The organism is Pseudomonas sp. ADAK2 TE3594, assembly GCF_053628675.1.
On the sequence record NZ_JBRJGV010000001.1, the window covers coordinates 2,548,729 to 2,605,706 of the forward strand.

Here is a 56,978-nt window from a genome sequence, read left to right on the forward strand (position 1 = left end):
GTCACTGGCCGACTTCACCGTCATCAGTGCGACCGACGGCAACCATGGCCGTGCGCTGGCCGCAGCCGCGCAAAGCATTGGCTGCCGATGCATGATCGTGCTGCATGCCAAGGTCAGTACCGAACGCGAAGAGGGCATTGCGGCTTTTGGCGCAGAGATCATCCGTATCAGCGGCAACTACGATGAGTCGGTCGAGCACGCAGCAGCCCTGGCTGCGAGCAATCAATGGCGGGTTGTTTCTGACACTTCCTATGATGGCTACGAAGAGATCCCGCGGGACGTCATGCAGGGTTACGGCACCATGGCCGCAGAGATCATCGAGGCCTCGACCGATTGGCATGGCAGCGGGTGTGCATTCACCCATGTTTTTCTGCAAGGTGGGGTCGGCGGACTGGCGGCGGGGATCGCCAGTTATTTCTGGGAGCAGTGTGGCGAGCAACGACCTGTGTTGATTGTCGTGGAGCCCGAGCAAGCCGATTGCCTGTACCAAAGCGCCCTCAGCGGTAAAGCCGCAAAGGCCACGGGCTCGGTAGACTCGCTGATGGCCGGGTTAGCCTGTGGTGAAACCTCTACGCTTGCGTGGAAGTTTCTTCGTTCCAGCGTCGATTTTTTCATGACCGTCCAGGATCAGGATGCCGTGGACGCCATGCGCAAGCTGGCTATCGGTAGCCCACAAGATATCCCGGTGGTCGCTGGAGAATCCGCCGTTGCCGGGCTAGCCGGGCTTACGCAGATCATGTCGACGCCAGGCCTTGCCTCAAAAACCGGTATCAACCGGCAATCGAAAGTCCTGTTGATCAGCACCGAAGGGGCGACCGCACCCAATGTGTACGCTGAGCTGGTAGGTGAGACAGCAACATCGGTTTTAGCCCGTCAAAAAGAATGGTTGGCGGCCGTTTGACCGGATAACCGGGGGGCCCGCTCGCAGCCTGTCTCGACCTCTTTCGGCCACGGATCAGGCCTCTTTGCTCTCTCTTTTTTTGCCTCACTACTTGGCACTTACGTTCTTTCTGAAATCTTTTGGTGCATTTTTTTGAGCATTAATAGTGCGTTCGATATTTATCGAGGCGCCGGGTGGGATGCTTTGTATTACAAGGGCAATAAAAATAATGAGTAGAAATTTCCCGCTTATAGGGCAAAAAACGCCCCGGAGTTGCTAATCGCACCATTTTTGCCCGCTCTAGAGTTGTGCAAGTTACAAGTGGGAAAAACGTTTCAGCGATCGCACCTGTTTCCGTCTCAAAAATGCAATGAAATGTCTCTCTGGTGTCTTTGCGGAGGGGTTTTTCGTTTTTTATCAGCAGTAACAATACTTGGGCACAGCCCTTGCAAAAGTACTTTCCAACCACCGCAAGTGTGGTTTTCAACGAAAAAAGATAATGGGGAACGTTATAAATGGGGCGCCAGAAATCAAACCGCAGAGGCCGAATCTCTGGCGTCGGGACGCGTCAAGAGATTACCGGAGTCATGAGGAAGTTATTTCCGAATGTGACAGGAAGTTAACGGCGCACACTGAGGTGCTCAACAGAAACAGTACTCACTAAAACAACGTAAGGCCTTATTTTATTGAAATAGCAGAGTGATAAGAAAATGCCGTCTGTATCGCGGCAAGGAGTAGGGTATGTCCCGAGCTTTTTTTAACGAAATGTATGATGCGAGTGGTGGCTGCCGCCCACATTACCAGGAGTTCGCGCGTTGGTTGGCGGACACACCTCTGGAGTTGCTGGATCAACGTCGTCGCGAAGCCGACCTGTTGTTCCACCGAGCCGGCATCACCTTCACCTTATACGGGGACGAGCAGGGCACAGAGCGGTTGATTCCGTTCGACATCATTCCACGCAGCATCACAGCCCGCGAATGGCAAACGGTGGAGCGTGGCTGCATTCAACGGGTCCAGGCATTGAACATGTTCCTGGCCGACATCTACCACGGGCAACGCATTCTCAAGGAGGGCATTATTCCGGCCGAACAGGTGTTGGCCAACGAGGGTTATCAGGTCGCCATGCAGGGCCTGAATCTGCACCGCGGCATCTATGCCCACATCTCCGGGGTCGATCTGGTCCGCGACGGGGATGGCAGTTACTACGTACTGGAAGACAACTTGCGCACCCCCAGCGGTGTGAGCTACATGCTCGAAGACCGCAAAATGATGATGCGCTTGTTCCCCGAACTCTTCGCCGCCCAGCGTGTGGCGCCCATCGATCACTACCCCAATCTGCTGCTGGACACCCTAAAGAGCTCCAGCCCCCTGGATAACCCGACGGCCGTGGTATTGACCCCGGGTCGCTTCAACAGCGCTTACTTCGAACACGCATTCCTGGCCCGTGAAATGGGCGTGGAACTGGTCGAAGGCGCCGACCTGTTTGTCCGCGACGATCATGTCTATATGCGCACCACGGCCGGCCCGAAACAGGTGGATGTGATCTATCGCCGCCTCGACGATGCCTTCCTCGATCCGCTGTCCTTCAATCCAGACTCCATGCTGGGTGTCCCGGGGCTGGTGGCGGCCTATCGCTCGGGGAACGTGGTGCTGGCCAACGCCATCGGCACCGGTGTGGCCGACGACAAGTCGATCTATCCCTATGTCGACGACATGATCCGCTTCTACCTCAGCGAGGAACCGATCCTCAAGAACGTGCCGACCTGGCAATGTCGCAAACCCGAAGAGCTGTCCCACGTGCTGGCCCATCTTCCCGAGCTGGTGGTCAAGGAAACCCAGGGTTCCGGCGGCTACGGCATGCTGGTTGGGCCCGCGGCCACGGCGGCGGAGATCGAAGACTTCCGCGCGCGCCTCAAGGCACGCCCCGAAGCCTATATCGCTCAACCCACCCTGTGCCTGTCGACGTGCCCGACCTTTGTCGAAAACGGCATCGCTCCACGCCACATTGATCTGCGCCCGTTTGTCCTGTCGGGCAGCGAAACCCGTCTGGTGCCCGGTGGCCTGACTCGCGTGGCATTGCGCGAAGGCTCGCTGGTGGTGAACTCGTCTCAGGGCGGCGGCACCAAAGACACTTGGGTAGTGGAGGACTAAGACATGCTTTCAAGAACCGCTTCGGACCTCTACTGGATGTCCCGTTACCTGGAGCGCGCCGAAAACCTGGCGCGCATGCTCGAAGTCAGTTACTCGCTGTCGCTGATGCCCCAGGCCGGGCGCACCGACGGCCGTGCCGAGCTGGCGATGTCGCTATTGGCCGCCGGCACGCTGGACGACTACAACGAACGCTACGGCGAACTCAACACCGAGCGCATGCTGCACTTTTTCGCGCTGGATGAAACCAACCCCGGCAGTATCTATTGCTGCCTGCAGGCCGCTCGGGCCAATGCTCACGCGGTGCGTGGACGCATCACCGCCGACATGTGGGAGAACATCAACGCCACCTGGCTGGAGATGCGCAATATCGCCAGCAATGGCCTGGGGCGGTACGGCATCAGCCATTTCTGCGAGTGGGTCAAGGAGCGCTCGCATCTGTTCCGTGGCGCGACCTCGGGCACCATCATGCGCAACGATGCCTACTGCTTTATCCGCCTGGGCACTTTCCTTGAACGGGCCGATAACACTCTGCGCCTGCTGGATGCGCGCTACGAAATGTTCGGCGAAGAGTCGGAGGAGGTGAGTGACAACTCTGCGCGAGGCTACTACCAGTGGAGCGCCTTGCTGCGCGCCTTGTCGTCCTTCGAGGCGTTCAACGAGATCTACCGCAATGCGCCAGGCGCCGAGCAGGTTTCCGAGATGCTGCTGTTGCGTGGCGATGTGCCGCGTTCGCTGCACGCTTGTATCGAGGAACTGGACCAGATCCTCGCCAGCCTGCCGGGCAACAACGGCCGACCGGCCCAGCGCCTGGCCGCCGAACTGAATGCGCGGCTGCGTTATACCGGGATCGACGAGATTCTCGGCTTCGGTCTGCACCTGTGGCTGACTGATTTCATCTCCCAGGTTCGCCATCTTGGTCAGACCGTGCACGAGTCTTATCTGGAGGTCGTATGAAACTGTCCATACGCCACGACACCACTTACAGCTACGCCGACGAAGTCTGCACCAGCATCCAGTTCCTGCGGCTGACACCGCAGAACAGCGATCGCCAGCGCATCCTCGAATGGCACCTGGAATTGCCGCGCCTGGTCCGCAGCCAGTTCGATCCTTACGGCAACATCCTGCATGTGTTGACGATGGACGAGCCCCACGGAGCTCTGGTGCTGACGGCTTATGGTCAGGTGGAAATCGATCCGGACCGTGAGTTTGAACGCGACAGCCAATCGCCTTTGCCATTTTTGCGCACCAGTCACCTGACAAAACTGGACGATGCCCTGAATGCCTTTACCGTGCAGCACTGCGGTACGCGGCGTGATCGGACGGCGCTGATCGACCTGATGAATGGCCTGGCCGACCACATGGTCTACAACCCGGGTGCGACCACGGTGGATACCACCGCAGCCGAGGCGTTTGCGGGCGGAGGAGGGGTGTGCCAGGACCATACCCACGCTTTCCTTGCCTGCGCCCGCAGCCTGGGAATTCCCGCACGTTATGTCTCTGGCTACCTGTGTACCGAAGATGAAAATCACTTGGCCAGCCATGCCTGGGCCGAAGCGTGGCTCGACGATGGCTGGTACAGCTTCGACGTGACGAATCGGTTGGCCCGGCCCGAACGCCATCTGAAACTGGCGGTGGGTCTGGACTACCTGGACGCCTGTCCGGTACGCGGTATGCGTCGTGGCGGCGGGGCTGAGTCGATGCTGGCTCGGGTACAGGTAACGTCCCTGTTTCAGGTTCAACACCAATAACCCCGAGTCAGTCGCAGCAACTGGCCATACCGTCGTGGAGACGGTATGGCCTCTCATCTCAAATTCACGAGTTAACACGAATGACTTATTGCGTCGCTATGCACCTGGCCGACGGGCTGGTGTTCATCTCCGATTCAAGGACCAATGCCGGTATCGACCAGATTTCAACCTTCCGTAAATTGTTTATTTTCAGCACGCCAGGAGAGCGGCTGATCGTGCTGCAAACCGCGGGTAACCTGGCCACGTCGCAATCGGTGGTCAACCTGCTCAAGCAACGTGCGAGCGGGTCGGGCACCCATCTGTTGAATGTCCGCACGCTCTATGACGCCACCGTGCTGGTGGCCGAGACCATTCGCGAAGTCGTCGCCCGGGATCGCACCAAGTTGGCGGGCAAGACCGACTTGAGTTGTTCCTTTCTGGTCGGTGGGCAAATCGCGGACGGTCCCATGGACGTGTACAGCATTTACCCGCAAGGCAACTTCATTCAAGCGACGGAGGACACGCCGTTCCTGCAATTGGGTGAAAGCAAATACGGCAGGCCGATCCTGGATCGCAACCTGAAGTTTCGCACCTCCCTCGACGAAGGCCTGCGCTGCGGGCTGATCTCGTTCGACTCGACCATGCACAGCAACCTGTCGGTAGGCATGCCGCTGGACCTGCTGGTGTACCGCAAAGACAGTTTTACCCGTGCGAAAAGTTACCGCATCACGGCCGACGACCCTTACTTCAATCGTATCCGTGCGCAGTGGGCTGTCGGACTGCAAGACATGCTCGCTGCACTGCCGGAGCCTCCCGACGTGTACATGATGCCTGCATGACGTAGTCGGCTGATAACAAAAATAACGATTCACCTCTTGTTCAAGCACCGCCCCGATCCAAGGGCGGTTTGCTTGCTGCCCGGTTCAGCGCACTTGAGCGGATAAAAGTCGTTCAGTGCATGGATCAACCTATTGCGAATGAATCGCTGCCATTGAGGCAATTGGAACTGGGTTAAACCCATGGAGGTGTTTTATGAAGAGCAAATTACCGGCTGCGGCATGGATTCTGATCGCCATGACCCTGGGGATCCTTATCGGTTACATGGTGTTCATCAACTTTCCGGACAAGGAATCGGCGACCAAAGTAGCGGGGTACATCTCCATTGTCTCGGATGTCTTTTTGCGTCTGATCAAAATGCTGATCGGGCCGCTGGTGTTCTCGACGCTGGTGGTCGGTATCGCGCATATGGGCGATGCCGCGTCGGTCGGGCGCGTATTTGCCAAGGCCCTGGGTTGGTTCGTGACGGCTTCGTTGGTGTCTCTGGTGCTGGGGCTGGTCATGGCCAATCTGCTACAACCTGGGCACAACCTCGGCCTTCCACTGCCCGATATCGGTGCCCACACTAACCTTGCGACGTCAGCCTTCACCCTGAAGGATTTCGTCGTCCACCTGGTACCCAAATCCTTCGCCGAGGCGATGGCCAACAACGAAATCCTGCAGATCGTGGTGTTCTCCATGTTCTTCGGCGTCGCACTGGCGGCGCTGGGCAAAAAGGCCGAGCGCCTCGTGGGCCTGATCGAAGAGTTGTCCCACGCGATGCTGAAAATCACCGGTTACGTGATGAAGTTGGCACCCATTGCAGTGATGGCCGCCATGGCCGCGACCGTGTCGGTGAACGGGTTGGCAATCCTGTTGAAATTCGCCGTCTTCATGGGCGATTTTTACCTGGGGCTGTTCTTGTTGTGGGGGCTGCTGGTGCTGGCTGGCCTGCTGTTTCTCGGACCGCGGGTGTTCAAGCTCGTGGTGTTGATCAAGGAAGCCTTCCTGCTGTCTTTTGCCACGGCGAGCTCCGAATCGGCGTATCCGAAAATTCTCGAGGCCCTCGATCGCTTTGGTGTAAAGCGCAAGATCTCCAGTTTTGTCATGCCGATGGGGTACTCGTTCAACCTCGACGGCTCGATGATTTACTGCACGTTCGCAGTGCTGTTTATCGCCCAGGCTTACGGCATCGAGTTGTCCATCGGTACCCAGATCACCATGTTGCTGATTCTGATGCTGACCTCCAAGGGCATGGCCGGTGTACCGCGGGCGTCCCTGGTGGTAATTGCCGCGACGCTGAACCAGTTCAATATTCCCGAGGCCGGGCTGTTACTGATTCTGGGGGTCGATACGTTCCTCGATATGGGGCGCTCGGCAACCAATGCGGTGGGCAACTCCATTGCCACTGCCGTGGTCGCCAAATGGGAAGGCGAACTGATGAGCGAAGAAGAGGCCCAGGCTCACGCCAGAACGCTGGATCTTGAGGATGCGGTGGTATCGGCGGTCCCGGTAAAGGCCTGAAACGCGGGCGTGCAGCCTAATAGAATAATGCCCCTGCGTTTCTGATCTGCTTTTGGTGCCAGCCCCGCGGGACATCAGCTCATTGCGCGGGGCTATCGGTCATTGCCATCCGGTTGATTGAAAGGACACCAACAAACACAACTATGACCTACGCTTATTCCCAGATGCCTGTTCAACGAGCAGGGGCTACCCCTGATCGAAAACAACAAGAACTGTTATCGGGAGATCACACATGCTTGCCTTGTTCCGTCGATTCAGCAGCAACATGGCCGCCGCTGTCATTACCGCCGCCACGCTCGCATCACCTGTCTTTGCGCTGGACACCGTCAAGTTCATGGCCCCCGGTTCAGTCGGTGGTGGTTATGACCAGACCGCACGGGTCCTGGGCAAAGCCATGGTCGAGGCCAAAACGGCCAAGGCCGTCACCTTCGAAAACAAGGGAGGTGCCGGTGGGACTCTGGGGTTGGCGCAATTTGCCAACGGCACCAAGGGCGACGCCAATGCCCTGATTGTGGTCGGCGCGATCATGGTCGCGGCCATCGAGCAGAACAAACCGCAAATCACCTTGAAGGACGTGACACCGATCGCCCGGCTGTTTACCGAATACAACGTGATTGCCGTGCGTGACGACTCCCCGTACAAAACCCTGGACGACTTGCTCAAAGACTTCAAAGCCAACCCGTCCAGTATCAAATGGGGTGGTGGTTCCAAGGGGTCGATCGACCACATTGGCATCGCCGAACTGGCGAGCAAAATGGACGTCCCCGTCAACAAGGTGAACTACGTAGCCTTCGCAGGGGGCGGCGAAGTCGTCGCCGCGGTGCTGGGTGGCCATATCACGGTGATCACCGGCGGCTACGCCGAGCTTGCCAAATACGTCCAGTCCAAGCAGTTCCGCCTACTCGCCATCGGAGCGCCCAACCGCGTTGAAGGCATCGATGCTCCGACCCTCAAAGAGGCTGGCTACGACGTGACGATCGGCAACTGGCGGGGTGTTTACGGCGCAGCGGGCCTGACGCCCGAGCAACGTAAAGAACTGACCGAAGCCGTCCTGACCGCCACCAAAAGCAACGTCTGGCAAGAAAACGTAAAAACCAATGCATGGTCACCGAGCATTTTGACCGGGGATGATTTCGGTAAATTCGTCGAAGAAGAGCACGGGCGCCTGCGCGCGATGCTGGTCAAGGTCGGGCTGCTTTGAGATGGCCGGGCGCTGGAAAGTCATGCCGGCCCAACTGGCGATTGGCTTAGGTGTCGTCGTCATCAGCGCGGTATTGGCGATCGGCGCCTCGCGGTTTCCTCCCGAGATGGGCTTCGTCATCATGGCGGCCTATGTCTACCCCTATGCCGTCGCGGTGTTTCTCGGCGGCGTCGGTCTGTTGATGTGCTATCAGGCGCTCACTGGTGGTTTTCGCAACCTTGGCGACGACCACGAAACCACCCAGGCTCAGCCCGGCGGCAAGCTCGGCGCGACCTGGGTCACGGCGGGGCTGGTAGGGGTCGCCTTGCTCATTACCTACATCGGCTTCGTATTGGCGGCGGCACTGCTGTTTGCCTGTTCGGCACGGGGCTTTGGCAGTCGCAGCCCGCTGCGGGACCTCGCCATAGGCATCGCCCTGACGCTGCCGATTTACTGGCTTTTCACCGCCGGGCTAGGGGTTTCCCTTCCGCCCCTGGTCAACGCCTGGATCTGATCCGGGCCGAAGGAGGTCGACAAGGTGGATATTCTCGCAAGTCTGGCAAGCGGCTTCGGGGCCGCGCTGGCACCGATCAATCTGATGTGGGGCTTTATCGGCTGCCTGCTGGGTACCGCAATCGGTGTTTTGCCGGGGATCGGACCGGCGCTGACGGTGGCCTTGCTGCTGCCGATCACCGCCAAGGTCGATCCTACCGGGGCGCTGATCATGTTCGCCGGCATCTATTACGGCGCTCAGTTTGGCGGCTCCACCACCTCGATTCTGCTCAATACCCCCGGGGAGTCGTCCTCCATGGTCACGGCCCTGGAAGGCAACCTCATGGCCCGTAACGGACGGGCCGGCCCGGCCTTGGCGACGGCCGCGATAGGTTCATTCGTGGCCGGCACCATCGCGACGATTTTGTTGACGTTGTTTGCGCCACTCGTTGCCACGCTGGCGTTGAAATTCGGGCCGGCGGAGTATTTCGCGATTCTGGTGCTGGCCTTCACCACGGTGTCGGCGGTGCTCGGTGCGTCGATGCTGCGCGGCTTTGCCTCACTGGGCATCGGGCTGACCATCGGCTTGATCGGCCTGGACTCGACCTCGGGCATTGCCCGCTACACCATGGCGGTGCCCGAACTGGTTGATGGTATCGAAGTGGTGCTGGTGGCGGTCGGCTTGTTTGCCGTCGGTGAGGCTTTGTACAGCGTGCTCTACCAAAAGGAAGAGACGGGCAGCCGACATCGCTTGACCTCGTTGTGGATGACCCGCGCCGACTGGAAACGCTCGATTCCCGCGTGGCTGCGGGGCACCCTGATCGGGTTTCCCTTCGGGTCGATTCCGGCCGGTGGCGCGGAAATTCCGACGTTCCTGTCCTATTCGACTGAACGCAAACTCAGCAAATACCCGAAAGAGTTCGCGGCCAGCAAAGGCGAGGGCGCCATTGAGGGTGTCGCCGGCCCCGAGGCGGCCAACAACGCGAGCGCCACCGGCTCGCTGGTGCCGCTGCTGACGCTGGGCATCCCGACCTCCGCCACGGCGGCGATCCTGTTGGCCGCGTTCCAGAACTACAACCTGCAACCGGGGCCGCTGCTGTTCCAGACCTCGGGTGAGTTGGTCTGGACGCTGGTGGCCTCTTTGTACATCGGCAACGCCATCCTGCTGGTGCTGAACCTGCCGTTGGTGGGCCTGTGGGTCAAACTCTTGCAGATTCCACGGCCCTACCTGAACGCCGGCATTCTGGTGTTCGCCACCATCGGCGTATACGGCATGCGCCACTCGACTTTCGACCTGTTTCTGATGCTGGGCATCGGCTGGGCAGGGGTGTTGATGCGGCGTTTCGATTTCCCCGTCGCCCCGGTGATCGTCGGCATGCTGCTGGGCCCGATGGCGGAAAAACAACTGCGCAACGCCTTGTCCATCAGCCAGGGCGACTGGATGGTGTTTGTGACACAACCCATCGCGGCTTCGGTTCTGGTGCTGACGTTGTTGGTGTTGCTGGTTCCGTACCTGCTGCATAAGCGCGGGATCAAGTTGCATGAGGATGATTGAGTGCTTTGTAAGCCGGTTTGATGATCTGCACGACGATGCATGTCAACGCCAGCTCCAGCCCCAGCGTCACGCGCTGCCCTTGTTTTCCTCTTACCTAAAAGTTGACATCTTGGACCCTGTTTTGTCCGTCTATCGAGGGTATTACCTCAATCTGGCGCTGCGCTTGACGATGTATCGCTATTCGATATGATTGGTTTTGATTCAAGTTGATTAGTAACGAGACAAGACAAATCACATCAGGAGTAATCGATCATGGCCACTAACGCGAAAACCCGATCCGTGACAGCCCATGTCCCTGTGCAGCTTGCCGAGAAAGTCGATTTGATGGCTGAGCGTCTAGAACGCTCCAAGAACTGGATCGTCAAACAGGCGCTATCCGCTTGGATAGATCAGGAAGAAGAACGCAGTCGACTTACTCGTGAAGCCCTGGCCGATGTGGACGCTGGTCGCGTGATTGACCACCAGGCTGTCCAGTCCTGGGCTGATAGCCTCAGTACAGACACACCGTTGCCGGCGCCGCGCTGATGGACTTGAAGTGGACAAGTAAGGCGCTTTCCGACATTACCCGGCTGTATGAGTTTCTGGCGGCGGTGAATCAACCTGCTGCCGCACGGACAGTACAGCAACTGACGACTACACCGACCACGCTGCTGGCCAACCCACGCATTGGCGAGCGTCTGGAAGAGTTCGAGCCGCGTGATGTGCGACGAATTCAAGTCGGCCACTATGAGATGCGCTACGAGATAGTCGAGTCCACCATTTACCTGCTGCGTTTGTGGCACACGCGTGAGGACCGATAGCCTGGCAAATGCAGGCCGCCCGGCCCGATGGCGGAAAAAACTGCGCAACGCCTTGTCCATCAGCCAGGGCGACTGGATGATAAATGCGGCATCAAATTGCATGAGGCTGATTGAGTGCCGATCGTTCCCACGCGATCGTAGGAACGATCAACTTTGTGGCGCACAACTTTCCAAGACGTTTCCTACAACGTACCCTGTTGCCGCGTTTCGGTATCGACCCCTATAGTTCGTGCTCGCGGAAAACACCGCGAACGACCTTGGCCGGTCGGTCACCCCAAAACGCATCAGCGTCATTGTTCAGACCTTTTTATGTCTGGATATCGTGTTATGGCAGCTGTGCGCGGGACACCCTCGGGTGTGCCGGTTTTGGGTGTGCCGGTCGGCCAACCCGCACACAGCTGCCACCTTTTCGCTTGGCCGCGGACGGTGGTTGCTCTATTTGGAGTTACACCCTATGTTCGATCAAGTCATGCCCCGTTACCTCCCCATCGACACCTACGACGCCGATAACCCGGTGCTCTTCATCAACACCCACAAAGAACTCAGCGACATGCACCGTTTCACCGTGGTTCGCGATCTGACCGACACCTTGTCCAGCCTCAATCTCAAAGGTATTTCCGACTGCGACCTGACCCGTATCACCCGGGCGGTGCACCTGCTGACGCGTGAAGGTTGCGCAATACTGGATGTGATTCAGGCTCGGGCGTTGCAGCGGGAGGAGGGGTTCAAGGCTGCTATTTAGCGGTGTGTCATCTGACGCTATCGCAAGCAGGCTCGCTCCCACATCGGGTTTTCTGTGAACACATTATTTGTGTACGCCAGCGATCAACTGTGGGAGCGAGCCTGCTCGCGATGGGGCCGGCACATCCAGCATAACCATCGACTGACACTCCCGATTTCGCTCATGTTGCACACAACCCCTGTGGTGGACAAACCGCTTTTCGTAGGAGCCAGGCTTCCCGGCGAAGGCGTCCCTGGAAGCGCCTTCGCCGGCAAGCCTGGCTCCTACAGATCCGATCTGCCCGACCGGCATTAGCCTTCCCCCGGTTTGCAGTGTTTGTGGGAAACAGCCTTCACCCCCGATAACGCAGCGCATCCACCAACAACGCAAACGCCGGCGATGCCTGACCGGATTTTCGTACGACTCTGATTCCTGGGGTGTACCCGGTCGGCGTAGGAACTGCCGAAGGCTGCGATCTTTCAAAGCAGCCAATGCCCAATTGACTGCCTAGCCAAGCAGAAAATCAGAGACGGAACGCTTGTCGTCCTACCAGTAGCCATTTGCCTTTCTGTTTCTGCCAGATCTGAAAGTTCTCGATTTCCGTGGGAATGATCTCGGTGCCCTTGATGGCTTGTGCCGAAAAATGATGGCGGACCAACGCTACATCACCTGATACGGTGATTGTCTGGTTCTGCATTTCCAGCGTTTTGAAAGCACTTTTTCCGGTTTCGATGTCGGCGATGAATTCTTTCTTGTCCTGGATTTTTCCGCTGGAATGCCCGTAGGTGAGGTTCTCGGAGGTCAGCGCTTGTAATTGGGGAATGTTCTTGTTCAGCATGGCTTGAGTCAGATGGTCTACTGCATCGGCAATATCCTTCTCGCCCGATGATGGGGCGGCCGCCACGTAGCCACTGAAGAGGCATAAAAAACCGATAAGCAGTTTCACTCTTTTCATGGGTATTTCCTTGTTGTTATGGATGTGAGGACGACAGATGAATCAGGTGTACTCATCTGTCGTCGTATAACTTATCAGGTTTTTACTGAAAGTGCGTATATGGCATTCAGCGAGTCCTAGGCCAGCCGTCCCTCATGGAATAGACGTGCGCCGATGCGCTGAATTTCAGCTTCCCCCTGAGCCAGTGCCGCTCGGCTGGTGTGTACCGAGTAACTACCCAGCACCAAATCGTGCGGGTGTTTCACCGCCGATCCCAGCACGAAAGACGTATCGCCGTGAGCCACGAAGTTGATGGCTTGGCCTGACTCCTCGAACACCGCCAGTTCACCAGCATTGACCGGGCCACCCACGTCCAGCCGACCGGCATTGACCGCCAGCCATGCCACGTTGTGGCCGGCGGGAGGGGTGTAGCGCCAGCGTTCTCCATCTTTCAAGCGCACAGCGAGGTAGTTCATGTCGGAGGGTGCCGCAATCGCACTTTGCGCTGCGCCGTAGCATCCGAGCAGCACACGCGCCGGGCCTTCTTGCGGGATCTGCGAGGGCGCGAGGTAGAGGCTTTGCGCCGGTGCGTTTTCATGCGAAGCGGGCAAGGCGACCCAAAGCTGAAAGCCCGATATTGTAGCGCCGCTGGCGGGCGCGCCGTCGTGCCACACGCCATTGCCGGCGCGCATCCATTCCACACCTCCAGCGGGTAGCACGCCGGACTTGCCCGTGGTGTCTTCGTACGCTACACCGCCTTCGATCATGTAGGTCAGCGTTGCGATCCCTGAATGCGGATGCATGCCGAATCCTTTCTGCCCGCCTTTGGGCTTGAATCCGAAGAGGTCAAGAAACACAAAAGGCTTCAACAACTCGCCCAAGTCGCCAGGGCTCATCAGCCGAGTGATCGGCCCGTGAGTGCTGCCGGATGTGCGGTGAACGATGGTGCGCGTTTGCGTTGCGATGATGCTGTTCATAGATGTTCCTCAAGTCTTGAGCCGGCCGCCGTTCCCATGGATCAGCTCGCTGCACCGAGCCAGGTCACGGGTTTCTGACGCCAGGCCACGAAGGCAGACATCGCCAGCAGCACCAGAGCAGGGGCGGGATTGCCGCCAATCACGACGAGATGCGTCACCGTTGCGCCGGCCATCGTCGCCGTCAGCAACAACCCGGCGAAAAAGCCCGTGACAGGGATCAGCAGCAATACAGCGCCAACCACCTCGATGGCACCGGTCAGGTAGCGGAACCATTGGCCAACACCGATGGCGTCGAACACCTGGACCATTTGCGGCACTCCGGCCAGTTTAGCGATGCCGGCCGCGGCGAACGCCAAGGCCAGAAAAATGCGAACGCCCCAAAGGATGCGTTTCTGGGTAGGAGAGAGGGATGGGGTATTAGTCATGGAAAACGATGTCCTGCCTGTGATTTGCGCAGCTAAAGGGCTAACTGCAACGATGCAAGGAGGATAAGCGTGCCCGGATTGGTTGATTAGATGGCACAATTGGATTGGGCTCGTCCATTTTTAGCTGGAATTATCGTTTTATGCTCGACTTGAATGACATTGCCTTGTTTGTCCAAGTGGTCCGCAGCGGCAGCTTTGCCGAAGCGGCGCGGCGGCTGGGCATGCCGCCCAACACCGTAAGCCGGCGTGTCCAGCAGCTCGAGGCGCAACTCGACACCCGGCTGCTGCAACGCTCCACGCGCAAGCTGACACTCACCTATGCCGGGCAGGCTTTTCACGAGCGCTGTGTGGGCGCGGTGGACGGGCTGATCGAGGCCGGGCATGAGTTAATGACGGGCAGCCAGGAACCCAGCGGATTGGTGCGCATTGCGGCGACGGCGGACTTCTTCGACTTTTTCCCGATGGAATGGGTGGCCGACTTTCTCGCCGCTTATCCTCGGGTGCGGCTTGATTTTGTGCTCAGTGATGCCCGTGCCGATTTGATCGCCGAGCGAATCGACGTCGCGTTTCGCGGTGGCCCTCTGCAAGACTCGGGCTACGTCGGGCGCCAGCTGTTCGGCGCGGGCAGCGAGGGCTTGGTGGCGAGTCCGGCTTACATCGCTGCTCGCGGTATGCCCAGTACGCTGCAAGACCTGGTGCACCACGATTGTGTGAGTTTCGCCCATCCCAGTGGCTTCGCCACCTGGCGTCTGGCGGGGCCAGAGGGCGTGGAGGAAGAAGTGCAAATCGCCAGCCGCTTTACCGGTAACACGGCTCAGGCATTGCGCAAGGCTACGGTAGCTGGTCTGGGTATCGCGCTGCTACCGCCGACGATCGCCATGCTCGATCTTCAGGTGGGCCGACTGGTACAGGTGTTGCCACACTACCAGCGCGCCGGCTTTGGTCTGCACGTGCTTTACCCGAGCCGGCAGCATCTGCCGTTGGCGGTATCGGCCTTCATTGAACTGGTGATGGAAAAACTAAGGGTGGAGGCATTTCCGGCGCAAGGTCACATTCGGTAGGTCTGACCTTTGCCTGCATCAGCAGTGCTACTCGAAAGCCCTCTATACTGCGTAGCCTTTGACGCCTGTGTACTCAACAGTCCGGTACTCCTTTGAAACGCGATCTTCGACTTGCCACTTTCCTGATCTTGCTGGTGTGTGTATCGGTGGTGCTGCTGACGGCCTGGCAGTTATGGACAGCCCGACAGAACACCTTGAGTGATATCAGAACCGACACATTGAATCTGACCCATGCACTCAACACTTACACCGAGGGCACCTTCAAGCAAAGTGAAGTGCTGTTGCTGGGCCTGACAGAAAGGATTGAGAAAGACGGCAGCGGCCCGCAGCAGCTCAAACGGCTGAGCATGTTGATTGATCAAGAGATGGATGCACTCCCGCAATTGAATAGCGTGGTGCTGTATGACGCCCGGGGGGACTGGATATTCTCGACCAACATGCCGTTTTCAGCCAATAGCAACAACGCGGATCGTGCGTTCTTCCAGCATCACCGCGACACTCCGGATCGCGGCATATTTATCGGCCCGGCGATTCTCAGCCGTGCCACTTGCACCTGGGTGATTTCGGTCAGTCGACGCATCGATCATCCAGATGGAAGTTTTGCCGGGGTGATCGCCGCGACTATCAGCCTCGAGCATTTCCTCAAACTTTATCGAAGCATTCACGTGGGGCAATTCGGCGCGATCAGCCTGACCTCATCCGAAGGACGTCTGCTGGTGAGGTATCCCTTTCAGGTGGAAGACATCGGTCGCGACCTTTCTCGCGTGCCCATATTTTCCGAATACTTGCGTAACACCTCATCAGGCACCGTGGACTTTGCTTCGAAAGTCGATGGCATCTATCGCCTCTATGCGTTCAAGAGAAGCGACCAATATCCCTTCGTGACAACGGTAGCGGTGGGGCAGGACGAGGCGATGCAAACGTGGTTGAGTCAAACAAAACAATCTGTCGCTGTAGTGTTGTTGCTGCTGGGACTCTTGGTCGCGTTGGGGCGCAGGTTGATTTCCCACATCAGCCGGCGGATTCGGGCGGAGAACAAATTGCTTGTCACCCAGACTGCGCTGATCGAGCTCAACCATACGCTGGAGATTTTCGCCAGCGAGGACAAGCTCACCGGTCTCGCCAACCGCCGTCATTTCGATCAGTTTCTGGATATCGAATTCAAACGCGCCAAGCGACTGGGAAGCCCTTTGTCACTGATCCTGATCGATGTGGATTTTTTCAAACGTTACAACGATCACTACGGGCATCTTGCCGGAGATGAATGCCTGCGCGTCATCTGCCAGGCGATTAAACACTGCGTACGTCGCCCGGGTGACATGACTGCTCGCTATGGTGGAGAAGAAATCGCCGTTGTGATGCCCAATACGGACGAATCAGGAGCCCGTACGGTTGCCGAGGCGATCCTGTCGGGTATCGCTGCCGAGCGACTTGCGCACCTGTCGAGCCCGTTCGGTATCGTGACCGCCAGCCTGGGAGTGGCGACGTGTATTGCCGGCGACCCTGATGAAAAGGCGCTGATCGACCGGGCAGACCGCGCACTTTACGCGGCAAAGTCGCAGGGTAGAAATCGCTTGAGTGTCGCGTGATCAATACGCTGATTTGAGTTTGGACATCTGGACATCTGGGCAAATCAGAAGCCACTGCTATGCTCATCGCAACCGGTCGAACCCGGACGTGTGGTACCTCACGGAAGATCAATCGAGGGAGGGAACCCAGATGCCACTGGACTCAAGCATGCAAGAACGGCTCGCAGGTTACTACGGTCCTTATCCTGGGCCCGATGCCGAACTTTTCGAGCTCGGCGAGTCAATCTCGTCGTTTCTGAGTGATAACGGGGTGACCGAGGAAGGGGTCATTGCGGTAGCACTCTCGACCTTACCCTACTATTACTTGAGCTTTTCTCCCGGCTTGCACCGAGACGTGAAGGACAAGATCGGTGAGCGACTTCGCGACCGCGGCAAGGCGTTCAAAGAAGCGACTGGCGAGACGTTTATACTCCGTGTCGACGTGCCTGGCGGTGGCGACGTCCATCCAGACATTATCCGGCAAGCCAATCAACATAACCCGGGCTGCGCGGAGAAAAAGATCATTACCGCCCTGGAGCGTTATGGAGAACAGATGAAAGCTTTCGCTCTCGTTGCTCATCCGGCGCACAACTATCTGAACAAGACATCCTCGTCACATGTGGTATTCGGAGGCGTATCACAAACCTATATCGGTCCTTGCGACAGTTGCCTTCTGGTCGGAAACATCCACAAGGCCACGCTCGGGCATTCCGACTAGGGCCGCCGTCATTGGAGAAGGCGACGGATAGCTATCGACAATGTCCCGGTGGCAAATAACGACTGTGTATCTCGTTCTTGCGCCAGAGTAATCAGCCGACCGGCTCGGCGGTACAACTCATTACCCCTGAGCCTGGCTTCTGGAAACAGATCACGTTGCCGTTTTGCCAGAAGCTGTAGTTCTCCTGGTAATCTTTGCCAGTGTATTGGGTGCCCGGTTCCGCAATGCGCTTTTTATCACTTCATCATCTGCTTGGAACTCCCCGCAAGCCCCCCTCGTCATCTGCAATGAAGCACCACCGCGGGCACACCGCGGCCACTTCCTGACGTGTTCATTACGAAGGCGAGGGATGACATGACTATTCCAGACAGCAGGACCGGACAACCGGATGCCCCTCGGGATCCCGCAGGCTCCGAACAAAACTTTCAGCATTTAAAGGAGGAGGTTACCGAAGCGATAGGCGGTGCGCGGCATCAGGCCGATGAGCAATTCGGCCAATACCGCGATACCGCAGCGGATCAGATTGAAGCATTGGCCAGAGGCGCCCAGTCAGTCGTTTCCGAGATCAGGACGAACGATACGTTCGGGATGTCCGACTACCTGGCGGACATGGCCGACAGCATGAGCAGCCTGGCGGGAAAACTGCGCCGCAAAAGTGCTGAAGAGCTTTTGCACGATGGCGCTGACCTGGCACGTGACAATCCGGGGCTGTTCATTGTCGGCAGTATCGCGGTGGGGTTTGGTTTGTCGCGATTCCTGAAAGCGGGCACGGCGACAACAACCGACCGTGAGTTCGCTGCCCAGAGCAGCACAGCCACGTTCACTGGCGATGGCTCGCAAGGACTTTATGAAACTTCGATGCCGCCCGGAGGCGAGCTGTCGCCCAGGTTGGCCTCCAGCATCACGCCGTCCACGCCAAGCGCGCCCGACCATCGTGGCGATAGTTCCTCAATGCCGGGGTCCAGCCCCTTCACAGGAGAACGGTGATGAACAGAAACGATCCAGAACTGCAACCCACACCACCCGTCGCACCGTCTGTCACGACGGTTGATCATGACGCTTCCGTGGTCGGTTTATTGCGGCAGTTAACTCGGGAAGTACCGGCGTTATTCACCAAGGAGCTGGCGTTGGCCAAGGTGGAATTGCAGGCCAGCCTGACGACGTTGAAAGCAGGGATTGCCGGGGTCGCCGGCGGCGCCATTGTGCTGCTCGCCGGGTTCATCATTGTGCTGATGGCGATCGTCTACGCCTTGAGCATGGTGATGGCGCCCTGGCTGGCCGCGCTGATTGTCGGCGTGGTGGCGATGGTCATCGGGTTCGTGATGCTGCAGGCAGGCAAAAAACAATTCGAGCCTTCCCACTTCAAGCCTGATCGCACCCTGGACGCGCTGAATAAAGACCAGGAAGCCCTGCGGAGGAAAGTGTCATGAACCGAGAATTCGAAACCGAAGCGGCCAAGAGCCCGGAAACCATCGAGCGTGAAATCGATGCGCAACGGGAGAACATCGGGCATATCGTCGACGCGCTGGAAAGCAAGTTTACCCCTGGCCAGATGTTCGATCAGGCGCTGCTGCTGATGCAAAGCAACGGCTCGACCTTCCTGACCAACCTGGGCACCAGTGTGCGCAACAACCCCGTGCCCGCGGTGCTGACCTCGGTCGGGTTGATGTGGTTGATGATGAGCCAGAATCGCCCGCCAACGCCCCGGGAATATCGCGTCGAGCCGGATGTCGACTGGGCTGATGACTTGGCCGAAGGGCTCGCCGATGGCATGGACAGCGCCCGACAGCGTCTGCACAACACCACGGATTCGCTCAAGGACAGCTATCAGGCGGTCAAGGGTAAGGCCGCGAACCTGAGCGATAGCCTGCATGCGAAGACCGATCACCTCAGTCACGCCGTCCATGACACCAGTGATCGCCTGGCGCGCAGGACTCATGAAATGGGCGACCAGTTCAGTCACCTGCTCAAGGAGCAGCCACTGATGATGGCTGCGGTCGGTATAGCGGTGGGAGCGTTACTGGGCGCAGCGCTACCGACCACCGCGACGGAACGCCGCTATCTGGGCAGGACCAGCGCAAGCCTCACCGGCAAGGTCAAACAGCAAGCACGGGAGGGCTATGAGGCGGTGCGCGAAAAGGTGATGGAAACCACGGAGCCCCATGCGTCAATCGCGGGAGAAACGGGCGAGATGCGCAAGACCGCGTCCGAAACCTCGGCCGATCTGTCGCGTGGCTTGGGGACTTCTTGACAGGTATCAGGGCAAGGCGGGAGGTCTGATGCACAGACGTCCCGTCGAGCCCGGTTTATCGGTATCGGAGCCATCTGGGGCATGCGTCAGCCGCCACTGATTTTCCAGTGTTTGACGTTATCGGCAAACACCATCTGATGCATTTCGTGGGCGATTCCGTAGGCCAGGGATTCATGCGCCGCGATTACTTTTTCTTCCGCTGAAAGGCAATGGAAAATGTCCAGTTTGGTATCCGCGTGGGCGGTTTCCAGGGCAAAGATTTGCACATAGCGCGCGAGGTCGTTATCCAGGCTTGAGAGGTATTCGCGCAGCCGTTGATGGTCGACCGAACTTTGGCTGAAGTACCAATTCATGGGGTGAATCAGAAACCGCGAATGGGGCGCGGTGATCCGTCGGCCGGCGGCCAGGTACATGATGATGCCCATCGACTCGATGTTGCCGGCATTGATCGCGCACAGCGGCACCGGCAGGGATTTAAGGAAGGTGTAGAGGGCGAAACCAAAATTGGTGCTGCCGCCGCTGGTGGAGAGATTCAGCAGTAAGGAGGAGGCGCCCTGGTCGATGGCGTCGAGGCAGCAGTCCCTGAAGCGTTCCATCGTGGCCTGATCAATCTGGCAATGAAAGTGGACGATGTGCTCGGTCATCGACGTACCTCCACACAGGATAAATTAGAGAGCTGACAGTTCAGCGTAACTGCTTGAATGATGCCAGACCTCAACGCGCTTTTCTTTCATCAATTTGTATAACCGGAACTCATTTTTATACTCGTTTTACTCACTCCCATTAGTCGCCACATCCGGAGTTTTCTGGAACTAATCATCCCGATCCGCTTGTCGCAAGAACGGCAGATCAGTTCAAACTTTCAATCGCAGAAAACCTCGGAATTAGACGAGCCGATGACGAAGGCTCGTGAATAACAATGAGGAGAACGGAAATGGCTAACACCGGAAACAAGAACCCAGGCAATTTTGCCAATGACCCTGGAAAAGCCAACGAAGCCGGTAGAAAAGGCGGGGAGTCGGGCGGCGGTATGATGAACGATCCGCAACGCACCTCCGAAGCCGGCAAAAAAGGTGGACAGGCCTCAGGGGGCCGTCAATCCAGTGATACCAATCGTTCTGGCAGCGGACAGGGAGGAGGACGCCCAGGCAACTTTGTCGAAGACAGAGAGAAATCATCTGATGCAGGCAAAAAAGGAGGAGGGCAATATCCCGGCGGCGGGCGTAAACCCTGATGCCGAGTGAAGTACACCAAGCCCCGCTTTTGGCGGGGCTTGGTTTTATCCGGGTCAGATTCCTGTCGCCTCACGAATCATGCCGGTCCGTGACAGGCGCATGCTGTGCCATCAGCTCAGCGACCCAATCAATGAATACGCGCAACTTGAAGCTGATATGCCGGTTCGGCGGAAAGGCCACGTAGATCGGCATCGGATCGAGGCGCCAATCTTCGAACAAGCGGACCAACTCGCCGCGCGCTTCGTATGGCTTGGACATGTAGTCTGGCAGCCAAAGAATTCCGAGGCCGGCCAGCCCGGCCGCGATGTAGGCATTGCCATCGTCGACCGCCAGCACGTAGCGCCCCTTGATATGGACGCTCTCGCTGTTGCTGCGCATGGCATAAGGCACGGCTTTGCCTGTGCGTGCCCACAGGAAACCGACGACACGATGATGCGAATCTTCCAGCTCTTGCGGATGCGACGGTGTACCGAGGCGCTCCAGGTAGCTCGGTGCCGCATAAACTCCAAGCTGGAGCTCGCCTACCCGCCGGGCCATCAGAGACTGATCGGTTAGTTCGCCACCGCGCACAACGCAATCGACATGCTCACCGATCATGTCCACGATGCGATCGCTGACGCCCATGTCAATCTGGATGTCAGGGTATCGAGCATGAAACGCAGGCAACGCCGGCACCAGAATCATGCTGGCCAACGGGCTGGGCACATCCACTCGCAGCCGGCCCCGGGGCAGGGCCGAGGCGCTGGACAGGCTAGTCTCGGCATCGTCCATGTCGGCTAGCAAACGTACGACGCGCTCGTAATAGACGGCGCCATCGGCTGTTACGTTGACCTTGCGCGTCGTGCGGTTGAGTAATTTGACGCGTAACCGGGCCTCCAACTGCTGAACCAGTTGCGTCACAGTCGTCTTGCTCATATGCAGTGTTTCGGCCGCCTTGGTGAAGCTGCCCGTTTCCACCACCCGAGCAAATGCCAGCATCGCATCGAAACGGTCCATTTCTGCCCCGGATATCTATTGGATTGTTTGGGTTTTACAAACAGTGATGGCTACAGTTGCTCGTTTATCGGGCAGGCACAAGTCCTTAAAGTCTCTTTCATCATTAATTGCGGGTCGGCTTTGATCCGTTGAAGGAGGCACTTTATGAGCAAGCGTGATGTTGTTTTTCCGCCCGGACGCCAAGCGCTTTATGAGCGCAATCGCTATTCGCCGGCTATCCGGTCCAATGGCTTTTTATTCGTTTCGGGTCAAGTCGGTAGTACCGAAGACGGCTCACCCGAGCCCGACCTGGAGACCCAGGTTCGGCTCGCGTTTAACAATCTGAACGCGATACTGGGATCTGCCGGTTGCACCTTCGACGACGTGATTGACATAACGGTCTTCATCGTCGATCCGCAAGAGAAGTTCGAAACGATCTGGAAGGTTGTGCCGGAGTTCTGGGGTAACTCACCGCACCCGACGTTAACCGCCGTCGGGGTCACGTGGCTGTATGGCTTTGAGTTCGAGATCAAGGTGATCGCCAAGCTTCCTGAAACCATCAAGAGCTGACCCGCGATAGCCTGGCGCAACTATCGGTTCAAGTAATAGTGACAATCAAGAAACGCAAGTTCTGGTTTGTTGGGCAAAGGTGGAAAATCGCCTCCATCGAAGACGCTGCTCAATGAACCAGACTTTTTATTTTCAGGACTTCACCGATGCGCCCTTTATTTGTTCCTGTCATGGCTTTCGCCTCCTTGCTGCTGGCCGGTTGCGCCTCCGCGCCGAACGACCCGACGCTGACCTTGCAGACGAAAAAAACGCCTGCCGAGTACGCCGACTGCGTGATACCGAAGTTGCAGGGCAGCGCACTGAACCCGACGGTCTCGCAAACCCAGCGCAGCTACCGGATCGTGGTGCCGAGCAAAGTCTCGGCAGACAACGTTCTCGAAGCCTACAAGGCCCCGAATGGCGGCAAGGTGTTTTTGTACGAGCGCCACCTGCTGGCATCGAACTTCATGCCTTCGAGTTTCGAACGTGCCGCGCAGGAATGCCTGTAACCGGTAACTGCTTTTAAAAATGCTCCTTTGGTTGGCCGCAACCAACCAATTTTTTGTCCCGTGCCTCATTCGGTCACGGGACTTTTTTTTGCGTGCAGGTTTTTGCGTGCAGGTTTTGGTGGGTAATGGATCATTCTTTGAGAAGTACAAGGCTAATGAACGACCGTATCTTGCCGATACAGGCCCGTCACCCAGCGATGCGATCGACCCAAACCAGGCATTGCAGACGCTGTGAGCACCTGTTCAGCAAACACACGACGCATGCGGTTGACTTGGATAGATCCTTTCAGTCACGCAACATCCACGTCTTCAATTTTTCAGGGAAGAGCCCCATGATCGCTTCATTGCAGAGTGCCGCCGCGCAAATCCGTCAGGCCGTTCGCATCGCCACCGAGGGCCTGGTGGGGCGCGAGCAGTTGGCCGAGCTGATTGTCCTGGCTGCCGTCGCGCAGGAGCACATCCTGGTAATCGGCCCGCCAGGCACCGCCAAAAGTGCGGTGGTGCGGCGGGTGGCGCAATCCATGGGCGGACGCTATTTCGAGTACTTGCTGGGCCGCTTTACCGAGCCGTCGGAGCTGTTCGGCGCGGTTGACCTGAAAAAATTGCGCGAAGGGACAGTGGAAACCGATGTCAGCGGCATGTTGCCGGAAGCCGATATCGTGTTTCTCGACGAGGTCTTCCTGGGATCGACGGCCATCCTCAATACCCTGTTGGGCGTGCTCAACGAACGTCGTTTCCGTCGCGGCCACACGCAGATCCAGTGCCCGCTGCGGGTATGCGTCGGGGCGGCCAACGGCCTGCCCGACGACGAAGCCCTGGGGGCATTCGGTGACCGCTTCCTGCTGCACTTGTTTGTCGAATCGGTGCCGGACAATCAGCTCGAAGCAATGCTCGCCGGTGGTTGGCAGTCCGAACAGCGGCCGATCCAGCGATTGCTGGGCTTGAGTCAGTTGGATGCCCTAGGGCAGGCGCTTAAGGATGTCGACCTCACCCTGGTTCGCCCGGCATTGGCCCAGGCCATCCGCCGCCTGCGTGAGGCCGGGATCCCGTTGTCGGACCGACGCATCGTCAAATCCCAGCGGTTGATCGCAGCCGCGGCGTTGCTCGGTGGGCGTATCGAGGCCAGTGAAGCCGATCTGTGGCCGCTGTTGTATGTGTTGCCGACCAAAGAAACCCAGCAACATGGCCGCGAGGTGCTGCGAGATCTCTTTGCGCAGTCCTGCAACAGCCATTTGTTCAGTGCCGTGGAGGAGGCGACCTTGCAGCCGATGTCGCGGTTCAATCGTCTGCTGGAAACGGCCGAAGAATACCTGGCCCGTAGCGAACCGCCGGCAACGCCCTTGTTGGAGGGTTTGCTTCGCGAGATCGATGCCAACTTCAACAGCCAGACGATACCGGCGCGGTTGCAAGAGGTACGAGGGCAAATGACCCGTCTGTTGACGCCCGTTGTATGAGCCCCCATGCGATGGATTGGACGTGGCAGCCTCGACGCGTGCCTGCCGAACCGCAGGCCGCCGTGGCTTGGGGGGAAGCCGCACGGCGCCTGCATGCGCGGCTGTTGCTGATCCCCGAGGAACAGGTCGCACGCCTGCAAGTCACGGCCAATCGCGACGTGTTGGTCGTGTCGGGTGTCGCCGACGATCTGCCATGGGTCGACGGTGTTGAATACGCCGTGGCGGATGAGCGCGCGCCTGGGTTGTGGCTGTCCACGAGTTGGGAACCCAACGTGCCGACCGATCTGCTGGGACAGGCGTTGTCGACGACGTTTGCTCGATCACCGCTGTTATTGTGGCGCGATCCTCCGGCGGTGATTCCCCTTGATCGACAACTGCCGGTGACCTCGCAACATCTGCAGCGGATCGACGCCTATTGGGCGGAACGCTGATGCAATTACCAGTTTCCCTACAACCCTGGCGGCAATGGCTGGAATGGTTTGCCCCTGAGCAATTGCCACTGTTCGCCGATCTGCTGGGCCGACTCAATCCGGTGTTGGGCCCGTTGCGCGGTCAGCAACAGGGTGGCATCCCCGAGCCCGATGGCCTGGGTGACCTGCAACGTCGTGGCCCTTATGAACGGCTGTTGTCCAGCGAATGGCTACTGGCGGACGAGGTACCCGACGAGTTCATGCGCCGGGCAGCGGTGGGCGAGCATATGTTCCTTGCGCCGCAGTATCGCACCCACCAGGCAAACCGCTTGATCGTCGTCTTGCTGGATGCTGGCCCTTTGCAACTCGGCGCCGCGCGCCTGGTTCACCTCGCGCTGTTGATGTTGCTCGCACGACGCGCCCGGGAGACCGGTGCCGAGTTGCGCTGGGGCATTTTGCAGAACACGCCTGGACTGCACGAATTCGACACCCCGGCACAACTCAAGCGTCTGCTCAACGAACGCACTTGGCAGCCGGTGGACGATGAACACTGGCAAGCCTGGCGCAATTGGCTGGCGCAACAGCAACCGAAGGCTGGAGAATGCTGGTTGGTCGGTCAACGCTTGCCCGTCACTGACCGTCAATCCTGCTCCCACCGGGTTCAGGTGCACCGCAGCCTTGATGGGCAGAACCTGTCCTTTGAATTGCAGGCAGCGACTACCCGGCGTGTGTCGCTGCCGATGCCCGAGGAGCGTTTGGCCTTGCAGTTGCTCAAAGGTCAATTCGACGGCGAGAGGGTGGTCGCTCCACCCCTTAAAGGCAGTGTGCCGCGCGTCTCCCTGACCTTGCTGCCAGTCATTGCCAGCGCGGGCACCCATGTTGCAATGAAAATGCTCGACGAGCCCGGCATGGTAGTGATCAAGCTGCCAGCGGCCCATCAGAAAAAGCCTCTGGAGATTCGCCGCCACCTCTGGAGTGCGGGACGGATTCCACTGACCGTCACCTTCATGAGCAAAACCCTTGGTGCGGTCTTGAGCGACCAGTGGCTGTTGTCATTCTGGAACATGGCCGGGCTGAAGTCCGTCGAGAAGCCTGGCCCCGAAGAGTTGAAGCTCCCGCCTGGCACGGCCACGTTCCTGCCCGTGGCCTGGTTGCGCAACAGCGTGACAGGTCGCCTGTTTCTGCTGGATACCCAAGGGCACCTGGCTTTCTGGGTGGCGGAAACCGGTAAGTCTCCCGCGCGACCGAAGACCGGGCAAACCCACAGCTTGGCGCAGGGGGTGCTGAGCCTGGCCAAGGTCGACAGGGAGGCGGTGGTCTATGTGCGCAAGGAGGGAAACCGGTTGCATACCCACTCCGTCCGAGCCGACGGAACCGTATCACCTGCCCATGTGATTGGCATCGCCGACGGCGTGAGTCAGGTGCTGTTTGCCGCCAGTCCCCTGTGGCGTGGGTCTTTCGGCGGTTGTGCAATGCTGACTGTCGATAATGGCAGCGAGCGCTGGCGCGTGATTTCGGCCAAGGGTTCCCCGCATGAGATAGAGCGCATTGATCTGACGCCAGGCTGGAAGGGGCTGGGTCTGCTGCAAGAGGGCAACGAGCGCTATTCCCTGGTTTTGCTCAGCCCCAATCAGCAATCCATCGCCCTGTATTGCGACGGGGAACAGGATGTCTTGTTTACGACGTCCCATGCCATAACCAAGGTCAGTTTCTGCCCCCTGAGTGGCCTGGTCGCTGCCTTGACCAGCGCCCGAGAGTTGCTCGTGTACTCGGTTCCCCTGCGCACTTTGCGCCTGCAAGTGTTCTGTAACCAGATCCCGGATAAACACAAGGAAGGCGCCGATGCTTGAGCCTGACGCAGCATTGATTCGCCGTCCGGTGCTGACCGGTCATCAACAGATTGAAGGGCTGTGGTTTTCGTGCGAGCGCTTTAACGAGCTCGAGCGCGCGCGCTTGATCCTCGGTCAATGGCAAACCGGTGCAAGCGCCTACCGTTTCGCCGACGGCGACTTGCTGCGTTTTCGCCAACCGGTGTCGGTTCAATGCGAAGCACTGGTCGGCTGGCCGCTGATCCGCCTGGGCACTGCCTTGAGTTCCGCGCGACTGACTCCGCAGGAGATCCGCAAGTTGCCCGCCGCCGATGTCTGGCTGGTGCGCGGCAGCCACGTCAGCGCCTTGCAATTGCGCGATGCCGAGCCACTTGCACCGGGCCGGTGGATCGACATTAAAGGTTATACGCTGCTGGACTCCTATGACTGTCGCAGCACACTGCCGGAACCGGTGCTGGAGCCTTTGGCTGTGGCAACCGATGTTCGGGAGATCCTCGGCGGTGCGCTACGGCCGGTCAGCCCCGAGCGGGAAGGGGTGATGCAGGCGCTGCTGGAACGCCAGCGCAATGCGCCAAAAAATATACCTCGTCAAGCCAGCACGCCAGGAAACAGTGGCTGGAGCAACAACGAAGGCCCATCAATGCCCTGGCTGAAAATCGGCGTCAGCGTTGTATTGTTGGCGGCCGTGGCCTGGATGGGTTCCCACGACAAAAAACAAGGCGTGCACACGCTGCCGTCAAGGCCGGAAGCGGCCGTGTCATTTGATGTCAGCACTGTGCTCCTGGGGACGTTGGTCGGCGCGGTGCTGTTGACGATGTTGTTGATGGGCGCGCGCAGCCTCTTGCCTGGTGCAGCATCCGGGCAAACTGCGGCGCCACGATCTCCAGCCCAACCGCCGCTCGCACCGCGTGCCAAACCGGTCAAACACAAGCCTGCCGCCTGGCGTCGCTGGCTGACGCGCCTGACCCTCCATTCACGTCTGTCCGCGTTGTATGGCAAACATCAGGCCGCGTACATGCAGCGCATGTTGGAGATGTTCGAGAACGGCGACCTGGAAGAAGCCCTGCGCCATGCCATTCCGCTGGGCAGTGAGCAGAGCAGCGGTGAACAGACATTCGGTACGCCACAACGGCGTCAGGAGCTGATGATCAATCATCACCTGGGACCCAGTCGCTCGATAATGTTCGAGGAAGGTCTCGAGGCCCGACTCAAGCAGCTCTACCGACAGACGTTTGAAGCGCTGGATCGCGAGGGGCGCGTCGAAGAGGCGGTGTTTGTCCTCGCCGAATTGCTCAAGGTGCGCCAGGAATCCCTCGATTACCTGGAAAAGCACGGACGCTACGGGCAGGCGGCCGAACTTGCTCTGGCATGGGATATGCCGCCCGCGGTGATCGTGCGTCTGTTGTGCCTGGCCGACAACTGGCAGCGTGCCCTGCTGGTGGCCCGTCGTGATGATGCCTTTGCCGACGCAGTAGTGATGCTTCAAGATAAATGGCCCGAGAGTGCCGACCGATTGCGTCTGGAATGGGCCGAAGCCTTGACCCGCAAAGGTCTCTGGCTGCAAGCCGTGGAGGTTATCTGGAGCCTGCCCGCCGAGCGCGAACGAGCCGCGCAATGGTTGCTCAATGCCGAGGCCGCCGGCGGACGATTGGCCATCGGCGCGCTGGTCAAACGGGCCATTTTACTGCCCGATACCTTACTGGCTTACGGACCGTGGATCGAACAGCTGCGCGATGATCCCCAGCGTTTCGTCGAGCGCGCCGCTCTGGCCGACGCGTTATTGCAGCACAAGGCCCAGGCGGGCGCTTTGGCCTGGCTGGCCGGTGCCACGGTACACGCCATCCTCGCCGATCAGGTCAGGGGGCATGGACGGTTGGGCTCTAATCCGCTGCAAGCACTGGTGAAAATGAGCAAGGACAAACTGCTGTTGGCCGACCTGCCAGGCCAGGCGCTGCCGCGATCCGCTGCCTTGTCGCTAAACAACGTCGGTTCGGACCTGGAGTGGACGGCACCGGCGATGGGCAGTCGGGCCATTTTCGATGCGGTGCCGCTGGACGACTCCCGTTACTTGTTGGCCTTGGGGGAGGCCGGGGCGGCGGTGATCGACGCTGCCGGCAAGACGCTCTTCCACTTTGCAGTGCCCGCGCAGGCAATCGTCCTGGCCCATAGCCGGCAGATGGCGCTGGTTCTGGCCCGGCGCAATGACGTGTGGCGAATCAGCAAACTGGATCTGGTCAACCGTACCGCGACGGATTTGGGTGTGCTGATGCTGGACGTGTTCGCCAAATCGTTCAACGGTACGGCCTGGAGCATCGGTCGCGGGCAGCAGCTGCGGGTGGTGGACGTTGACCGCGGATTTGAAACCCTGTGGCACGTCAGTGATTTGCCGGGACGAATCCTGAATTTCAAGGACGATCCGCAGAACGAATACCTGTGGTTATCCGATCCTCAAAAGGGCAATCAGATCTGGCATTACCGCCTGCCTGAGCGTCGGCTGGTCAGTCGTGAGCCGATGCCCGGCAGAATTCACGAGGACGGCTCCCAGCTGTTCAGTGCATCCAGTGAAGTCACTGAATTTCGGCTCAAGTCCGAGAGAGAGGACGACCCAATTCTTGTGCTGGAGCAGCGCGGCAATCGCAAGGGCTACCGTTTACTCGGCTGCGTTGAAGGTGAGGAGAATCCGGTACACCTGTATCTGTTCGAACACTGGCTGGTGATCGGCTACGTCGTCTCCGACCAGGACACCTGCTGGCAATTCATTCACCGCCGCAGTGATCGCCTCTGTGCCACGTTGCAATGGCCGCATCAGGATGTGCAAGTGCGTTGCCTGGGCGCCGACTGGATGCTGTTCGACCATCAGGGACGCCTGAGCCACATCAACGTCGAGGATGCCAGCCAGCGCAACCTGTCCATTAACTGAGCCGGCCCCCCCGACTGCTGAGAAGGACAACCAGTACGGAGCCGGTCGGTTATTTGATAGCGGGTGCAGATCGGATTTCCGTCGTTTGCGCTATGGCCGATCCATGGCCATGCACTGACTTCAGCTATGCTGCCTGGCTGTGAGGCCGGCCTGGTTCCTGCTCCTGAAATGTGAGAATTGGTAGGCGATGGCCAACCAAATAAACCATGCAGGCATTACGCACAGTGCAAGACGGGTGTCTGGCCGAAGAGCCAGCAGGCACAGCACAAATGCGAGAAATGCAAGGGAGAACCACGCCATCGGCACGCCCCCAGGCATTTTGTACCGCGATTGCGCATGCAGGTCGGGCCTCGCTTTGCGATAAGCAATGTAAGACGCGAGGATGGTCGACCAGGTAAAGATCACCAGGATGGCTGACACCGTCGACACGATGGTAAAGGCGGTCATGACTTCAGGGATGATGAACAGCAGCAGGACCCCCAGCAGCATCAGAAAGGTCGTGAAGGCCAGGCTGATGAGCGGAACGCTGTTTTTCGACAGCCGTCTGAAAATACCGGGTGCGTTACCCAGGTCGGCCAGGCCGAACAACATGCGGCTGGACGAGAACACACCGCTGTTGGCGGAAGATGCCGCAGAGGTCAGCACCACAAAGTTGACAATGCCGGCCGCCGCTGGAAAACCCGCGATCAGGAACAGTTCGACAAAGGGACTTTTGTTGGGCGATACCTGCTGCCACGAGGTCACCGCGATGATGCAGACCAGGGACAGAACATAAAAAAGGATGATCCTGAGCGGTATGGAATTGATGGCTTTGGGCAACGTCTTTTCGGGCGACCTGGTTTCGGCGGCCGCGGTGCCAATTAACTCCGTGCCCGCGAACGAGAAGATCGCCATCTGAAAGCCGGCGAAGAAGCCGAACAGGCCGTTGGGGAAGGCGGCCTGCTTGTCCAGCAGGTGCGTCAGGGAAGCCGTGACTCCCGTGGGCGAGACGAAGGAACTGGCAATCAGCACCATACTCACGGAGATCAGCGCGACAACTGCGATTATCTTGATGATCGCGAACCAGAATTCAACCTCGCCGAACAGTTTGACGGTGAGCACATTCAAGGCGAACAGAGTCAGCATCATGCCGATGGCGGGGATCCAGGCCGGTACATCAGGGAACCAGTATTGAAAGAACCCGCCAACGACCACTGCATCTCCCACAACGGCCACGCTCCAGCTCAACCAGTATGACCAACCGAGAAAGAAGGCCGCACGAGGGCCGAGGTAGGCTCCGGCAAAGTCAGCAAAGCTTTTGAAGTTCAGGTTAGATAAAAGCAGCTCTCCCATGGCACGCATGACGAAGTAAACAAAAAGACCGATGATCATATAGATAAGTATGATCGAGGTGCCGGACAGGGCAATGATCTTGCCGGAGCCCATGAACAGCCCCGTACCAATGGCGCCGCCCATGGCCATTAGTTGAATGTGCCGATTGCTGAGCGTGCGCTGTAATGCGGGTTGTTCAGCTATTTCATGCATATCTGATTTCATCACAAAACCTCTTGATTTTATGTTTTTGAGTTTTGGCAGATAAATAGTGCGTGTGTTTTATTGTTGTATGTATTGCGCCTTGCAGGGTGAGCACTCTTGCAATAGCGGTTAATCAGTTAGCGTTATCCTCAATCAGCTGATACAAGTTTTTTATATTGACTGGCGTGGGAACAAGATGGATTTTTTCACCGTTCGCGTATTTGCCAGCTTGGTCATGCAAATAACGAAGTGAAGAAAAGTCTTCAAGCGCAAACCCGACCGAGTCGAATACCGTGACTTGCGTGTCATTTTCTCGGCCTGGTTCGTTATCCCGAACGATGCGGAAATATTCGATGACAGGAAAGTCGGCGTCCAGTTGCTGAATGTCGCCTTCAATGCGCGTCTGCGGTTCAAACTCGACAATGATCCGGGCGTTGCGCAGGATATCGGCGTGAAGTTCGGTTTTCCCGGGACAGTCACCGCCAACCGCGTTGATGTGCATGCCAGGCTCGATCATGTCGGGCGTCAAGATCGTCGCGTAGGCCTTGTCCGCGGTGACGGTGGTGATGATATCGACGCCTTTGACGGCTTCATGCACCGAGGAGGCTACGGTGACATTGATGCCGGTATAGCTTTCCAGGTTTTGTTTCAATTTCAATGAGGCCGCACTGTCGATATCGAATATCCGCACCTCGTTGATCCCGAGCATTTCATAAAAGGCAATGGCCTGGAATTCGCTCTGGGCGCCATTTCCGATAATGGCCATGCGTGTCGAACCCTTGCGTGCCAGGGACTGGGCTACCAGGGCCGACGTTGCCGCTGTGCGAACCGCGGTGGTCAGGGTGAGTTCGCTGAGGACTGTGGGGTATCCGCTATCAACGTCCGCCAATACACCAAAGGCCATGACTGTCAGCAGATTGTTGCTGGCATTGGCGGGATGGCCGTTCACATATTTGAATGAATATTGCTTGCCGTCGTCGGTCGGCATCAACTCGATGACCCCGGAATCGGAGTGATTGGCCGTACGTGGGGACTTATCAAAGTCAGCCCAACGGCAATAGTCGGCTTTGATGTAGAGCGCCATTTCCCTGATGGCATTACCGATTCCGATTTTACGAAAAAGCGTCGCCGCATGATCAACGTCTATGAATAGAGTCATATGTGTTCTCTCTGAACTGTAAGTCGAGGGGGTTATATCGGTCTTCAAAATTCAGGATTGTTTACTCTCATATCCATGAAGTACGTTGACCGCATTGATACCGATCTCATCGACCATGTATCCACCTTCCATGACGAAGAGCGTAGGGGCGCCAACAGTGGCGATAATTTCACCCATGCCAAAGAAGTCATCACTTTCCAGAAGAAAATGGCTGATCGGATCGTCCTTGAAGGTATCGACGCCCAAGGAAATAACTAGCAACTCCGGCGAGAAGCTCCGAAGTTTTTTACAGGCATGCATCAGGGCGTTCTGGTAACTCTGCCACGTGGTATTTTTCGGCAACGGATAATTCAGGTTATAACCTTCGCCGGCACCTGTACCGCATTCGGAACTGAAACCTGAATAGTAAGGATAAGAAACCGACGGCTCTCCATGCAGAGAGGCAAACATCACATCATTGCGTTTATAGAAGATGTTTTGCGTTCCGTTACCATGATGGAAATCGACGTCCAGCACCGCGACACGTTTTGCACCTTGGGTCAGTGCATGTTGCGCGGCGATGGCCGCGTTATTCAGGTAGCAGTAACCTCCCATGTATTCACGAGCGGCATGGTGTCCGGGTGGACGGCACAGGGCAAAGGCGCTGTTTTGGCCTTCGTTGATCAACGATAGGCCGGTGAGTGCAATGTCCGCGCTGGTTTTGACTGCATCCCAGGTGGTCGCGGTGATCGGCGAGCCGGCATCCATGGCAAAGAAACCGAGTTTGCCATCAATGAACGCGGGGACTTGTTCATTGGACAAGTCGCGTACCGGCCAGACCAGGGGCAGGGCGTCATGCTCCCGTCCGGTTGCCGTCCATTCGGACCACGCGCTTTCCAGAAAGGAAACATAGCGCTCGCTGTGTGCATTGACGTAGCACGCCCGGTCAAACGTTCGCGGGACGATGATGTCGCCGAGCCCGACGTGCAGGACTCGGTCGCGAACGGTATCCGCTCGGCTTGGCTGTTCGAAGGAAGGTTTGAGAACGCCGTCCTTTAGTTCAGTGCCATGGTGCAGTCGATGAGAATCGCTAAAAATTGTAAGCATTAAAACGCATCCGTCATTGTGGTCCAGTGCCAATAGTTTGTTCTGGTTCGGATGCACTTTCTTTGCTTTTCATTCTCGCTCTGCTAGCGTAATCGGGATTATTTACCCTTGGATGGCGTCATGCAGAAAAAAAATACTCATCGCGCAATGCTTGACGATACCGACCTTTCCATCCTTGCCTTGTTGCAGGAAGACGCCAGCATTTCCAACGCCGAGTTGAGTGAACGGCTGTCGCTAAGCCTGACGCCATGCTGGCGGCGACGTAAGAGACTGGAAGAGGAGGGGGTGATCAAGGATTACCAGGCCAACCTGGATCGGCGAAAACTGGGCCTGGATATTATGGCGTTCGTGCATATTCGCTTTGCCACGCACACTGACCACACTCCCGAAGCCTTTGAGGCCGTCATCATGCAGCTCCCCGAGGTCTTGTCTTGCCACAAGATCACGGGGGATGCCGATTACCTTTTGCAAGTACTGGCCCAGGATCTTGATAGTTACAGTGACTTCGTCGAGAGCGTATTGAGGCGACAACTCGGTATCGCCTCTATCCAGTCAAGTCTTGCGTTGCGTGAAGTCAAAACGACCAGTCGTATCGCCATTCCGGGGCGGACAAAGCAGTAAACCGGCGTTCTGAAACGTTCATCCCCTGAGCCTGGCTGCCCGGACTGGCTCCTCTCATTGCATCACATAACGCCCCGGTGCCGACTCAAGTGCCGGGTGTTGCGCGTTCCCGGTGCTCAGCACTGAAGGTTGGCGTTCGCCGGCGTGTTCGGCCAGCCAGACGAACCAGTCACTCCACCAGCTGCCCGGATGCTGCTGGGCATTCTTGAACCAGGTTTCAGGGTTCTTGGTGACGCGATTATTGGTCCAGTAATGGCGTTTTTCCTTGGCTGGCGGGTTGATCACCCCCGCGATATGCCCGGAAGCGCCGAGCACGAAACGCTTGGTTCCAGACAGTAGCTCGGTGCTGGCGTAAGCGCTTTTCCACGGCACGATGTGGTCGTCATGCGTGGCAAGGATGTACGCCGGGGCGTCAATGGCGCGCAGGTCCAGCTTGACCCCGCAGCAATCCAGTTCGCCGGATTTCAGATCGTTTTGCAGGTAGGTATGGCGCAGGTACCAGCAGTACATCGGTCCGGGCAGGTTGGTGCTGTCGTTGTTCCAGAACAGCAGGTCAAGGGGTATCGATTTCTGCCCCTTGAGGTATTTGTCGACGTTGTAGTTCCACCACAAATCATTGGGGCGCAGCAGCGAGAATGTATTGCCCATATCCTCGCCCTTGAACAGGCCGATGGGGCCGTTGAGGCCGCCGATGGTGCGCTCGCGATAAGCCACCAATTGCTCGTCGACGAAGATGTCGATGGGGCCGGTATCGAGGTAGTCGAGGAAGGTGGTCAGCAGGCTCACGCTGGCGATCTCTTTGTCGCCACGGGCCGCCAATACGGCCAGCGCCGAGCTCAATAACGTGCCCCCAATGCAGAATCCCACGCAATTGGGCCGTTGCTCGCCGCTGATTTCACGGGTCAGCTGCAGCCCTTTGATAATCCCGGTTTCAATCAGGTCATCCCAGGTGGTGCCGGCATGTTCCTGGTCGAAGTTGCGCCACGACATCAGAAATACCGGGTGGCCTTGCAGCAGCAGGTGGCGAACCATCGAATTGTCGGGGCGCAGGTCGAGGATGTAGTACTTGTTGATTGACGGCGGAACGATAAATACCGGGCGGCGGTACTGGGTTTCGCTTTGCGGATAGTACTGGATGAGCTGGAAGAGTTCGTTCTCGAAGACCACTTCGCCGGGGGTGTTTGCCAGGTCAACACCCACTTTGAACGCGCCGGCGTCGCACTGGCGCATCTTGCCTTCCTGCAGGTCGCTGGCCAGGTGCATCAGGCCTGTGAGCAGGCTGCTTCCTTGGGTGTCAACGACCCGTTGCAGCGCATCGGGGTTACTGGCCAGAAAATTGCTCGGCGCGCCGGCGGCGATGGCTTGCTCCGCCAGATAGAGCAAGCGTTGACGCGGTTTCTTGCCGTCGATCGGCAGCTGATCGAGCAGCTTCAGCAGAAAGCCGGCATTGAGCAGATAAAACGCCGCGAGGGAACCGAACAGCGGCTGGCTCCAGTTGCCGCTGGCGAAGCGCCGATCTTCGAAGCTGAAGGGCTGACCGGTCAACAGACGCTGGCCGAGTTCACACCATTGTTGTTGATAGTCCGATTGGAGGCTGTCCAGGGTTTCGCGTGGCAGCTCGAACCAGGCGTTGTAGTCCTGCCCGGTAAACCAGGGATTGGTGCTGACCCAGAGCCTTAATTGTTGCACTGCAAAGGACGCAATGAACGGAACCTGGCCCGACCAGAGTGTGTTTAAGGTATGCGCGTTGTTCATGGAACTCCTTGCCCACATGAATAAACCGGACGGAAAAAGACGCGGCGCCGGACGTCGGCGCCGCGTCTGACAACTCAGCCTGTGTTTCTAACGCTCGATGACCAGGCTGACGCCCTGGCCGCCACCGATGCACAAGGTGGCCAGGCCTTTTTTGCCATCGCGACGGATCAGTTCATGTACCAGCGACACCAGAATCCGCGCGCCTGATGCGCCGATCGGATGCCCGAGGGCAATGGCGCCACCGTTGACATTGACCTTGTTCATGTCCCAGCCCAGTTCCTTGCCGACGGCCAGTGACTGCGCGGCGAACGCTTCGTTGGCTTCGATCAGGTCCAGGTCGTCCAGGCTCCAGCCGGCTTTCGTCAAGACCAGACGGGTAGCGGGCACCGGACCGATGCCCATGATCGACGGGTCCACCCCGGCGCTGGCATAGGCCTTGATGCGCGCAAGTACCGGTAAGCCCAGGGCCAGGGCCAAGGCGGCGCTGGCCAGCATCAGCACGGCGGCGCCGTCATTGAGGGTCGACGAGTTGCCCGCGGTGACGCTGCCGTTTTTCTGGAACGCGGGTTTGAGGTTGCCCAGTGCCTGGAGCGTGCTGTCCGGACGTGGCTGTTCATCGGTGTCAAAGACCAGCGGCTCGCCCTTGCGCTGGGGAATCAGGATCGGGGTGATTTCACCCTTGAAGTAACCCGCCTCGATGGCCGCGGCGGCTTTCTGTTGCGAGGCCGCGGCGAAGGCGTCCTGATCTTCGCGACTGATGCTGTATTGATTCGCCAGATTCTCGGCAGTGATGCCCATGTGGTAGTCGTTGAAGGCATCCCACAAACCATCCTGAATCACGCTGTCTTGCAGTTGCGCATGACCCAGGCGCAGACCGGTGCGCGCCTTGGGCAGAACATAGGGCGCCAGGCTCATGTTTTCCTGACCACCGGCAATCACCAGTTCGGCGTCGCCGCAACGGATCGCCTGAACCGCAAGCTGGACCGCCTTGAGGCCTGAACCGCAGACTTTGTTCAGGGTCAGGGCAGGGGTGGTATGGGGCAGGCCGGCCTTGATCGCGGTCTGGCGTGCCGGGTTTTGCCCGGAGCCTGCAGTCAGCACCTGGCCGAGGATGACTTCATCAATCTGTGCAGCGTCGATCCCGGTCTGTTCGAGCAGGCGACGAATCACCGCCGCGCCCAATTCGGTGGCTGGAATGGCGGACAGTGAACCTTGAAAACTGCCAATGGCGGTACGAGTAGCGGCAACGATTACGACTTCGTTCATGCATGACCTCATTAGGATTCTGTCGAGCGGGAGCAGGGCATCCATGCCCTGACAGGCTTACTGCATGTTCATGCCGCCATTGACCGAGAAGTCGGCACCGGTGCTGTAGGCCGATTCATCGGACGCCAGCCAGGCGACGATCGAGGCGATTTCTTCGGGCTGACCAAGGCGCCCCACCGGTGTGGCAGCGATCATGGTGTCGAGAATGTCCGGGCGGATGGCCGCGGTCATGCTGGTCTGGATGTAGCCGGGGGATACGGTATTGACGGTCACGCCCTTGCCCGAGACTTCCCGGGCCAGTGCCATGGTGAAGCCATGGATGCCGGCTTTGGCCGCGCTGTAATTGGTCTGGCCGAACTGGCCGCGCTGACCGTTGATCGACGAAATGTTGATGACCCTTCCCCAGCCCTTGGCCAACATGCCTTCAATCACCTGTTTGGTGGTGTTGAACAGGCCGCTGAGGTTGGTCCCGATCACCGCGTTCCAGTCTTCTGGAGTGAGCTTGCGAAAGGAGGCATCCCGAGTGATGCCGGCGTTATTGACCAGCACATCGATCGGGCCAAATTGCTCTCGTGCCATCTCGAAGGCCTTGCGGGTCGATTCCCAATCGGTGATGTCGCCGAAGATGCACTCGAACTCATAACCCGCAGCCAGTTGAGTGGCTATCCATTCGTTCTTGCGGGCGGAATCCGAGCTGCAGCCGACGATGACCTTGAATCCTTCCTTGTACAGCCGTTGGCTTATCGCAGTACCAATCCCACCCATACCACCCGTGACCAACGCAATACGACCAAGCGACTTCATACAATCCATTCCTTTCTTTGTTTTGCGTTGCAAGATGGGGGGATTGTTCGGTATTGGCCGGGCGTGCGGAAGTGTTGAGAGGTGACTGTCTGGTGTCCAACGGTGCCATGCCCCGGTGCATGCCGGATGGCGAAAAACGCTGGTTACCTATACTGGGGTCAATATTGACAACTGAACGACCCGTTACTATTTGATTCATTGCAGATCAGTTATGGCTCCGAACAGGACGTTCGGTTCCACAGGTCATTGAGGACGCCATGTACAGAATGAGTTCAGGTTATGCCAGCGTGCTGGCGAATACGCTCTCGGCTCAAGGACTGGATGTCGCCAGTCTGTGTCGGGAGGCTGGACTAGATATGAAGCTTGCGAATAAACCAGGAGCGTTTTGCGAGCGAAGGGCAATCTATCGATTATGGGACCTGGCTTCTCAGGCCTCGGGTGATCCGGACATCGGTCTGAAAGCCTACGGAAACTTCAATCCCGGCACTTTTCAGATCGTCGGCTACACCATGATGTCCAGTCTCAATCTGAAAAAAGCGCTTGAACGGCTGGTTCGCTTCAGTCCGTTGATAGGCACCGGATTCAGCCTTTTTCTTCTACCGGAACAGCAAAACTACCGCCTGTCCGGACTCGATCATCAACAAAGTGGCTCGGTCAAACCACGCCAATACAGTGATGCCGGGTTGGCGTCATTGCTGGGGTTCTGCCGTTGGTTGGCGGGCAGCAAGTCACCGCAGCCCTTGAGTGTGGATTTCACTTATCCCGAACCTGAAGACACCTCCGAACACCGTCGCCTGTTTGGTTGCGACCTGCATTTTGACGCGGCCTACGACAGCATTGTGTTCGACGGGGAGGAGTTGCAGCGCCCCTTGAGCATGGGCAATGAAGCGTTGGCGGTGCTGCATGACAGCTTTGCCGAGGCGCAACTGGACCTGCTGTTTGGTTTTTCCATTGTCGGCAGGATTCGGGCGCTGGTTACCGAGCGCTTGAGTCAGGGGCAGGGGCAATGCGACATGGAGTCGATCGCTGCAGCCTTGAACATCAGCAAGCGAACCCTGCAACGCGCCCTGGAAAAAGACGGGACCCAATTCAAGGATGTGCTGAATGCCGTACGCAGGCAATTGGCCGATTTCTATCTGCGCCATTCTCACTTCAACATGAAGCATGTGGCCTATCTCCTTGGTTTTCATGATCACAGCAGCTTCAACAAAGCCTGCAACCGCTGGTTTGACATGACGCCCGGTCAATATCGGGCCGATGAATCGTTTGAGATGAAGGTGGCCGCACCGGTCTGACACGGCCTCCCGTCAGCGTTCAACATTATTTCACCGGAGGTTTTTTTACGGCTTTCTTGCCCTTGGCAGGTTTGCGCACTGGACTCACCACCTTGGCGATGGGGTCAGGGGTCACTGCGGGGATTTTCTGCTTGATCGGCTCAGGGATGAGCGCCGGGATGGCTTGCTTTATCGGCTCTGGCGTTATCGCCAAGACTTTCACTTCAATGGCACCGGATGCACCGGGTGGTTGGGTCAGGCTGAAACCTGGCAGTGGAACGTCGAGTAGCGTGTGCAGCTCACACCAGCATGGGTTGTTTGCGCCGCTGGTCAGCAGTTCGGGCAGCAAATTGGCAACGGCCGCCAGCACTTGTTGGCGCTCTTGGGCCTGAATCAGCATCAAGGGCAGGCTGTGCAGGCTTTCTTGCGGGTGGGTGGCGACCAGCAGTTTTTGCAGGCGCAGGGTTTCGCGCAGATCAAGCGGCGTGGCACTGTAGTCTTGGAGCAGCACCTGCAGTTGCAGGATCAATTTTTCGACGCTTTCCTTGCCCGGCTCGTCGCTGTCGCGGCCCAGCAGGAACAGGATCCGTATCAAGGCTTCCATCAGACCGCCAAGGGGCAGGGCATCCTGCAGACGCTCGGTCAGAACCTGGTCGTGCTGCTTGGCGTGTTCCTGCAGATTTCGCCCGGGTGCATTGCCGGCGAGGCTATTGAGCACGCCATACACGCCGTAGAAACACATTTCGTGAGCCGCATCACGCAGGTCCCGATAGCCGTTCAAGGCGTCCTGTACCTGGTTGGAAAACAGTTCTTGCCAGGCCAGCAACGGGTTGTTCTGGCTGGCGGGGTAACGATCCTTGCTCACTTGGGCGGCACTGCCAGCCAGCCACCACAGCGCCGGGTTCAAACTGCTCCAGGCCACTTGCTGCTGATGGAAAGGGTGCGCGCGGCGCAGCATTTCGGCGCTCGGTTCGTTGATCAGCAGGCGCAACCACGGGCGTATGAATTCGTCGTACACGCTGTTGTTGATGGCGGATGCGCGCTGCACCAGCGCGAATTCGCGATCGTCATCACGGGGCGGCTGCACTTGACCATGAATGTCGGCGATACGCCGGGGCTCGAAACGCACGGCATAAGGCGTCGCCGAGTGCTCCGGCAGGTCTTCGATCAGCATTTCATAGAGCCCGGACGGCAGCGCATTGATCGCATCGACCGCACCCAGCAGCTCACGGTGCTCACGCCGCGCCACTTCACCGGACACGAAGATGCCCAGGTGACCGATGCTCGCATGTCGCAGGTAAACGATGGTGCGCCCGGCATTTTGCAACGCGAGATCGCTGGGGTAGACGTCGGTGATCCAGTCCAGCGCCTGCTGCGGGGAGGTGATGTTGTCGCCATAGGAACAGAACACCACCACCGGCACTTCGATCAATTTGAGGTCAAGCCCGCTGCTCTTGCGCCCCAGGCCACCGGACAGCTGATTACCGATGAACAGGTCGTCGACAATCATCTCGATTTCTTCGCTATTGAGCAGGGTCGGGCTGCCCCACCAGCGTTCGAAATCCAGAAAGCGTGCGGCCTCGCTGTCGACTTCACTGAACAGGTGGTAGTACTTGCCCCACCAGGTATTGGCCGGGTCCAGGTTTTCGAAATTGCTCACCAGCCAGGTGCCGTCGAAACGGTCATTACCGAGGTCGCTCCCCAGTCGCGCCATCCAGCCACCGCCCAGCAAACCGCCGGTGTAGCGCATAGGATTGCGGCCATTGACGCCGGCCCAGTACGACAACGGCGCACCGTTGACGATGATCAGCCCCGGCAACTCTGGTCGAGTGGCCGCCAGACCCATTAACGCCCAGCCCGCTTGGCAGTTACCAATGACGACAGGTTTGGCGCTGTCCGGATGTCGAGCGCTGACGACCTCGATGAACCGTGCCTGGGCGTGTGTGATATCGGCAAGGGTTTGCCCTGGGCGGGGCGAGTGACTGAAGGCGATGAAGTAGGTGGGATGGCCGGCTCTCAGGCTTTCGCCGATGACCGAATCCTGTTTGAAACCGCCGATCCCCGAGCCATGACCGCCGCGGGGATCAATGATGATCACGGGCTGTTTTTTGCTGTCGATCTGTTGCCCCGGGCCGCCGAGGATTTGCAACAACGAATAGTTGACCGCACGAGGTAGGTCTTCACCAGCGACCAGCGTTTCATGATTGAACTTGAGCAGCAGCGGATACCCGGCGCGTTCGTGGGCCAGGGTGTTGTCGCCGCGCTGACGCAAGGTGTCCCAGAACAGCACGCTGCGTTGGCCAAGGTCCGTGAAGTATTCCTGCCAGTCAGCCGGTGTCGGCTGTCTGAGTTGCCCAAGGCTTAAAGGCGCGAAAGTTTTTGCCTGGCGCTTCTGCACGGCGTCGAGGACGTTGTGGGTATTGAGGCGTTGCAGATGATTAAGGTGTTCGAACAAGCCGGCGGGTTCGCTACGCGCTTCATCTTGCAGCGCAATATATGCTTCCTGACCCATGGTAATCTCCTGCTGCTATGCATGGGAACCTGCGCATCTGAACCCTTTAATTAAAGAGGGTCAGGCGGGCCGTTCGATGAGCAGGAGTCTACAGCGAATAAGGATGGCGTTAGCAACGTTTATTTTGCACCGCACAAAAATAGGCATTGCCAAATGGTTTTGTGCACTGCAATATCAAGGCTAACGCGATGACTGGCCGGATCGCTATCGCGTCCTCAGGCCCATAAGGGCCTTCCAGTACCAGGAGATTCAAGCATGTCTTTTTTCAATTCGGAAAAACTGCAAACCGCTCAGAAAGCCAACCTCGACCTTTTGCAGCAAATCAGCGGCAAAGTGTTCGCCAGCGTTGAACAGCTCAGCCAGTTGCAGTTCAAGGCACTGCGCGACTCCACCGAAGAACACTTCGAAGGTGTTCGCAAGCTACTGGCCGTCCGTGATCCACAAGGTTTCGCCGAGCTGCAGGCGTCTTTCACCCAGCCGAGTGCGCAAACCGAACGCCTGACCGAATTCAATCGTCAGGTTCAAGCACTGATCGTGGGTACTCAGTCGGACATCGCCAAATTGACCTCGAGTCAGGTCGAAGCGGGCACTCAGCAGGTGCATGAGTTCGTTGAAACGATCAGCAAGAATGCACCGGCCGGTTCCGAGCCTGTTGTGGCCGCATTCAAGTCGGGCCTGGCGAATGCCGGTACTGTGTTCGAAAGCGCACAGAAAGCCGTAAAACAGGCTGCCGATGTGGCTCAGAGTGGTTTCGATGCAGCGACTGCCGCGGGCACTAAAGCTGCCCCGGAAGCTAGTGCCAAGCCTAACAGCGGTAACAAGTAAGTCACGTAAGACCGGCAGTACCAATGGCGATGGGTTTATTCCCCATCGCCATTTTTTTTCGTTCCGCCATCGGCACCGGGTTTGCCGCCGAACATGCCGAACAGGTTCTGGGTGTTCAGGTACAGCGCCTTCGACTGATCGACATACTGACGCATCAAATCCTGCATCACCGGCGCTTGCTGATGCATGAAGGTGCTCCAGGCCTCGGATGATTGCGCACCGGTCTGGGACTGGATGTCGATTACGGTCTGAATGCTCTTGTCCAGGTAACTGCCGAGTACGCCCTGATAAGGGCCGTAGAACTGGATAATCCCCATCAGCATCTCGCTGGTGAAGATCGGCTCACCGCCGCTTTCGGCTTCCAGAATCACTTGCAGCAGGATGCTGCGTGTCAGGTCCTCGCCGCTCTTGGCATCGACCACCTGAAAGGCAACTTTGTCGACCACCAACTGGCGTATGTCCGCCAGCGTCAAATGACTGCTGGTGTGGGTGTCATACAGTCGGCGATTGGGGTACTTCTTGATCAGGCGGGGGGTGGTATCAGTCATGCGGGGCGTCTCGCGGCGGGCCTGGTTTGCAGGCATATTAACCTACTCTGGCCCACTGCCGAGGATGATCGTTCCCACGCTCTGCGTGGGAATGCAGCCCGGGACGCTCCGCGTCCCAAGAGCGGACGCAGAGCGTCCATTGAGGCATTCCCACGCAGAGCGTGGGAACGATCATTGCGGTGCTTACCAGATCGGCAAGGTGTAGCTGACGATCAGGCGGTTCTCATCCAGATCGCTGCCAAAGTGGGTCGAGCGAACTGTCGCGTTACGCCACTTCACGCCGACATTCTTCAGCGGCCCGCTCTGCACGACATAACCAATGTCGGTATCACGCTCCCATTCCTTGCCTTGCGGGCGGTTGCCGCCCAGATCGATATTGTCGCCGGTGAGGTAACGGGTCATGAAGGTCAGGCCCGGAATGCCAATGGCCGCAAAGTTGTAGTCGTAGCGCGCCTGCCAGGACTTTTCATCCTTGCTGGCGAAGTCGCCGATCTGCACGAAGTTCACCAGGAACGCATCGGTGCCGTTGACGTAGGCGTAGCCGGTGTCGCCGCTCATGCCTTGATAACCCAGGCCCAACGCATGCCCGCCGAGGCTGTAGGTGAACATCGCGCCGATGGCATTGTTATCGACATTGCTGCCGCCATCATCCGTGGAGCGGGCGAAGCGCAGATCCGTTTTCAGCGACTGGCCCGTCGTCACCGGCAACACGTAGGTCAGGTTGACCAGGTGCTGGCTGTAGAAGTTGTCGAGGTGACCATAGCTGTAACCGGTGGCGAGGTTGCTGGTCCATTTGTAGTTCAGGCTGGCGAAATCGAAGCTGTCGCTATCGAGATGACGTGTGGTGATGCCCTTGGCGCCGGTGCGGGTGATACCCATGTCCTCGTAGTCCGAGGAGTCGCGTTGATTGACTTGCGTCAGTCGCCCGGCATCCACCGTCAGGCCTTCGATTTCCAGCGACGTCAGCTGACCGCCCTTGAAGGTTTGTGGCAACAACCGTGAATCGTTGGCCAATACCGTCGGCAGTTTCGGCAGCAGCGTGCCGAGTTTCAGCGTGCTTTTGGAGGCCCGCACTTTGGCCGTCAAACCCAGTTCGCCGTACTCATCCTGAGCCCCTTTGCGGGTGTCGCGATGGCGTTTGAGCAGGCCGGAGCCTGCGCGATCGGGGCTGGAATCGAGCTTGACGCCGAGCAGGCCAATGGCATCGAAACCCACACCGATCAAACCTTCGGTGAATCCCGATTCATAGCGCAGCAGGAAACCTTGCGCCCATTCCTCTTGTTTGGATTGCGCGGCGTTGTCTTGGCGATAGTCGCGATTGAAATAGAAGTTGCGCAGCTCAAGGCTGGCCTTGCTGTCGTTGACAAAATCGGCAGTGGCGGGGGCCGAGAGGCTGATGACGCCGCCGGCCAGCAATAGTCGAGTAGCGAGGATGCGGGTGTTGCGGTCCATGGTGAAGCCCCTTTGTTTTTATTATGGAAGGTCAGGTCCCGCGGCCCTCGCCAGGTGGGCGAGGGCTTATCAATAAAAAAACGCGAACGCCAAAAGAGAGGAGCGTGGCGCCGCGTACGGTTCAATCGTTAGAACTGTTCGGCGCTCAGGCCAAACAAGGAGGCACTGCCCGCGCGGATGGATTGCTCCAGGCTCAAAATGCGCGGCAGCAAGCGGTGAATGTAGAAGTCGGCGGTGGCGATTTTCGCGCCATAAAACCCTGCATCTTCGTGCAGCTTTTGCTTGGCAACCTGCGCCATGCGCGCCCAGAGCCAGGCATAGGCGACGTAACCGAACAGGTGCAAATACTCCACCGAAGCAGCGCCGATTTCGTTGCGATTAGTGGTCGCCTGGTCCTGCAGCCAGTCGCTCAGGTCTTCCAGACGCTGCACGGCATCGAACAGTTGAACGGAGTAGGGCGCGTCGGGCTGATGGGCGAAATGGCGGATCTCGCCGGTGAACTGACGCAGCGCGGAGCCCTTATCGCCGAGCACTTTGCGTCCAAGCAGGTCCAGCGCCTGAATGCCGTTGGTGCCTTCGTAGATCTGCGCGATGCGCACGTCGCGGACCAATTGTTCCTGGCCCCATTCGCGGATGTAGCCATGGCCGCCGAACACTTGCTGGCCGTTGATGCAGCTTTCCAGGCCGGTGTCGGTAAAGAATGCCTTGGCCACCGGCGTCAGCAGCGCCACCAGGGTTTGCGCGTTGTCCCGTTCCTGGACGTCATCGGAAAACTTCGCCAGATCGAGTTGCTGGCCGACATAACTGGCGAACGCGCGGCCGCCTTCGGTCATGGCTTTCATACTCAGCAGCATGCGGCGCACATCGGGGTGGACGATGATCGGATCGGCCACTTTGTCCGGGGCAATGGCACCGGTCGGCGCTCGGCTCTGAACCCGTTCACGTGCATAGGCGACGGCGCTCTGATAGGACGCTTCGGCGCAGCCAATGCCCTGAATGCCGATGGACAAGCGCTCGTAGTTCATCATGGTGAACATCGCCGCCAGGCCTTTGTTGGCTTCGCCGACCAGCCAGCCGCTGGCGCCGTCGAAGTTCATCACGCAGGTGGCCGAGGCCTTGATGCCCATCTTGTGTTCGATCGAACCGCAACTCACGGCATTGGCATCGCCGAGGGAGCCGTCTGCATTGACCAGCACTTTGGGCACGACGAACAGTGAGATGCCTTTCGGTCCCGCCGGTGCGTCCGGCAGTTTGGCCAGCACCAGATGGACAATGTTTTCAGTCAGGTCCTGATCGCCACCGGTGATGAAGATCTTGCTGCCGGTGATGTTGAAGCTGCCGTCGGCCTGAGGTTCGGCGCGGGTGCGGATGATCCCCAGGTCGGTGCCGGCGTGGGCTTCGGTCAGGCACATGGAACCGGCCCAGCGGCCTTCGTACATCGGTGGCAGGTAGAGATTTTTCAGGGTGTCACTGGCGTGGGCATCCAGCGCCAGGCAGGCACCGGAACTCAACGCTGAATACAGCGCGAAGCTTGCGTTGGCGCCGTAGAGCATTTCTTCGAACTGCACGGCGAGCATCTTCGGCATGCCCATGCCGCCAAAATCGGCGTTGCCGGACAGGCCCACCCAGCCGCCTTCGATGTAGGTGGCATAAGCCTGTTTGAATCCGATCGGCGTGCTGACTTGGCCGTCGGCCCACTGGGCGCCTTCCTCGTCGCCACTGCGATTCAATGGCGCAATCAGGTGCGAGGTGACTTTGGCCGCCTCCTCAAGAATGGCGTCGGCGGTGGCGGCGTCGACACTGTCGGCCAGGGCCGGCAGGCGTGCCCACAAGGCCGGGGCATCGAACACTTCATGCAACACAAAGCGCATGTCGCGCAGCGGGGCGTTGAATTCGGGCATAACGTGAACCTCAAAAGGTTGTGCGATGGACACGGCGCCGCTTGAGCAGGCCGTGCCCTTTCAATCAATGAGCGGAAGCGCTGGCGGCACCGAGGCCGGTCTGGGCGCGGACAAACTGGTCGGCGTAAGCGTCACGCTCCTTGTCGGCCCGCACGCTGCGGTCGAGTTTCGACACCACGACGATCACAAAGAACGCCAGTGGCATGGAGAACAGCGCCGGGTGGTCGTACGGGAAGATCGCCTGTGCATGGCCGAGCACGGTGACCCAGACCGCTGGCGAGAGGATCACCAGGACCAGCGCGCAGATCAGCCCGGCGAAACCGCCGATGATTGCGCCTTTGGTGGTCAAGCCTTTCCAGTACATGGCCATGATCAGTACCGGGAAGTTGGTCGACGCGGCGATGCCGAAGGTCAGGCCCACCAGGAACGCGACGTTCATCTTCTCGAACAGAATGCCCAGCAGAATCGCGATGATGCCCAGGCCGACAGTGGCCATGCGGGTCACGCGCATTTCCTGTTTCTGGCTGGCTTTGCCCTTTTTGAACACCGTGGCGTAGAGGTCGTGGGAAATCGCCGAAGCACCGGCCAGGGCCAGCCCGGAGACCACCGCAAGGATGGTGGCAAAGGCCACGGCTGAGAGGAAACCGAAGAACAGATTGCCACCGACCGCTTTGGCCAGGTGCATCGCAACCATGTTGCCGCCGCCAATTAACGCGCCGCCGACTTCGCCATTGACGTAGTACTGCGGGTCGGTGCCGATGATCACCATCGCGGCAAAGCCCAGGGTGCAGACAACGAGGAAGAAGAAACCGATGAAGCCCGTCGCGTAGAACACCGACTTACGCGCTTCCTTGGCGTTAGGCACGGTGAAGAAACGCATCAGAATGTGCGGCAGACCGGCAATCCCGAACACCAGGCCCAGCGACATCGAAGCGGTGTTGATCGGGTCGGCGAGCATTGAGCCTGGGCCCATAATGTTCCAGCCACTGGCATGGGCTTCGACGGCTTTGGTGGCCAGGGTTTCGTAGCTGAAGCCGAATTGCGACATGGCCATGAACGCCAGGGTCGTGCCGCCAGCCAGCAGCAACACGGCCTTGATGATCTGCACCCAGGTGGTGGCGATCATGCCGCCGAAAATCACATACACCAGCATCAGTGCGCCGACGATCACTACGGCTACCGGGTAGTCGAGGCCGAACAGCAACTTGATCAACTGACCCGCACCGACCATCTGCACGATCAGGTAGCAGCACACCACCGTCAGCGAACCAAACGCGGCGAAAATCCGCACTTTGTTCTGGTCCAGTCGATAGGACACGATGTCGGCAAAGGTGTAGCGCCCCAGGTTGCGCAAGCGCTCAGCCATCAGGAAGGTGATGATCGGCCAGCCAACAAAGAAGCCGATGGTATAGATGAAGCCGTCGTAGCCCTTGGCGAACACCAGGCTGGACAGCCCCAGCAGCGTGGCGGCGGACATGTAGTCGCCGGCAATCGCCAGACCGTTCTGGAACCCGGTGATGCCACCGCCCGCGGTGTAGAAGTCAGACGTGGATTTGGTTTGCCGTGCGGCCCACCAAGTGATGGCCAATGTGCCCAGTACGAAGACGAAGAACATGCCGATCGCATGCAGGTTGAGCGGTTGTTTTTCCACCGCACCCAGCGCGGGTGCAGCCAACACGACGGAGGCCGGCAACAGCCCGACAGCGGCGAGGAGAAATTTACGGAGCAGGTTCATTACTTGCTCTCCTCGAGAATGGCGGCGCCCAGTGCATCGAAACGCGTGTTGGCGCTGTAGACGTACCAACCGGTCAGTAGCCAGGAAAAAATGATGATCGCCGCGCCAACCGGCATACCCAGGGTCAACATCCGATGTTCGGCGATCGGCGCGTGTAGCCACTGTGGGGCAAACGCCACCACCAGCATGAACGCGTAGTAGGTGCCCAGCACGGCAGCACTCAGTGACCAGGCCAGGCGCGAACGGCTGCTCACCAATTGAAGGAATTTCGGGTTGGACCGAATGCGTTCACAGCGTTGGGTATCGGTTGAATGAATGTCGATCATGGGTGGCTCCACATTGTTTTTGTTATCAGTGTGTAGGTCAGGGGCAGGGCCAAATTCAGCCTGCACGAGCCCGAAGCGGCAGGTAAAACACCTGTCGCCTGGTGGGTACGACGTCGATTCGGTTAGAGCGCTTTAGCCCTGTCGCGCAGAACGTACTTCTGGATCTTGCCGGTTGAAGTCTTCGGCAGCAGGGTGAAAACCACCGTGCGCGGGACTTTGAAGCCGGCCAGGTGTTCGCGGCAGAAACTGATGATGTCGGCCTCGCGAACGTCCTGGTGATCAGCCTTCAACGTGATAAAGGCACAGGGCGTTTCGCCCCATTTCTCATCGGGACGGGCGACGACGGCCGCTTCCATGACGGCCGGATGGCGATACAGCACACCTTCCAGTTCGATGGTGGAAATGTTCTCACCGCCGGAAATGATGATGTCCTTGAGTCGATCCTTGATCTCGACATAACCGTTCGGATGACACACCGCCAGGTCGCCGGTATGGAACCAGCCGCCCTCGAACGCTTCGGCTGTGGCGGTCGGGTTCTTCAGGTAGCCCTTCATGACCGTGTTGCCACGCATGAAGATCTCACCGATGGTCTGACCGTCTCGCGGGGTCGGCTCCAGCGTCTTCGAATCGCCAACCATCACACCTTCTAGCGTCGGGTAGCGCACGCCCTGACGGGATTTGATTTGCGCTCTTTCGTCGAGCGGCAACTCATCCCATTCGGCATGCCAGGCGCAGAGCGTCACCGGGCCATAGGTTTCGGTCAGGCCATAGACGTGGGTGACCTTGATGCCCATTTGTTCCACGGCACCGATCACTTTGGCCGGCGGTGCGGCACCGGCGACCATTGCGTTGACCGGATGATCGATCGCTGCTTTAGCCGATTCCGGCATGTTGACCAAGGCATTGAGCACGATCGGCGCAGCGCACAGATGGGTGACCTGATGCTCGCGGATCAGCGTGAGGATTTTCTGTGGATCGACGCGGCGCAGAAACACATGCACACCGGCCATGGCGGTGATGATCCACGGGTAGCACCAACCGTTGCAATGGAACATCGGCAAGGTCCAGAGGTACACCGGATGGTTACCCATGGCCCAGGTCATCTGGTTGCCCAATGAGTTCAGGTAAGCACCGCGATGGTGGTAAACCACGCCTTTGGGGTTGCCGGTGGTGCCGGAAGTGTAATTCAGCGAGATGGCTTGCCATTCATCATCGGGCCACTGCCAGGCGAAAGCAGGGTCGCCTTCGGCCAACAGCGCTTCATAGTCCAGATCGCTGACAGCCTGGCCTTCGCCGTATTCCGGATCATTGACGTCGATGACCAATGGCGGGTGATCCAGCATGCCGATCGCCGCGTGAATCACATCATGGAACTCACGGTCGGTGATCAGCACCTTGGCTTCGCCATGTTGCAGCATGAAGGCGATGGCCTCGGCATCCAGGCGCACGTTGAGCGGGTTGAGCACCGCGCCAATCATCGGCACGCCGAAATGCACTTCGAGCATCTCGGGAATGTTGGGCAACATCACCGCCACGGTGTCGTTCTTGCCAATGCCGCGACCGGCCAGCGCCGAGGCCAGACGGCGGCAGCGGGTGTAGGTCTGCGCCCAGGTGCGGCGGATCGAGCCATGGATGACGGCGGGATAGTGTGGGTAAACGCTGGCGGTGCGCTCGATGAAGCTGAGCGGAGACAAGGCAATATGGTTGACAGCCGCAGGGCCTAGCCCTTGTTCATAGATAGACATGTACGGGTACTCGGTGGCTGATTGTTAGCTCTATAGGTGACCTTGCAGCGTAGCCGCTGAGGTCGCCTTTTATGTCCGGCCTGATTTATATAACATTCAGCTACGTATATGGAAGTACAACCTACGTCATATAGGATATGTACTATATTTGATTCTTGCGGGACTAAATGAATACAGTGACACCGCAAACGCCGGTATATCCTTGGCCTCCCCAACGAAGCGGACCTGTGATGACCCTGACTCCCGTTCGATTGCACAGCTGGTTGCGCCTGCAGCGCGAGGGTGTGTCTCTGGCCGCCCGGGCCGATGCGTTGTGCCGTGCGCTGCAGGATTGCCCCGAGGTGCGCCGGGCGGTTTATCTGAGTTGGCAACCCAATGCGCGGATTTACAGCCACGAGGGCGCCGCCCAGCATTTTCCTCCGGGGCTGGGCGACCCTTCGCTGGCCAGCGATCAGCGGTTGTTTGATCGGCTGGCCGAAGCGGGGCGGCTGGATCTGGCTCAAGTACGTCAAATCGATTGTTGGCTGGCCGGCCGACTGCGCCGGGCCGCTATCAGCCATGGCCAGGTGTTTGATCTGGCGTTGCAACCGGGGCAAGCGGGTTTGTTGCTGGTGGAAGTGTGCGAGGGCGTGAGTCTTGATTGGCTGGGTTGGGTGCAGGACTTGCTGACGACGTTGCTGAGTAGCGTCAACGGCATGCTGCGCGGCTCACCGCTGTTGGGGCACGACCCGCAACCGAGTCTGTTACTCGATGCGCAGGGCCGGCCACTGGAGTTCAACGCGGCGCTGCTGGCGTTGCTGGCCGAAAAGCCGCTGACCGATGTGCTGGGTTTTTTGCCGGTGAATCACCGGGTGCTGGTACGCGCCTGCCTGGACCAGCAACGCGCCATCGAAGGGGTCGAAGCCCAGTTCGAAGCGCAGATCCTGATCTGGACGTTTATCCCCGATCCGCAGGACAACCGCGTGCTCGCCCGGTGTCGCGATGCCACGGCACAAGTGCTGGCCGAGCGTGAAGCGGCCACGGCACGGCGCCTGTACCGGCTAATTATTGAAAACACCACCGACCTGATTTCCAGGCATACACCCGACGGGCGCTTTCTCGATGCCTCGCCGGCGTCCTGGACATTGCTCGGCTACTGGCCGGAGGAGTTGCGCGGGCAAATGGCCCAAGGCTTGTTCCATGGTCAAGACCTGGCCAGCCTGGTGCAGCGCGCGCGGGATGCCCTGGAGCAGGACGGTTATCACACGATGACGTATCGAATTCGCCATCGAGATGGGCATTACCTGTGGTTTGAAACCGCCAGCCGGGCGATTCGTGAGACTTATACCGGGACGGTGGTTGAAGTGGTCAGCGTGTCCCGGGACATTACCGCCCGGGTGCACGCCGAGGAGAACAAGCGGCGCCTGGCGGAAGTCGTCGAGGCCAACACCGATCCTGTGTTGTTCATCGACCCCGAGGGGCAAGTCACTTACCTCAATCCAGCGGCGCGGCACATCCTCGGGATCGACGAGCAACAACCGATGCCAGCCCTGGCAACGTTGTTCGCCAGCAGCGACCTGGCACGCCTGCAGCGTGATGGCTGGAACAGCGCCGAACGCGACGGTGTCTGGAGCACCGATGCGCGATTGCAGCCACCGGCAGGCGGCACTTCAGTGCCGGTATCGCTGGTGCTGCTGGCGCACCGTTCGGCCGGCGGCGAGCGCTATTACTCGTTGGTGGCGCGGGACATGACCGAACGTGAGCTACGTGAAGTGCAACAGCGCCGCCATCAGGACGAACTGGCGCACACCGCGCGGTTGGTCACCCTGGGTGAATTGGCCTCGGGCATCGCTCACGAAATCAACCAGCCATTGGCGGCGGTAGTCAATTACGCCAATGCCAGCCAGCGCTATTTACAGACGCTGGATTCCAATCCCCAGGCCGCCGCCAAAGTAGCGCAAGGGCTGGAGCGCATTACCCATCACGCCACGCATGCTTCAGAAGTGATCAGACGTTTGCGGGCGTTTCTGCGCAAGGGGCAACGCCGGATGCAGGCCCTGAATTTCACCGACGTCGCCCGCGAGGCCGTGCGTTTATGTGCCTGGGAGGCGAGCAATTGCCAAGTGACAATCGAGGATCGCCTACCGGATAATCTGCCGCCGATTTATGCCGACCGAGTGCTGCTGGAGCAGGTCCTGCTCAATCTCTTGCGAAATGCCATCGATGCCAACCGCGAACAACATCCGGGGCAACCCTCGCTGATCGTGATGGCTGCGGGGCAGGGCGGTGGTGCGACCGTGGAAATCAGTGTGCATGACCAGGGGCCAGGCGTCAGTGAGCCCGAACTGGAGCAGATATTTACCCCGTTCTATACCAGCAAGGCCGATGGCCTGGGGCTCGGCTTGTCCATGAGCCGCAGCATCATCGAAGGTTTTGGTGGCGAGTTACAGGCCCGACGCCAACCTGTCGGGCTGCTGATGTGCTGCCGTTTGCCGCTGGCCGGCCCAACAAAACAACAACAGGAATAACGTAATGGCAGGTGTGACGGAGCACGTGGTGTATGTGGTCGACGATGACCAAGGCATGCTCGATTCAACGGTCTGGTTGTTGGAGTCGGTAGGGCTCAAAGCCTTGCCGTTTACCAGTGGCGTGGCGTTTCTCAATGCCTGTGATGCCAGTCTTGATGCCTGCGTGCTGCTCGATGTTCGCATGCCCGGCATGGGCGGTTTGAACGTGCAGGAAGAAATGCGCGCACGTGAGCTGAACCTGCCGATCATTTTCGTCAGCGGCCACGCGGATGTGCCGATCGTGGTTCGCGCCTTCAAGGCGGGCGCCCATGACTTCATCGAGAAGCCCTACAACGAGCAATTGCTGCTGGACAGCGTGCAACAGGCGCTCAGTAACTGCGCGGCAAACCGCTCGGGCAATCAGGGGCACGAAGCCTTGCAGGCGCGCTTGCTGACACTGACCCCACGGGAGCGCGATGTCTTGCTGCCGCTGGTCCAGGGTTACACCACCCGCGAAATCGCCGAGCAACTGGGCGTCAGTGCGAAAACCGTCGATCTGTATCGTTCGCGGGTGATGAAACGCATGCTGGCCAATACCTTGCCGGACCTGGTGGGCATGGCCATCGCCGCTGAACTGGTCGATCCGCTGAAGCTGCGCTGATTGCTGGCGTTTCTAATGATCGTCTATGGGGGGAGGATCATCCGCAGGGCAGACCGGACGTCCCACTAACGTTATGACTGCCTGAGCTTGCGCTAGCATGAAAGATGTTCAGGCCACTCGCCATTGAGAGGCTGTGTCGAGTGTGCGTGACGGGCTCTGTCAATTGCAGGGGCCGGAGGAGGCGTGTTGAAACCATTCCAGCTCAGACCTAGCGCCTCAACCCTGAACATGTTGCGTCAAGCGTGCCTGCAACGGCGTGATGCGGTGCCGCCAACGTTAACGGAAAAAGCACTCATCCCGGGCATACCAGATGCTCGCTACTGGCTGGACCAGGACCTGACGCCGTTCATTCGGGATGTGAGCCAGGCCAACCTTCGAGAGGCTGAGGCGCTCGCCAGCGCAGGGCTACCGAACGACATCCTGCCGCGGGCAAATATGCTGGCCGTTTCGGGCGGCGGTGATGCCGGCACATTCGCCGGGGGCATCATTGCGGGATGGACCCGGCATGGGTCTCGACCCGTGTTCAAAGTCGTCACCGGCATTAGCGCTGGCGCCCTGGTCGCCCCGTTTGCCTACCTGGGGCCCCAGTACGACGATGTCATTGTGCGTATCTGCAATGCAGTCGGTCCAAAAGACATTTTCCATGCCCGAAATATGCTGACCCGTCTTACCAGCGATGGCATGGCGCACAGCAAGCCACTGTCGCGGCTCATTGCACAGCACATCACTGCCGAGATTCTTGCGGCGATCACGGCGGAATACGCCAAGGGACGGCTGCTGATGATCGGTACCACCGACCTTGATTCAGGGCGCCCGGTCACCTGGAACATGGGGGCTATTGCCTCCAGCCAGGCACCGGGAGCGCTCGAGCTGTTTCGCAACATCATGGTCGCGTCGATGAGTATTCCCGGTGCCGTCTCACCCGTCATGATTGATGTGGACGTTAACGGCCACCCGTTTCAGGAAATGCACGTGGACGGAGGTGTCCTTACGCAGGTGTTCCTTTACCCACCCGGCACCGTGATGGCGCTGAACCAGGTGCCCGGGGCGCGTTTGCGGCGTGAACGGCATTTCTATGTGATTCGCAACGGCAAACTGGAACTGCAATGGTCCGGAACGAAGCGCCGAACCTTGAGCATCGGCGGTCGAGCCATCAGCGCATTGATCCAGACTCAGGGGATCAGCGATCTGGATCGAATTTACCGGATTGCCCAGCAGGATGGGGCGGACTTCAATCTGGCGTACATCGGCTCCGACTTCCGCATTTCTCGCCTCCATAAATTCGATGGCGAGTACATGAAGCGCTTGTTTAAATACGCCTTTGAACTCAGTGCCAAAGGCTATCCGTGGCATAAATCGCCGAGTACGTGAGAGACGGTCTCAGCCGATCGGCTCGGCCGTACAGCTCATTTCCCCTGAGCCTGGTTTCTGGAAAAGCACCGCGTTGCCGTCTTGCCAGAAGCTGTAGTTCCCTTGGGAATCCTTGCCGGTGTATTGGGTTCCCGAATCATTCTGCACTTGGTTCAGGGTGATCGAGGAGTTCGCCCACTTCAGGTACACGACACCAGGCTGGGTGTTAAAGAAAGTGGCGGCAATCAGCGCGTTTAACCCTGTACAGCGAAAAGCCAGGGGGCCCTCGGTGAGTCTGTCCGGATCCTTGGTTCTCGCAATGGCCGAGCCTTGGCGTAGCTGGTGCGCGCGCTCGGCATAACTTCGGATCGCGCACGCTTTGGGCGCAGGCTCGGAGGCACATTGATTGCGAGCGTCGATCCAGAACTGCTGGTCGATCATGACTTTGTCTGGACGCGGTACTGAATGATCGTCCGTGAGCGCCAGGCGATAAAGGCGCGTCAGTTCGATATCCATTTGCGTTAGTTGTGGATCGCGACAGATAAGCTTTTCGACGGATGCCCTTGCCGTGGCGCAGTCGAAGCTGGTCTGGATGATGGGCGCAGCATTGGCACAGGTGCTCGTCGCCGCGCAAACACTGGCAGCGAGCAGACGGGTGACTGTTTTCATGTTGGGCTGATTCATTACCTGATACCCGGATTGCTGTGAGAGCTATCGATCCGTTGAACAGTCATTTGTTCGCATTGGGTGTATCGCAGTGTAAGTCAGTGCTCAAAACTTGCCGCACCCGTTCGAGGGAGTAGAAGCACAAGGAATTAGAGGTTGCTTCATAAGAACTTTGTTCCAGGCTTAGTCGCCAGACGCTGAGCTAGACTCAAAGATCCAAAGCACACTGATAGCAGTGGAGGCTTTATGAAGAAATCCATCCCCCCCTGTCTGGCTACGATTGTCTCGGTATTCTGCCTTTGCGCTTCAGCCGAGACCGTAACGCCGCTCAAAGGGCAGTCCCCCGAAATGATTCAGCAGGACATAAGCTCATGCCAGGCTCAGGCCGGGAGCGCAGCAAGCACCAACACAACGGCTCAATCGGGTGGACGTGCCCGTGGTGCCGCTACTGGCGCAGTAGCAGGTGCGGCGGTTGCCGGAGCGCGCGGTCGTCAGCATGACGAGGTTTATGACAAGGTAGACGACGATGTTAAACAGGAATATCGACAGAACAAGGCCAAGGATGCGGCTGTGGCAGGTGCGGTTGTAGGTGGATCTCGGCAACGTCAGGATCGTCGTCAGGATCGCCGGGCAGAACCGGCTGCAACTGCTTCCGCCTACAGCAGTTGCATGCAGCAACGGGGCTACCAGATAACCCCTTGAACCCGAACAACAAAGGGTCATTGCATGAAGATCTGTATCGTTTTTGACGGGCGCGACGGTGCAGGGAAGGGCGGAACGATCAAGGCGCTCAAACCTGCCTGACCACATAGGGGGTGCAATGCGCATTCCATTGTTTTACGCGGTGTCAGCTGTATTGTTTTTGAGCGGATCTTCTTGCCTGGCGCAATCGTTGGATACGAGCGCCACCACAAGCGCTGCCGACACAGCGCCCGTCACCGCGGTGGCCAAAGATGCCGTGTTTACCCAGGAGCAGCTGGATCAAATGCTGGCTCCTATTGCGCTTTACCCGGACCCACTGCTGGCACAGGTGCTGATGGCCACCACGTACCCCGGGGAAATCGCCGAGGCGGTAACCTGGTCTAAAGCACACGCGGACGCCAAGGGCGATGATGCGGTCAAACAAGTGGCAAGCCAGCCCTGGGATCCGAGCGTGCAGGCGCTGGTAGCTTTCCCACAAGTCATGGCAACGCTGGGACAGGATCCCGTCTGGGTACAACGCCTGGGTGATGCCTTCCTGGCGCAGCCCGACGATGTCATGGGGGGCGTGCAACGCTTGCGTCATCAGGCGCAAGCAGCAGGCAACCTGCAGAGCAACCAATATCAGAACGTGACGGTTCAAGCGGCTGCGGCACCGACACCGGCAGCTGCGGCTCCGGCCAGCAGCACCTCCACCATCATCATTCAGCCCTCCGATCCGCAGGTGGTTTACGTCCCCAGTTATAACCCGACGACAACCTACGGCACCTGGCCCTATCCGGCGTCGCCTCCTGTTTACTATCCACCGCCGCCGGCCTATTACCCCGGTTCGGCATTGATGGCCGGGCTGGCCTTTGGTACCGGCGTGGCTATCATCGGCTCGTTATGGGGTGAATGTGACTGGGGCAACAACGACATCGACATTGACGTC

52 protein-coding genes and 1 pseudogene (2 of these 53 only partly in view) are annotated in these 56,978 nt (G+C 58.6%); 34 read left to right on the forward strand and 19 right to left on the reverse strand.

Annotated elements, in window-relative coordinates; genetic code table 11:
- From AB7M22_RS11535 to AB7M22_RS11590, 12 genes are all read left to right on the forward strand, one after another.
- Positions 1–901 carry the 3' portion of a diaminopropionate ammonia-lyase gene (locus AB7M22_RS11535; RefSeq protein WP_454186367.1) on the forward strand. It extends 326 nt beyond the left edge of the window, so only the last 901 of its 1,227 coding nucleotides appear in the window; the start codon falls outside the window, past its left edge; it ends in the stop codon at positions 899–901.
- A 720-nt stretch (positions 902–1,621) separates the two neighbouring features.
- Entirely contained in the window at positions 1,622–3,031 is a 1,410-nt protein-coding gene (locus tag AB7M22_RS11540) for a circularly permuted type 2 ATP-grasp protein (RefSeq protein WP_007902297.1), read from the forward strand.
- A 3-nt stretch (positions 3,032–3,034) separates the two neighbouring features.
- Complete coding sequence (locus AB7M22_RS11545; RefSeq protein ID WP_454186368.1) at positions 3,035–3,985, forward strand: alpha-E domain-containing protein; 951 nt, start codon at positions 3,035–3,037, stop codon at positions 3,983–3,985.
- Entirely contained in the window at positions 3,982–4,779 is a 798-nt protein-coding gene (locus tag AB7M22_RS11550; RefSeq protein ID WP_008013249.1) for a transglutaminase family protein, read from the forward strand. Before AB7M22_RS11545 ends, AB7M22_RS11550 begins: the two co-directional genes overlap by 4 nt.
- Positions 4,780–4,859: 80 nt before the next feature.
- Entirely contained in the window at positions 4,860–5,597 is a 738-nt protein-coding gene (locus AB7M22_RS11555) for a peptidase (RefSeq protein ID WP_454186369.1), read from the forward strand.
- Between the two features lie 193 nt (positions 5,598–5,790).
- Complete coding sequence (locus AB7M22_RS11560; RefSeq protein ID WP_454186370.1) at positions 5,791–7,098, forward strand: dicarboxylate/amino acid:cation symporter; 1,308 nt, start codon at positions 5,791–5,793, stop codon at positions 7,096–7,098.
- 232 nt (positions 7,099–7,330) lie between these two features.
- Positions 7,331–8,299, forward strand: a complete 969-nt coding sequence (locus tag AB7M22_RS11565; protein ID WP_454186371.1) for a tripartite tricarboxylate transporter substrate binding protein — start codon at positions 7,331–7,333, stop codon at positions 8,297–8,299.
- A 1-nt stretch (position 8,300) separates the two neighbouring features.
- Positions 8,301–8,792 (forward strand): tripartite tricarboxylate transporter TctB family protein, encoded by a 492-nt coding sequence (locus tag AB7M22_RS11570; RefSeq protein ID WP_454186372.1) that lies wholly within the window; start codon positions 8,301–8,303, stop codon positions 8,790–8,792.
- A gap of 24 nt (positions 8,793–8,816) precedes the next feature.
- The gene (locus AB7M22_RS11575; RefSeq protein WP_454186373.1) at positions 8,817–10,325 is read left to right on the forward strand and encodes a tripartite tricarboxylate transporter permease; all 1,509 of its coding nucleotides are present in this window, start codon (positions 8,817–8,819) and stop codon (positions 10,323–10,325) included.
- Positions 10,326–10,577: 252 nt separating this feature from the next.
- Positions 10,578–10,850, forward strand: a complete 273-nt coding sequence (locus AB7M22_RS11580) for a CopG family ribbon-helix-helix protein (protein ID WP_454186374.1) — start codon at positions 10,578–10,580, stop codon at positions 10,848–10,850.
- The gene (locus tag AB7M22_RS11585) at positions 10,850–11,125 is read left to right on the forward strand and encodes a type II toxin-antitoxin system RelE/ParE family toxin (RefSeq protein ID WP_008013237.1); all 276 of its coding nucleotides are present in this window, start codon (positions 10,850–10,852) and stop codon (positions 11,123–11,125) included. The genes AB7M22_RS11580 and AB7M22_RS11585 overlap by 1 nt, the downstream gene beginning before the upstream one ends.
- A gap of 454 nt (positions 11,126–11,579) precedes the next feature.
- On the forward strand, positions 11,580–11,867 hold the full coding sequence (locus tag AB7M22_RS11590) for a hypothetical protein (RefSeq protein WP_454186375.1): 288 nt from the start codon (positions 11,580–11,582) through the stop codon (positions 11,865–11,867).
- A 502-nt stretch (positions 11,868–12,369) separates the two neighbouring features.
- On the opposite strand, the gene AB7M22_RS11595 is transcribed toward AB7M22_RS11590, so the two are convergent.
- From AB7M22_RS11595 to AB7M22_RS11605, 3 genes are all read right to left on the reverse strand, one after another.
- Positions 12,370–12,801 carry a nuclear transport factor 2 family protein gene (locus tag AB7M22_RS11595; protein ID WP_454186376.1) on the reverse strand — a complete coding sequence of 144 codons (432 nt, stop codon included), beginning with the start codon at positions 12,799–12,801 and terminating at the stop codon, positions 12,370–12,372.
- A 116-nt stretch (positions 12,802–12,917) separates the two neighbouring features.
- Positions 12,918–13,757 carry a pirin family protein gene (locus tag AB7M22_RS11600; protein WP_454186377.1) on the reverse strand — a complete coding sequence of 280 codons (840 nt, stop codon included), beginning with the start codon at positions 13,755–13,757 and terminating at the stop codon, positions 12,918–12,920.
- 41 nt (positions 13,758–13,798) lie between these two features.
- Positions 13,799–14,182, reverse strand: coding sequence for a DoxX family protein (locus AB7M22_RS11605; protein WP_454186378.1), 384 nt, complete (start codon positions 14,180–14,182; stop codon positions 13,799–13,801).
- Between the two features lie 140 nt (positions 14,183–14,322).
- Here AB7M22_RS11605 and AB7M22_RS11610 point away from each other — a divergent pair, with 140 nt between their 5' ends.
- The 6 genes from AB7M22_RS11610 to AB7M22_RS11635 all read left to right on the forward strand — a co-directional run bounded on the left by AB7M22_RS11610 (position 14,323) and on the right by AB7M22_RS11635 (position 19,780).
- Complete coding sequence (locus AB7M22_RS11610) at positions 14,323–15,243, forward strand: LysR family transcriptional regulator (protein WP_454186379.1); 921 nt, start codon at positions 14,323–14,325, stop codon at positions 15,241–15,243.
- A 92-nt stretch (positions 15,244–15,335) separates the two neighbouring features.
- Positions 15,336–16,832 carry a sensor domain-containing diguanylate cyclase gene (locus AB7M22_RS11615; protein ID WP_454186380.1) on the forward strand — a complete coding sequence of 499 codons (1,497 nt, stop codon included), beginning with the start codon at positions 15,336–15,338 and terminating at the stop codon, positions 16,830–16,832.
- A gap of 148 nt (positions 16,833–16,980) precedes the next feature.
- Entirely contained in the window at positions 16,981–17,529 is a 549-nt protein-coding gene (locus AB7M22_RS11620; protein ID WP_454186381.1) for a hypothetical protein, read from the forward strand.
- 354 nt (positions 17,530–17,883) lie between these two features.
- Complete coding sequence (locus AB7M22_RS11625) at positions 17,884–18,516, forward strand: hypothetical protein (protein ID WP_454186382.1); 633 nt, start codon at positions 17,884–17,886, stop codon at positions 18,514–18,516.
- Positions 18,516–18,959, forward strand: coding sequence for a phage holin family protein (locus AB7M22_RS11630; RefSeq protein WP_454186383.1), 444 nt, complete (start codon positions 18,516–18,518; stop codon positions 18,957–18,959). Before AB7M22_RS11625 ends, AB7M22_RS11630 begins: the two co-directional genes overlap by 1 nt.
- Positions 18,956–19,780, forward strand: coding sequence for a DUF3618 domain-containing protein (locus AB7M22_RS11635; RefSeq protein WP_454186384.1), 825 nt, complete (start codon positions 18,956–18,958; stop codon positions 19,778–19,780). Before AB7M22_RS11630 ends, AB7M22_RS11635 begins: the two co-directional genes overlap by 4 nt.
- Positions 19,781–19,866: 86 nt before the next feature.
- On the opposite strand, the gene AB7M22_RS11640 is transcribed toward AB7M22_RS11635, so the two are convergent.
- Positions 19,867–20,424 (reverse strand): ATP-dependent Clp protease proteolytic subunit, encoded by a 558-nt coding sequence (locus AB7M22_RS11640; protein ID WP_454186385.1) that lies wholly within the window; start codon positions 20,422–20,424, stop codon positions 19,867–19,869.
- A 290-nt stretch (positions 20,425–20,714) separates the two neighbouring features.
- Here AB7M22_RS11640 and AB7M22_RS11645 point away from each other — a divergent pair, with 290 nt between their 5' ends.
- Positions 20,715–21,014 (forward strand): general stress protein, encoded by a 300-nt coding sequence (locus AB7M22_RS11645; RefSeq protein WP_454186386.1) that lies wholly within the window; start codon positions 20,715–20,717, stop codon positions 21,012–21,014.
- Between the two features lie 70 nt (positions 21,015–21,084).
- On the opposite strand, the gene AB7M22_RS11650 is transcribed toward AB7M22_RS11645, so the two are convergent.
- Entirely contained in the window at positions 21,085–22,011 is a 927-nt protein-coding gene (locus AB7M22_RS11650) for a LysR substrate-binding domain-containing protein (RefSeq protein ID WP_454186387.1), read from the reverse strand.
- Between the two features lie 144 nt (positions 22,012–22,155).
- Between AB7M22_RS11650 and AB7M22_RS11655 the strand changes: the two genes are divergently transcribed.
- The 6 genes from AB7M22_RS11655 to AB7M22_RS11680 all read left to right on the forward strand — a co-directional run bounded on the left by AB7M22_RS11655 (position 22,156) and on the right by AB7M22_RS11680 (position 29,661).
- Positions 22,156–22,560 (forward strand): RidA family protein, encoded by a 405-nt coding sequence (locus tag AB7M22_RS11655; RefSeq protein ID WP_454186388.1) that lies wholly within the window; start codon positions 22,156–22,158, stop codon positions 22,558–22,560.
- 146 nt (positions 22,561–22,706) lie between these two features.
- Positions 22,707–23,048 (forward strand): hypothetical protein, encoded by a 342-nt coding sequence (locus AB7M22_RS11660; protein ID WP_454186389.1) that lies wholly within the window; start codon positions 22,707–22,709, stop codon positions 23,046–23,048.
- A gap of 332 nt (positions 23,049–23,380) precedes the next feature.
- Positions 23,381–24,502, forward strand: coding sequence for an AAA family ATPase (locus AB7M22_RS11665; RefSeq protein WP_454186390.1), 1,122 nt, complete (start codon positions 23,381–23,383; stop codon positions 24,500–24,502).
- Between the two features lie 11 nt (positions 24,503–24,513).
- Positions 24,514–24,933, forward strand: a complete 420-nt coding sequence (locus AB7M22_RS11670; protein WP_454186391.1) for a bpX5 domain-containing protein — start codon at positions 24,514–24,516, stop codon at positions 24,931–24,933.
- Complete coding sequence (locus AB7M22_RS11675; RefSeq protein WP_454186392.1) at positions 24,933–26,762, forward strand: hypothetical protein; 1,830 nt, start codon at positions 24,933–24,935, stop codon at positions 26,760–26,762. Before AB7M22_RS11670 ends, AB7M22_RS11675 begins: the two co-directional genes overlap by 1 nt.
- Entirely contained in the window at positions 26,755–29,661 is a 2,907-nt protein-coding gene (locus AB7M22_RS11680; RefSeq protein WP_454186393.1) for a bpX6 domain-containing protein, read from the forward strand. The genes AB7M22_RS11675 and AB7M22_RS11680 overlap by 8 nt, the downstream gene beginning before the upstream one ends.
- Positions 29,662–29,781: 120 nt before the next feature.
- Here AB7M22_RS11680 and AB7M22_RS11685 read toward each other — a convergent pair whose 3' ends face one another.
- The 3 genes from AB7M22_RS11685 to AB7M22_RS11695 form a co-directional block, all read right to left on the reverse strand.
- Entirely contained in the window at positions 29,782–31,197 is a 1,416-nt protein-coding gene (locus AB7M22_RS11685) for an amino acid permease (RefSeq protein ID WP_454186394.1), read from the reverse strand.
- 112 nt (positions 31,198–31,309) lie between these two features.
- Entirely contained in the window at positions 31,310–32,335 is a 1,026-nt protein-coding gene (locus tag AB7M22_RS11690) for an ornithine cyclodeaminase (RefSeq protein ID WP_454186395.1), read from the reverse strand.
- 51 nt (positions 32,336–32,386) lie between these two features.
- Entirely contained in the window at positions 32,387–33,421 is a 1,035-nt protein-coding gene (locus tag AB7M22_RS11695; protein ID WP_454186396.1) for a histone deacetylase family protein, read from the reverse strand.
- A 120-nt stretch (positions 33,422–33,541) separates the two neighbouring features.
- Between AB7M22_RS11695 and AB7M22_RS11700 the strand changes: the two genes are divergently transcribed.
- Positions 33,542–34,042, forward strand: a complete 501-nt coding sequence (locus tag AB7M22_RS11700) for an Lrp/AsnC family transcriptional regulator (protein ID WP_008013211.1) — start codon at positions 33,542–33,544, stop codon at positions 34,040–34,042.
- Between the two features lie 54 nt (positions 34,043–34,096).
- Here the strand turns inward: AB7M22_RS11700 and phaC are convergent, their stop codons facing one another.
- The 3 genes from phaC to phbB form a co-directional block, all read right to left on the reverse strand.
- Entirely contained in the window at positions 34,097–35,797 is a 1,701-nt protein-coding gene (gene phaC, locus AB7M22_RS11705; RefSeq protein WP_454186397.1) for a class I poly(R)-hydroxyalkanoic acid synthase, read from the reverse strand.
- An 87-nt stretch (positions 35,798–35,884) separates the two neighbouring features.
- Positions 35,885–37,063 (reverse strand): acetyl-CoA C-acetyltransferase, encoded by a 1,179-nt coding sequence (locus AB7M22_RS11710; RefSeq protein ID WP_454186398.1) that lies wholly within the window; start codon positions 37,061–37,063, stop codon positions 35,885–35,887.
- 57 nt (positions 37,064–37,120) lie between these two features.
- Positions 37,121–37,867, reverse strand: a complete 747-nt coding sequence (gene phbB, locus AB7M22_RS11715; RefSeq protein WP_192344645.1) for an acetoacetyl-CoA reductase — start codon at positions 37,865–37,867, stop codon at positions 37,121–37,123.
- Between the two features lie 257 nt (positions 37,868–38,124).
- Between phbB and AB7M22_RS11720 the strand changes: the two genes are divergently transcribed.
- On the forward strand, positions 38,125–39,162 hold the full coding sequence (locus AB7M22_RS11720; RefSeq protein WP_454186399.1) for an AraC family transcriptional regulator: 1,038 nt from the start codon (positions 38,125–38,127) through the stop codon (positions 39,160–39,162).
- A gap of 25 nt (positions 39,163–39,187) precedes the next feature.
- Here AB7M22_RS11720 and AB7M22_RS11725 read toward each other — a convergent pair whose 3' ends face one another.
- Positions 39,188–41,653: a DUF3141 domain-containing protein gene (locus AB7M22_RS11725; RefSeq protein ID WP_454186400.1), complete on the reverse strand. Its 2,466-nt coding sequence runs from the start codon at positions 41,651–41,653 to the stop codon at positions 39,188–39,190.
- 255 nt (positions 41,654–41,908) lie between these two features.
- Here AB7M22_RS11725 and phaP point away from each other — a divergent pair, with 255 nt between their 5' ends.
- Positions 41,909–42,478: a TIGR01841 family phasin gene (phaP, locus tag AB7M22_RS11730; RefSeq protein WP_454186401.1), complete on the forward strand. Its 570-nt coding sequence runs from the start codon at positions 41,909–41,911 to the stop codon at positions 42,476–42,478.
- Between the two features lie 35 nt (positions 42,479–42,513).
- Here phaP and phaR read toward each other — a convergent pair whose 3' ends face one another.
- From phaR to AB7M22_RS11760, 6 genes are all read right to left on the reverse strand, one after another.
- Positions 42,514–43,062 (reverse strand): polyhydroxyalkanoate synthesis repressor PhaR, encoded by a 549-nt coding sequence (gene phaR, locus AB7M22_RS11735; RefSeq protein ID WP_454186402.1) that lies wholly within the window; start codon positions 43,060–43,062, stop codon positions 42,514–42,516.
- Positions 43,063–43,209: 147 nt separating this feature from the next.
- Positions 43,210–44,478 (reverse strand): OprD family porin, encoded by a 1,269-nt coding sequence (locus AB7M22_RS11740; RefSeq protein WP_454186403.1) that lies wholly within the window; start codon positions 44,476–44,478, stop codon positions 43,210–43,212.
- A gap of 128 nt (positions 44,479–44,606) precedes the next feature.
- Positions 44,607–46,379, reverse strand: coding sequence for an acyl-CoA dehydrogenase C-terminal domain-containing protein (locus AB7M22_RS11745; protein WP_454186404.1), 1,773 nt, complete (start codon positions 46,377–46,379; stop codon positions 44,607–44,609).
- A gap of 64 nt (positions 46,380–46,443) precedes the next feature.
- Positions 46,444–48,114, reverse strand: a complete 1,671-nt coding sequence (locus tag AB7M22_RS11750; protein ID WP_454186405.1) for a cation acetate symporter — start codon at positions 48,112–48,114, stop codon at positions 46,444–46,446.
- Positions 48,114–48,440 (reverse strand): DUF485 domain-containing protein, encoded by a 327-nt coding sequence (locus tag AB7M22_RS11755; RefSeq protein WP_048393398.1) that lies wholly within the window; start codon positions 48,438–48,440, stop codon positions 48,114–48,116. Before AB7M22_RS11755 ends, AB7M22_RS11750 begins: the two co-directional genes overlap by 1 nt.
- Positions 48,441–48,562: 122 nt before the next feature.
- Positions 48,563–50,185: an acyl-CoA synthetase gene (locus AB7M22_RS11760; RefSeq protein WP_454186406.1), complete on the reverse strand. Its 1,623-nt coding sequence runs from the start codon at positions 50,183–50,185 to the stop codon at positions 48,563–48,565.
- Positions 50,186–50,415: 230 nt separating this feature from the next.
- On the opposite strand from AB7M22_RS11760, the gene AB7M22_RS11765 reads away from it, so the two are divergent.
- The 3 genes from AB7M22_RS11765 (at position 50,416) to AB7M22_RS11775 (ending at position 54,703) form a co-directional block, all read left to right on the forward strand.
- Positions 50,416–52,692, forward strand: coding sequence for a PAS domain-containing sensor histidine kinase (locus AB7M22_RS11765; RefSeq protein ID WP_454186407.1), 2,277 nt, complete (start codon positions 50,416–50,418; stop codon positions 52,690–52,692).
- 4 nt (positions 52,693–52,696) lie between these two features.
- Positions 52,697–53,332 carry a response regulator transcription factor gene (locus AB7M22_RS11770; protein ID WP_454186408.1) on the forward strand — a complete coding sequence of 212 codons (636 nt, stop codon included), beginning with the start codon at positions 52,697–52,699 and terminating at the stop codon, positions 53,330–53,332.
- Positions 53,333–53,518: 186 nt separating this feature from the next.
- A complete protein-coding gene (locus tag AB7M22_RS11775; protein WP_454188791.1) occupies positions 53,519–54,703 on the forward strand; it encodes a patatin-like phospholipase family protein in 1,185 nt (394 codons plus the stop codon).
- Between the two features lie 9 nt (positions 54,704–54,712).
- Here the strand turns inward: AB7M22_RS11775 and AB7M22_RS11780 are convergent, their stop codons facing one another.
- Positions 54,713–55,351, reverse strand: coding sequence for an MliC family protein (locus AB7M22_RS11780; protein WP_454188792.1), 639 nt, complete (start codon positions 55,349–55,351; stop codon positions 54,713–54,715).
- A gap of 243 nt (positions 55,352–55,594) precedes the next feature.
- Between AB7M22_RS11780 and AB7M22_RS11785 the strand changes: the two genes are divergently transcribed.
- From AB7M22_RS11785 to AB7M22_RS11795, 3 genes and pseudogenes are all read left to right on the forward strand, one after another.
- Entirely contained in the window at positions 55,595–56,050 is a 456-nt protein-coding gene (locus AB7M22_RS11785; protein ID WP_454186409.1) for a hypothetical protein, read from the forward strand.
- A 24-nt stretch (positions 56,051–56,074) separates the two neighbouring features.
- Positions 56,075–56,140: pseudogene (locus tag AB7M22_RS11790) on the forward strand (hypothetical protein); the annotation flags it as partial.
- 28 nt (positions 56,141–56,168) lie between these two features.
- Positions 56,169–56,978, forward strand: partial view of a DUF3300 domain-containing protein gene (locus tag AB7M22_RS11795; RefSeq protein WP_454186410.1) — the 5' portion only. The gene runs 663 nt beyond the window's last position; the window shows 810 of its 1,473 coding nt (coding positions 1–810); the start codon lies at positions 56,169–56,171; its stop codon lies off the right edge, out of view.

Coding starts and splice junctions, on each gene's coding strand:
- AB7M22_RS11630 (WP_454186383.1), top strand. CDS start 18,516: ATGAACAGAAACGATCCAGAACTGCAACCCACACCACCCGTCGCACCG.
- phbB (WP_192344645.1), bottom strand. CDS start 37,867: ATGAAGTCGCTTGGTCGTATTGCGTTGGTCACGGGTGGTATGGGTGGG.
- AB7M22_RS11555 (WP_454186369.1), top strand. CDS start 4,860: ATGACTTATTGCGTCGCTATGCACCTGGCCGACGGGCTGGTGTTCATC.
- AB7M22_RS11770 (WP_454186408.1), top strand. CDS start 52,697: ATGGCAGGTGTGACGGAGCACGTGGTGTATGTGGTCGACGATGACCAA.
- AB7M22_RS11670 (WP_454186391.1), top strand. CDS start 24,514: ATGGATTGGACGTGGCAGCCTCGACGCGTGCCTGCCGAACCGCAGGCC.
- AB7M22_RS11590 (WP_454186375.1), top strand. CDS start 11,580: ATGTTCGATCAAGTCATGCCCCGTTACCTCCCCATCGACACCTACGAC.
- AB7M22_RS11635 (WP_454186384.1), top strand. CDS start 18,956: ATGAACCGAGAATTCGAAACCGAAGCGGCCAAGAGCCCGGAAACCATC.
- AB7M22_RS11720 (WP_454186399.1), top strand. CDS start 38,125: ATGTACAGAATGAGTTCAGGTTATGCCAGCGTGCTGGCGAATACGCTC.
- AB7M22_RS11605 (WP_454186378.1), bottom strand. CDS start 14,182: ATGACTAATACCCCATCCCTCTCTCCTACCCAGAAACGCATCCTTTGG.
- AB7M22_RS11750 (WP_454186405.1), bottom strand. CDS start 48,114: ATGAACCTGCTCCGTAAATTTCTCCTCGCCGCTGTCGGGCTGTTGCCG.
- phaC (WP_454186397.1), bottom strand. CDS start 35,797: ATGAACAACGCGCATACCTTAAACACACTCTGGTCGGGCCAGGTTCCG.
- AB7M22_RS11595 (WP_454186376.1), bottom strand. CDS start 12,801: ATGAAAAGAGTGAAACTGCTTATCGGTTTTTTATGCCTCTTCAGTGGC.
- AB7M22_RS11600 (WP_454186377.1), bottom strand. CDS start 13,757: ATGAACAGCATCATCGCAACGCAAACGCGCACCATCGTTCACCGCACA.
- AB7M22_RS11755 (WP_048393398.1), bottom strand. CDS start 48,440: ATGATCGACATTCATTCAACCGATACCCAACGCTGTGAACGCATTCGG.
- AB7M22_RS11745 (WP_454186404.1), bottom strand. CDS start 46,379: ATGCCCGAATTCAACGCCCCGCTGCGCGACATGCGCTTTGTGTTGCAT.
- AB7M22_RS11645 (WP_454186386.1), top strand. CDS start 20,715: ATGGCTAACACCGGAAACAAGAACCCAGGCAATTTTGCCAATGACCCT.
- AB7M22_RS11685 (WP_454186394.1), bottom strand. CDS start 31,197: ATGAAATCAGATATGCATGAAATAGCTGAACAACCCGCATTACAGCGC.
- AB7M22_RS11570 (WP_454186372.1), top strand. CDS start 8,301: ATGGCCGGGCGCTGGAAAGTCATGCCGGCCCAACTGGCGATTGGCTTA.
- AB7M22_RS11625 (WP_454186382.1), top strand. CDS start 17,884: ATGACTATTCCAGACAGCAGGACCGGACAACCGGATGCCCCTCGGGAT.
- AB7M22_RS11620 (WP_454186381.1), top strand. CDS start 16,981: ATGCAAGAACGGCTCGCAGGTTACTACGGTCCTTATCCTGGGCCCGAT.
- AB7M22_RS11725 (WP_454186400.1), bottom strand. CDS start 41,653: ATGGGTCAGGAAGCATATATTGCGCTGCAAGATGAAGCGCGTAGCGAA.
- AB7M22_RS11695 (WP_454186396.1), bottom strand. CDS start 33,421: ATGCTTACAATTTTTAGCGATTCTCATCGACTGCACCATGGCACTGAA.
- AB7M22_RS11665 (WP_454186390.1), top strand. CDS start 23,381: ATGATCGCTTCATTGCAGAGTGCCGCCGCGCAAATCCGTCAGGCCGTT.
- AB7M22_RS11710 (WP_454186398.1), bottom strand. CDS start 37,063: ATGAACGAAGTCGTAATCGTTGCCGCTACTCGTACCGCCATTGGCAGT.
- phaR (WP_454186402.1), bottom strand. CDS start 43,062: ATGCCTGCAAACCAGGCCCGCCGCGAGACGCCCCGCATGACTGATACC.
- AB7M22_RS11565 (WP_454186371.1), top strand. CDS start 7,331: ATGCTTGCCTTGTTCCGTCGATTCAGCAGCAACATGGCCGCCGCTGTC.
- AB7M22_RS11540 (WP_007902297.1), top strand. CDS start 1,622: ATGTCCCGAGCTTTTTTTAACGAAATGTATGATGCGAGTGGTGGCTGC.
- AB7M22_RS11550 (WP_008013249.1), top strand. CDS start 3,982: ATGAAACTGTCCATACGCCACGACACCACTTACAGCTACGCCGACGAA.
- phaP (WP_454186401.1), top strand. CDS start 41,909: ATGTCTTTTTTCAATTCGGAAAAACTGCAAACCGCTCAGAAAGCCAAC.
- AB7M22_RS11660 (WP_454186389.1), top strand. CDS start 22,707: ATGCGCCCTTTATTTGTTCCTGTCATGGCTTTCGCCTCCTTGCTGCTG.
- AB7M22_RS11780 (WP_454188792.1), bottom strand. CDS start 55,351: ATGAAAACAGTCACCCGTCTGCTCGCTGCCAGTGTTTGCGCGGCGACG.
- AB7M22_RS11610 (WP_454186379.1), top strand. CDS start 14,323: ATGCTCGACTTGAATGACATTGCCTTGTTTGTCCAAGTGGTCCGCAGC.
- AB7M22_RS11740 (WP_454186403.1), bottom strand. CDS start 44,478: ATGGACCGCAACACCCGCATCCTCGCTACTCGACTATTGCTGGCCGGC.
- AB7M22_RS11760 (WP_454186406.1), bottom strand. CDS start 50,185: ATGTCTATCTATGAACAAGGGCTAGGCCCTGCGGCTGTCAACCATATT.
- AB7M22_RS11700 (WP_008013211.1), top strand. CDS start 33,542: ATGCAGAAAAAAAATACTCATCGCGCAATGCTTGACGATACCGACCTT.
- AB7M22_RS11580 (WP_454186374.1), top strand. CDS start 10,578: ATGGCCACTAACGCGAAAACCCGATCCGTGACAGCCCATGTCCCTGTG.
- AB7M22_RS11640 (WP_454186385.1), bottom strand. CDS start 20,424: ATGACCGAGCACATCGTCCACTTTCATTGCCAGATTGATCAGGCCACG.
- AB7M22_RS11690 (WP_454186395.1), bottom strand. CDS start 32,335: ATGACTCTATTCATAGACGTTGATCATGCGGCGACGCTTTTTCGTAAA.
- AB7M22_RS11560 (WP_454186370.1), top strand. CDS start 5,791: ATGAAGAGCAAATTACCGGCTGCGGCATGGATTCTGATCGCCATGACC.
- AB7M22_RS11585 (WP_008013237.1), top strand. CDS start 10,850: ATGGACTTGAAGTGGACAAGTAAGGCGCTTTCCGACATTACCCGGCTG.
- AB7M22_RS11765 (WP_454186407.1), top strand. CDS start 50,416: ATGACCCTGACTCCCGTTCGATTGCACAGCTGGTTGCGCCTGCAGCGC.
- AB7M22_RS11785 (WP_454186409.1), top strand. CDS start 55,595: ATGAAGAAATCCATCCCCCCCTGTCTGGCTACGATTGTCTCGGTATTC.
- AB7M22_RS11675 (WP_454186392.1), top strand. CDS start 24,933: ATGCAATTACCAGTTTCCCTACAACCCTGGCGGCAATGGCTGGAATGG.
- AB7M22_RS11680 (WP_454186393.1), top strand. CDS start 26,755: ATGCTTGAGCCTGACGCAGCATTGATTCGCCGTCCGGTGCTGACCGGT.
- AB7M22_RS11650 (WP_454186387.1), bottom strand. CDS start 22,011: ATGGACCGTTTCGATGCGATGCTGGCATTTGCTCGGGTGGTGGAAACG.
- AB7M22_RS11655 (WP_454186388.1), top strand. CDS start 22,156: ATGAGCAAGCGTGATGTTGTTTTTCCGCCCGGACGCCAAGCGCTTTAT.
- AB7M22_RS11545 (WP_454186368.1), top strand. CDS start 3,035: ATGCTTTCAAGAACCGCTTCGGACCTCTACTGGATGTCCCGTTACCTG.